The 54,654-nt window shown below is 70.5% G+C and carries 45 protein-coding genes and 1 pseudogene (1 of these 46 running past the window's edge); 25 read left to right on the forward strand and 21 right to left on the reverse strand.

Translation table 11 applies throughout. The annotated features are described in order from the left end of the window. Both ACWDY5_RS26025 and ACWDY5_RS26030 read left to right on the forward strand, forming a co-directional pair. Window positions 1–477, forward strand: the 3' portion of a protein-coding gene (locus tag ACWDY5_RS26025) for an ABC transporter ATP-binding protein (protein WP_449724783.1). 1,353 nt of this gene lie to the left of the window's left edge; 477 of the gene's 1,830 nt are visible here — the last part of the coding sequence; its start codon lies off the left edge, out of view; it ends in the stop codon at window positions 475–477. Window positions 478–486: 9 nt separating this feature from the next. Beyond that, complete coding sequence (locus tag ACWDY5_RS26030; RefSeq protein ID WP_449724784.1) at window positions 487–2,244, forward strand: serine/threonine-protein kinase; 1,758 nt, start codon at window positions 487–489, stop codon at window positions 2,242–2,244. A gap of 13 nt (window positions 2,245–2,257) precedes the next feature. Here ACWDY5_RS26030 and ACWDY5_RS26035 read toward each other — a convergent pair whose 3' ends face one another. Next, window positions 2,258–3,124 carry a helix-turn-helix transcriptional regulator gene (locus ACWDY5_RS26035; protein ID WP_449724785.1) on the reverse strand — a complete coding sequence of 289 codons (867 nt, stop codon included), beginning with the start codon at window positions 3,122–3,124 and terminating at the stop codon, window positions 2,258–2,260. Window positions 3,125–3,263: 139 nt separating this feature from the next. Between ACWDY5_RS26035 and ACWDY5_RS26040 the strand changes: the two genes are divergently transcribed. The 3 genes from ACWDY5_RS26040 to ACWDY5_RS26050 all read left to right on the forward strand — a co-directional run bounded on the left by ACWDY5_RS26040 (window position 3,264) and on the right by ACWDY5_RS26050 (window position 5,920). Further along, window positions 3,264–3,959: a type 1 glutamine amidotransferase domain-containing protein gene (locus ACWDY5_RS26040; RefSeq protein WP_449724786.1), complete on the forward strand. Its 696-nt coding sequence runs from the start codon at window positions 3,264–3,266 to the stop codon at window positions 3,957–3,959. 63 nt (window positions 3,960–4,022) lie between these two features. Beyond that, window positions 4,023–4,646, forward strand: coding sequence for a TetR/AcrR family transcriptional regulator (locus ACWDY5_RS26045; RefSeq protein ID WP_449724787.1), 624 nt, complete (start codon window positions 4,023–4,025; stop codon window positions 4,644–4,646). Beyond that, window positions 4,643–5,920, forward strand: coding sequence for a glycosyltransferase (locus ACWDY5_RS26050; RefSeq protein ID WP_449724788.1), 1,278 nt, complete (start codon window positions 4,643–4,645; stop codon window positions 5,918–5,920). Before ACWDY5_RS26045 ends, ACWDY5_RS26050 begins: the two co-directional genes overlap by 4 nt. 52 nt (window positions 5,921–5,972) lie before the next feature. Here ACWDY5_RS26050 and ACWDY5_RS26055 read toward each other — a convergent pair whose 3' ends face one another. From ACWDY5_RS26055 to ACWDY5_RS26080, 6 genes are all read right to left on the reverse strand, one after another. Continuing rightward, window positions 5,973–7,223, reverse strand: coding sequence for a glycosyltransferase (locus ACWDY5_RS26055; RefSeq protein ID WP_449724789.1), 1,251 nt, complete (start codon window positions 7,221–7,223; stop codon window positions 5,973–5,975). A 150-nt stretch (window positions 7,224–7,373) separates the two neighbouring features. After that, window positions 7,374–8,180 carry a hypothetical protein gene (locus ACWDY5_RS26060; protein WP_449724790.1) on the reverse strand — a complete coding sequence of 269 codons (807 nt, stop codon included), beginning with the start codon at window positions 8,178–8,180 and terminating at the stop codon, window positions 7,374–7,376. Beyond that, window positions 8,167–8,307 carry a hypothetical protein gene (locus ACWDY5_RS26065; RefSeq protein WP_449724791.1) on the reverse strand — a complete coding sequence of 47 codons (141 nt, stop codon included), beginning with the start codon at window positions 8,305–8,307 and terminating at the stop codon, window positions 8,167–8,169. The genes ACWDY5_RS26060 and ACWDY5_RS26065 overlap by 14 nt, the downstream gene beginning before the upstream one ends. Further along, window positions 8,304–9,518 carry a cation:proton antiporter domain-containing protein gene (locus tag ACWDY5_RS26070; RefSeq protein ID WP_449724792.1) on the reverse strand — a complete coding sequence of 405 codons (1,215 nt, stop codon included), beginning with the start codon at window positions 9,516–9,518 and terminating at the stop codon, window positions 8,304–8,306. The genes ACWDY5_RS26065 and ACWDY5_RS26070 overlap by 4 nt, the downstream gene beginning before the upstream one ends. A 125-nt stretch (window positions 9,519–9,643) precedes the next feature. Further along, a complete protein-coding gene (locus ACWDY5_RS26075) occupies window positions 9,644–11,689 on the reverse strand; it encodes an acyltransferase family protein (protein WP_449724793.1) in 2,046 nt (681 codons plus the stop codon). A 65-nt stretch (window positions 11,690–11,754) separates the two neighbouring features. Next, a complete protein-coding gene (locus ACWDY5_RS26080; protein WP_449724794.1) occupies window positions 11,755–12,762 on the reverse strand; it encodes a hydroxyacid dehydrogenase in 1,008 nt (335 codons plus the stop codon). A gap of 170 nt (window positions 12,763–12,932) precedes the next feature. On the opposite strand from ACWDY5_RS26080, the gene ACWDY5_RS26085 reads away from it, so the two are divergent. The 3 genes from ACWDY5_RS26085 to ACWDY5_RS26095 are packed head-to-tail and all read left to right on the forward strand — an operon-like array spanning window position 12,933 to window position 16,433. Then, a complete protein-coding gene (locus ACWDY5_RS26085) occupies window positions 12,933–13,892 on the forward strand; it encodes an ABC transporter permease (RefSeq protein WP_449724795.1) in 960 nt (319 codons plus the stop codon). Between the two features lie 59 nt (window positions 13,893–13,951). Further along, window positions 13,952–14,767, forward strand: coding sequence for a carbohydrate ABC transporter permease (locus ACWDY5_RS26090; protein ID WP_449724796.1), 816 nt, complete (start codon window positions 13,952–13,954; stop codon window positions 14,765–14,767). Window positions 14,768–14,795: 28 nt separating this feature from the next. After that, on the forward strand, window positions 14,796–16,433 hold the full coding sequence (locus tag ACWDY5_RS26095; protein WP_449724797.1) for an extracellular solute-binding protein: 1,638 nt from the start codon (window positions 14,796–14,798) through the stop codon (window positions 16,431–16,433). 16 nt (window positions 16,434–16,449) lie between these two features. Here ACWDY5_RS26095 and ACWDY5_RS26100 read toward each other — a convergent pair whose 3' ends face one another. After that, window positions 16,450–17,520: a LacI family DNA-binding transcriptional regulator gene (locus ACWDY5_RS26100; protein ID WP_449724798.1), complete on the reverse strand. Its 1,071-nt coding sequence runs from the start codon at window positions 17,518–17,520 to the stop codon at window positions 16,450–16,452. Between the two features lie 249 nt (window positions 17,521–17,769). On the opposite strand from ACWDY5_RS26100, the gene ACWDY5_RS26105 reads away from it, so the two are divergent. The 7 genes from ACWDY5_RS26105 to nhaA all read left to right on the forward strand — a co-directional run bounded on the left by ACWDY5_RS26105 (window position 17,770) and on the right by nhaA (window position 31,179). Further along, window positions 17,770–20,496 carry an exo-rhamnogalacturonan lyase family protein gene (locus tag ACWDY5_RS26105; protein ID WP_449724799.1) on the forward strand — a complete coding sequence of 909 codons (2,727 nt, stop codon included), beginning with the start codon at window positions 17,770–17,772 and terminating at the stop codon, window positions 20,494–20,496. A 44-nt stretch (window positions 20,497–20,540) separates the two neighbouring features. Further along, window positions 20,541–22,337, forward strand: a complete 1,797-nt coding sequence (locus tag ACWDY5_RS26110; protein ID WP_449724800.1) for a rhamnogalacturonan lyase family protein — start codon at window positions 20,541–20,543, stop codon at window positions 22,335–22,337. Window positions 22,338–22,383: 46 nt separating this feature from the next. Beyond that, a complete protein-coding gene (locus ACWDY5_RS26115) occupies window positions 22,384–23,691 on the forward strand; it encodes a right-handed parallel beta-helix repeat-containing protein (RefSeq protein ID WP_449724801.1) in 1,308 nt (435 codons plus the stop codon). Between the two features lie 43 nt (window positions 23,692–23,734). After that, the gene (locus tag ACWDY5_RS26120) at window positions 23,735–25,537 is read left to right on the forward strand and encodes a family 43 glycosylhydrolase (RefSeq protein WP_449724802.1); all 1,803 of its coding nucleotides are present in this window, start codon (window positions 23,735–23,737) and stop codon (window positions 25,535–25,537) included. 198 nt (window positions 25,538–25,735) lie between these two features. Beyond that, window positions 25,736–28,897 carry an RICIN domain-containing protein gene (locus tag ACWDY5_RS26125; protein WP_449724803.1) on the forward strand — a complete coding sequence of 1,054 codons (3,162 nt, stop codon included), beginning with the start codon at window positions 25,736–25,738 and terminating at the stop codon, window positions 28,895–28,897. 74 nt (window positions 28,898–28,971) lie between these two features. Beyond that, window positions 28,972–29,700 carry a spermidine synthase gene (locus tag ACWDY5_RS26130; RefSeq protein WP_449724804.1) on the forward strand — a complete coding sequence of 243 codons (729 nt, stop codon included), beginning with the start codon at window positions 28,972–28,974 and terminating at the stop codon, window positions 29,698–29,700. Between the two features lie 189 nt (window positions 29,701–29,889). Beyond that, window positions 29,890–31,179 (forward strand): Na+/H+ antiporter NhaA, encoded by a 1,290-nt coding sequence (gene nhaA / locus ACWDY5_RS26135; protein WP_449724805.1) that lies wholly within the window; start codon window positions 29,890–29,892, stop codon window positions 31,177–31,179. A gap of 20 nt (window positions 31,180–31,199) precedes the next feature. Here the strand turns inward: nhaA and ACWDY5_RS26140 are convergent, their stop codons facing one another. The 6 genes from ACWDY5_RS26140 to ACWDY5_RS26165 form a co-directional block, all read right to left on the reverse strand. Next, a complete protein-coding gene (locus tag ACWDY5_RS26140; protein WP_449724806.1) occupies window positions 31,200–32,843 on the reverse strand; it encodes a CocE/NonD family hydrolase in 1,644 nt (547 codons plus the stop codon). A gap of 166 nt (window positions 32,844–33,009) precedes the next feature. Further along, complete coding sequence (locus ACWDY5_RS26145) at window positions 33,010–34,482, reverse strand: FAD-dependent monooxygenase (protein WP_449724807.1); 1,473 nt, start codon at window positions 34,480–34,482, stop codon at window positions 33,010–33,012. A 78-nt stretch (window positions 34,483–34,560) separates the two neighbouring features. Beyond that, window positions 34,561–35,445 (reverse strand): alpha/beta hydrolase family protein, encoded by an 885-nt coding sequence (locus tag ACWDY5_RS26150; RefSeq protein WP_449724808.1) that lies wholly within the window; start codon window positions 35,443–35,445, stop codon window positions 34,561–34,563. Between the two features lie 52 nt (window positions 35,446–35,497). Beyond that, window positions 35,498–35,782: a rhamnogalacturonan lyase family protein gene (locus ACWDY5_RS26155; protein ID WP_449724809.1), complete on the reverse strand. Its 285-nt coding sequence runs from the start codon at window positions 35,780–35,782 to the stop codon at window positions 35,498–35,500. Between the two features lie 42 nt (window positions 35,783–35,824). Beyond that, window positions 35,825–36,865: a rhamnogalacturonan acetylesterase gene (locus tag ACWDY5_RS26160; protein WP_449724810.1), complete on the reverse strand. Its 1,041-nt coding sequence runs from the start codon at window positions 36,863–36,865 to the stop codon at window positions 35,825–35,827. 11 nt (window positions 36,866–36,876) lie between these two features. Next, window positions 36,877–37,905 carry a glycosyl hydrolase 53 family protein gene (locus tag ACWDY5_RS26165; RefSeq protein ID WP_449724811.1) on the reverse strand — a complete coding sequence of 343 codons (1,029 nt, stop codon included), beginning with the start codon at window positions 37,903–37,905 and terminating at the stop codon, window positions 36,877–36,879. Between the two features lie 167 nt (window positions 37,906–38,072). Between ACWDY5_RS26165 and ACWDY5_RS26170 the strand changes: the two genes are divergently transcribed. After that, window positions 38,073–38,960: a hypothetical protein gene (locus tag ACWDY5_RS26170; RefSeq protein ID WP_449724812.1), complete on the forward strand. Its 888-nt coding sequence runs from the start codon at window positions 38,073–38,075 to the stop codon at window positions 38,958–38,960. Then, complete coding sequence (locus ACWDY5_RS26175; RefSeq protein ID WP_449724813.1) at window positions 38,953–39,474, forward strand: hypothetical protein; 522 nt, start codon at window positions 38,953–38,955, stop codon at window positions 39,472–39,474. The genes ACWDY5_RS26170 and ACWDY5_RS26175 overlap by 8 nt, the downstream gene beginning before the upstream one ends. Before the next feature lie 36 nt (window positions 39,475–39,510). Here the strand turns inward: ACWDY5_RS26175 and ACWDY5_RS26180 are convergent, their stop codons facing one another. Beyond that, entirely contained in the window at window positions 39,511–39,825 is a 315-nt protein-coding gene (locus tag ACWDY5_RS26180; RefSeq protein WP_449724814.1) for an ArsR/SmtB family transcription factor, read from the reverse strand. Window positions 39,826–39,959: 134 nt separating this feature from the next. Between ACWDY5_RS26180 and ACWDY5_RS26185 the strand changes: the two genes are divergently transcribed. After that, window positions 39,960–41,516 (forward strand): MFS transporter, encoded by a 1,557-nt coding sequence (locus ACWDY5_RS26185; protein WP_449724815.1) that lies wholly within the window; start codon window positions 39,960–39,962, stop codon window positions 41,514–41,516. Window positions 41,517–41,827: 311 nt separating this feature from the next. On the opposite strand, the gene ACWDY5_RS26190 is transcribed toward ACWDY5_RS26185, so the two are convergent. Genes ACWDY5_RS26190 through ACWDY5_RS26200 form a run of 3 tightly spaced genes read right to left on the reverse strand, consistent with a single transcriptional unit; the run spans window position 41,828 to window position 44,258 of the window. Then, complete coding sequence (locus ACWDY5_RS26190; RefSeq protein WP_449724816.1) at window positions 41,828–42,424, reverse strand: cadmium resistance transporter; 597 nt, start codon at window positions 42,422–42,424, stop codon at window positions 41,828–41,830. Then, entirely contained in the window at window positions 42,415–43,119 is a 705-nt protein-coding gene (locus ACWDY5_RS26195) for a response regulator (RefSeq protein ID WP_449724817.1), read from the reverse strand. Before ACWDY5_RS26195 ends, ACWDY5_RS26190 begins: the two co-directional genes overlap by 10 nt. Further along, entirely contained in the window at window positions 43,116–44,258 is a 1,143-nt protein-coding gene (locus tag ACWDY5_RS26200) for a sensor histidine kinase (RefSeq protein WP_449724818.1), read from the reverse strand. The genes ACWDY5_RS26195 and ACWDY5_RS26200 overlap by 4 nt, the downstream gene beginning before the upstream one ends. A 118-nt stretch (window positions 44,259–44,376) precedes the next feature. On the opposite strand from ACWDY5_RS26200, the gene ACWDY5_RS26205 reads away from it, so the two are divergent. Next, a complete protein-coding gene (locus ACWDY5_RS26205) occupies window positions 44,377–45,519 on the forward strand; it encodes an alpha/beta hydrolase family protein (protein WP_449724819.1) in 1,143 nt (380 codons plus the stop codon). Window positions 45,520–45,577: 58 nt separating this feature from the next. On the opposite strand, the gene ACWDY5_RS26210 is transcribed toward ACWDY5_RS26205, so the two are convergent. Continuing rightward, window positions 45,578–48,085 (reverse strand): chondroitinase-B domain-containing protein, encoded by a 2,508-nt coding sequence (locus ACWDY5_RS26210; protein WP_449724820.1) that lies wholly within the window; start codon window positions 48,083–48,085, stop codon window positions 45,578–45,580. 189 nt (window positions 48,086–48,274) lie between these two features. Between ACWDY5_RS26210 and ACWDY5_RS26215 the strand changes: the two genes are divergently transcribed. Both ACWDY5_RS26215 and ACWDY5_RS26220 read left to right on the forward strand, forming a co-directional pair. Then, window positions 48,275–48,580, forward strand: coding sequence for an STAS domain-containing protein (locus ACWDY5_RS26215; RefSeq protein WP_449724821.1), 306 nt, complete (start codon window positions 48,275–48,277; stop codon window positions 48,578–48,580). Window positions 48,581–48,679: 99 nt separating this feature from the next. Beyond that, window positions 48,680–49,504: an MBL fold metallo-hydrolase gene (locus ACWDY5_RS26220; protein WP_449724822.1), complete on the forward strand. Its 825-nt coding sequence runs from the start codon at window positions 48,680–48,682 to the stop codon at window positions 49,502–49,504. Here the strand turns inward: ACWDY5_RS26220 and ACWDY5_RS26225 are convergent. Further along, window positions 49,487–49,963, reverse strand: a complete 477-nt coding sequence (locus ACWDY5_RS26225) for a TetR/AcrR family transcriptional regulator (protein ID WP_449724823.1) — start codon at window positions 49,961–49,963, stop codon at window positions 49,487–49,489. The genes ACWDY5_RS26220 and ACWDY5_RS26225 overlap by 18 nt on opposite strands. Here ACWDY5_RS26225 and ACWDY5_RS26230 point away from each other — a divergent pair. From ACWDY5_RS26230 to ACWDY5_RS26245, 4 genes are all read left to right on the forward strand, one after another. Beyond that, a complete protein-coding gene (locus ACWDY5_RS26230; protein ID WP_449724824.1) occupies window positions 49,956–50,723 on the forward strand; it encodes an SDR family NAD(P)-dependent oxidoreductase in 768 nt (255 codons plus the stop codon). The two genes, ACWDY5_RS26225 and ACWDY5_RS26230, sit on opposite strands and share 8 nt — an antisense overlap. Window positions 50,724–50,810: 87 nt before the next feature. Next, the gene (gene ctaD, locus ACWDY5_RS26235) at window positions 50,811–52,601 is read left to right on the forward strand and encodes an aa3-type cytochrome oxidase subunit I (RefSeq protein WP_449724825.1); all 1,791 of its coding nucleotides are present in this window, start codon (window positions 50,811–50,813) and stop codon (window positions 52,599–52,601) included. A gap of 92 nt (window positions 52,602–52,693) precedes the next feature. After that, window positions 52,694–53,002 carry a hypothetical protein gene (locus ACWDY5_RS26240; RefSeq protein ID WP_449724826.1) on the forward strand — a complete coding sequence of 103 codons (309 nt, stop codon included), beginning with the start codon at window positions 52,694–52,696 and terminating at the stop codon, window positions 53,000–53,002. A gap of 13 nt (window positions 53,003–53,015) precedes the next feature. Then, entirely contained in the window at window positions 53,016–54,167 is a 1,152-nt protein-coding gene (locus tag ACWDY5_RS26245) for a WXG100-like domain-containing protein (RefSeq protein ID WP_449724827.1), read from the forward strand. A gap of 223 nt (window positions 54,168–54,390) precedes the next feature. Here ACWDY5_RS26245 and ACWDY5_RS26250 read toward each other — a convergent pair. Next, window positions 54,391–54,654: pseudogene (locus ACWDY5_RS26250) on the reverse strand (MerR family transcriptional regulator); the annotation flags it as partial.

The following is a 54,654-nucleotide window of genomic DNA, read 5'->3' on the forward strand; positions in this document are numbered from 1 at the left end:
CACGCGTCGGTGGCGGACAACCTGCGGTTCGGCAAGGAGGACGCCACGGACGCCGAGCTGGTCGAGGCCGCCAAGATCGCGCAGATCCACGAGCTGATCAGCAACCAGCCCGAGGGCTACGACACCGTGGTCGGCGAGCGGGGTTTCCGGTTCTCCGGCGGGGAGAAGCAGCGCATCGCCCTGGCCCGCACTATCCTGCGCAACCCGCCGATCCTGTTGCTGGACGAGGCGACCAGCGCGCTGGACACGCGCACCGAACGCGCGATCACCGAGGCCCTGGACAAGATCATGGCCGACCGCACGGTGATCACGATCGCGCACCGCCTCTCCACCGTGCGCGACGCCGACCAGATCATCGTGCTGGACCGGGGGGAGATCGTCGAACGCGGCACCCACGAGGAGCTGGTGGCACGCGACGGCCACTACGCCGAACTCGTGACCGGGAGCGCTCCCGCACCGGCGTCGTGCGGTGACTAGACTCCGCCCGTGCGCAGCGGGGACACCATTGCTGACCGGTACCGCCTCGAGGAGGCCGTCGGCGAGGGCGGCATGGGGCAGGTGTGGCGGGCGACGGATCTTGAGCTGCGGCGGGAGGTGGCCCTCAAGCTGACCCGCACCGGGGACGGCGAGCAGACCCGGCGGGAAGCGCGGATCGGCGCCGGGGTGCACCACCCCAACGTGATCGCGGTGTTCGACGTGGTGGTGGCGGGCGACCGGCGGTGGCTGGTCACCGAGTACCTGCCCGCCCGCAGCCTGGCCGAGGTCTGCCGCACCGACGGACCCCTGGCGCCGGAGCGGGCGGCGCACATCGGGGCGCAGCTGGCCGGCGCGCTGGCCGCCATGCACGCCAAGGGCATGGTGCACCGGGACGTCAAGCCCGCCAACATCCTGCTCGCCGAGGACGGCACGGCGAAGCTGACCGACCTGGGCATCGCCAGCTGGCACCAGGTCACCCAGACCGGGAGCGCGCTCACTGGCGGGACGCCCGGCTACCTGGCGCCCGAGGTGCTCACCGGGCACCGCGCCACCCCGGCCTCCGACGTCTACGCGCTCGGCGTCACGCTTTCCGCCGCGGTGGAAGGCCATCCGCAGCCCGACCGGCGGTTGACCCTGGCACTGGCGGCGATGACCGACGACCTCCCGGCCCGCCGCCCCAGCGCGACCAAGGCCGCCCGGCTGCTCGGCGGCATCGGCGCGCGCAGGCCGGTCCGGCCCGCCGTGCTGGCCACCGCCCTCGGCCTGGTCGCGGCCGTGGTCGCCGCTGCCGTCCTCTTCTGGCCCGAGGCGCAACCCCAGTCCGGCAACGCGGTCACCGGGTCCAGCGCCCCGGCCGTGCCGGGCAACGGCCAGTCCTCGCTGCTGTTCGGCCTGGGCGACCAGATCAACTCCGCGCTCGCGGCCGAGCTGGTGCGCGAGACCCCGGTCCGGATGCTGACCACCAACTACCACAAGCCGAGCGACCTGCCGAAGTTCCAGGACTGGCGGGACACCCTGGTGGCCAACGCCTACGCCCAGGGCTACGCGCTGCACGTGATCGTCGCCGACTGGGGCTTCGAGGATCCCGAGGTGCCGGTCAACACCAAGTACGGGGTCGGGTGCGGGCGCGGCCATCCGCTCTCCGCCGACTTCCCCCGGCACATGCGCAGCCTCGCGCGCATCTTCGCCGGCCGGGCCGACGGGCCGCCGCTGTACGTCACGGTGTTCCAGGAGGTCAACAAGTTCGCATGCATGAACGGGGTCTACGCCGACGAGCCCCCGACCACGGCCTACTACCGGGCGCTGATGGACCGGTACCTGGAAGTCCGCAACATCATCCGCGAGGAGGCCCCCAACGCGCGCGTCGCGATGGGCTGGGACGCCTGGCAAGCCGAGGACGACCACCCGGCGACCGGCGGCGGGCCGTCGATGTTCGCGCACTTCGCCGAGGTGCTGCGCGCCTCGGACTACCAGGCCGTGCTGGCCAAGGACCCGGAGGGCAACGTGGCCACCATCCGGGAGTGCGTGCGCCGCCTCGGCGAGTACGGCCCGGTCATGGTCGCCGCCTACGGTCCCAGCGACACTCCCCGCGAGATCATGGAACGCGACGTCCGCGAGCTGCTCGCCGAGGAGTCGCTGGCCGAGCTGTCCCGGCACCGCCTGTTCGCCTGGAACTTCAACAACGGGCGCGTGCTGGCCGATGCGGGCCGGCCCGCACTGGACTTCATCAAGGACGTGGTCCGCCGTCGCGGCCGGGAACCGCGGTGACCGCGCCGGCTCGTCATCGCTCGACCGAGGCAGGCGCCGTCCAGCTGGCGAGCAGGTTCATCGCCCGCCGGGACGGCGATCCGTCTTCGGTGGTGTAGATGAACAGGGTGGTGTCCGGGTCGCCGGGCAGCGTGAGGGTCTCGTACTCGACGGTCAGGTCCCCGACGAGCGGGTGGCGCAGCCGTTTTGAGCCGTGCGTGCGCTGGTGCACCCGGTGCTGTTCCCACCACTGGCCGAACTCGCGGCTGTGTTCGCGGAGCTCGGCGACCAGCTCGACGGTCGCCCGGTCCTCGGGGTCGCGGCCGACCTCGAACCGCAGGCTTTCCACCGCGGCCCTGGCCTGGTCCGGCCAGTCCATGAACAGTGATCGGGCGTGCTCGTCGAGGAACATCCAGCGGGCGTAGTTGCGCCGTGCGGCCGGCAGCTGGTCGAAGTCGGCGAACAACGCCTTGGCCATCCGGTTGGCGGCCAGGATATCGGTGCGGCGGCCGAGGATGAGCGCGGGTTCGCCGTCGAGGGCGTCCAGGAGCTGGTAGAGCCCGGGGCGTACGCGCTGCACGCCGCGGGCTGGCTGGCGCACCGGCTTCGCGGTCAGCCCGATGAGGTCTGCCAGGTGGGCGCGCCCGGCGGCGTCGAGTTCGAGCGCGCGGCCGATCGCCGCCACCACCGCCGCGGACGGCACGATGCGCCGCCCCTGCTCCAGCCGGGCGTAGTAGTCGCTCGACACGCCAGCCAGCCGCGCGACCTCCTCGCGGCGCAGACCAGGCACCCGGCGCACCCGTCCGTCCGGCGGCAGACCCGCCCGTGCCGGGTCGACCTGGGCGCGGGCGCGCCGCAGGAAATCGGCGAGTTCGCGATTGGTGTCGGCCACGCGCCCCATTCTCCCGGACAGCACTTCTCCGTGCCTGGCCCTGTGCGTCCTAGGCAGCCGGGTCCGAGGTGCTACAGGGCGCGAGATGAGCGCCGGCAAGGGATTCCGCTCCGGCACGCTTGAGCCAGATCCGAAAGGGGAGCAGACCATGAGCAAGATCCTGATCGTCATGTCCGCCGCCGACACGTGGGAACGCACCGACGGCTCGTCCTACCCGACCGGTTACTGGGCCGAGGAGCTCGCCGCGCCGCACGAGAAGTTCGTCGAGGCCGGCTACACCGTCGACTTCGCCTCACCCGGCGGTGTGCGGCAGCCGCTCGACGAGCACAGCGCCAACCCGGAGATCGCCGGCCCGGACTGCGCCCGGTACGTCAGCTACGCCGAGGAGGCGCTGAGCGCGTTCGGTCCGCTGCTCAAGCTCAGCGAGGTCGACGTCAACGACTACGTCGCGGTGGTGCTGCCCGGCGGCCACGGCCCGGTGGTCGACCTCCACCAGGACGCCGACCTCGGCCGGCTGCTCACCGAGGCGGACGACGCCGGGAAGGTCATCGGCGCGGTCTGCCACGGCCCGGCCGCCCTGCTGTCCGCGGTGGACGAGGAAGGCAGGTGGCTGTTCGCCGGCCGGGAGATGACGGCGTTCACCGATGAGGAGGAGCAGCTGTTCGGCACGGCCGAAGCAGCGCCGTGGCTGCTCGCCGGCAGGCTGCGCGAACTGGGGGCCAAGCACGCCGGTGGGCCCGCCTACCAGGCCTTCACCGTTCGGGACGGGAACCTGTTCACCGGCCAGAACCCGGCCTCCAGCGCCCCGATGGCCGAGGCCATGATCGCCGCCCTCCGCCAGTGACACCACCGCCTGATGACACCGAGTGCTCGACGCGGGACTGAACAAGTGTTTAGTATGCTGTTCATGCGTTCAGTCGACGATCTCACCGCGCGGGCCCGGATCCGGGATGTCGCGCTGGCCCGCTTCGGCGCCGACGGCGTGGCTGGCACGAGCGTGCGCGCGGTGGCCGCGGACGCCGGGGTCTCACCCGCGTTGGTGTTGCACCACTTCGGTTCCAAGGACGGCCTGCGGCAGGCCTGCGACGAGCACGTGCTCGCCCTCATCCGCTCTGGTGGCGAGCAGGCCGATCCCGCCGACCTCGGTGCGCTCACGGAGCTGCTGGAGACCGCGACCCCGGTCCGCCGCTACCTCGGCCGGGCGCTGCTGGACGGCTCGCCGGCCGCGGCCACGGTGTTCGCCGAGATCGTCGAGCGCACCGAGCGGTGGCTGGCCGACGGTGCGGCGCAGGGCTGGGTGCGGCCGACCGAGGATTCGCGGGCGCGGGCGGTGACCTACGTGTCCTGGCTGCTGGCGCCGCTGGTGCTGGGCGAGCAGGTGGGCAGGCTGCTCGGCGGTGACGTCGCCGAGACCGCGACCTCGGTGCGCGGTGCGCGGGCCGGGCTGGAGATGTTGACCCACGGACTGTTCGCCGACGACCGGTGGCTGGCGGCGTTCACCTCGGTGGCCCGGACGCAGCGGCGCCGGTGAAGGCGTTCCTGGTCACCCACGGCACCAGGGGCGACGTGCAGCCCTTCCTCGCCATGGCGGTCGCGTTGCGCGCCGCGGGGCACCAGGCGCGGCTGGCCGCTCCGGCCTCCTTCGCCGCGCAGGCAGCCGAACACGGCGTGGACTTCGTGCCGCTGGACGAGGGCCCGAACCGGCTGCTGGCCGATCCGGCGGCCCGGGAGGCCATCGAGACCGGCTACCGGGGCGTGCGGGGCAAGATCAGCGCGTTGCGCACCCTGCGCCGGATCAAGCCGCTGATGTCGGCGGTGCTGCGTGACCTGGGCCGGTCCGCGTGGCGGGAGGCCGATGTCGTGGTGCACTCCCCGACGCTGCCCGCCCAGCACCTGGCCGAGCTCCTCGATGTGCCCGCCGTGCTGGCGACCCTGCAACCCGGCTGGGTGCCCACCGCGCTGTTCCCGTGCCCGATGGTGCCACTGCCCCGGCTGCCCGCGTCCTTGAACAGGGCCACCTATCTGGCGGTCACGGGCACGCTGCGCGCCCACGCCGGGGTGGCCAACGCCTGGCGCACCGGCGCGCTGGGCCTGCCCGCCAGGCGCGGCGGGCACGACGTCCTGCACGCCGCCGACGGAGCGGATCGCCTTGTCCTGCAAGCGTTCAGCCCGCACGTGGCACGCATCGACCCGGCCTGGCCGGACTCGGTGCGCACCACCGGGTTCTGGTACCTGCCCGCCGCCGCTTCCTGGTCACCGCCGCCACGGCTGAGCCAGTTCCTCGGCGAAGGCCCGCCGCCGGTCTACCTCGGCTTCGGCAGCATGGCCGGTCAGGCCCAGCGCACCGGGACGATCGTGACCGAGGCCGTGCGCCGGGCCGGGGTCCGCGCGGTGCTGGCCACCGGCTGGGGCGGCATCGCCGCCGTCGAGGACTCGCCCGAGGTGCTGGTGATCGAGGCGGCGCCGCACGACTGGCTGTTCCCGCGGATGAGCGCGGTGGTGCACCACGGCGGCGGGGGGACCACCGGCGCGGCGCTGGCCGCCGGGCGGCCGCAGGTGGTGTGCCCGTTCGTGGCCGACCAGCCGCACTGGGCGGAGCGGATGCACGCCGTTGGCGTGGCCCCGGCCCCGGTGCCCCAGCAGCGGCTCAGCGTGGAGAGCCTGACCGCCGCGATCACCGCGGCCGTCCAGGACGGGGACCTGGCCCGGCGGGCCGGGGAGCTCGGCCGGGTGGTCCGTGCCGAGGACGGCGTCACCGCGGCGGTCCGGGCACTCGAAGAACACCTTGCGAACGAAGGGAAGTAGGGAATCTACGGGGAGCGCGCGTGGGTGCTGTGGGAGAACTGCGCCCGCTGACTCAGCCACCCGCCAGATCCTCCAGCACGCGCAGCACCCGCGCGGCCCCGTCCTCGGCCCGCACCCGCTCGCCGAGGACGCGCGCCCGGTCAGCAAAACCGGGTTCGCCGACGGCCCGGCGAATCCGCTCGGCCAGCGCGGGTGCGGTGAGGCGCTTGAACGGCAGCACGCCGGGGCTGATTCCCAGCCGGGCCAGCCTGCCCGCCCAGAACGGCTGGTCGAAGGCGACCGGCACCGGCACCGTGGGCACTCCGGCGCGCAACACGGCGCCGGTGGTGCCCGCCCCGGCGTGCTGCACGAGCGCGGCCATCCGGGGAAACAGCCAGTCGTGCGGGATGTCGCCGACGGTCAGCACATCGTCCCCGGCCGCGGACAACCCGGCCCATCCCGCCTGCACCACCGCGCGCACCCCGGCCTGGCGGGCGGCCTCGACCACAATGCCGGAGAGCCGCTCGCCCTCGCCGGAGGCCATGCTGCCGAGCCCGATGAACACCGGCGGTGCACCGGCGGCGAGGAAGTCGGCCAGTTCCGGGGACGGTCGCCACTCCGGCAGGGTGGGCTGCCACCAGTAACCCGCGACCTCCGCGCCCGGACGCCAGTCAGCCGGTCGCGGCACGATGAGTGGGCTGTAGCCGTGCAGGATCGGCCACCGTTCATCGGCCAGCATCGTGCGCCGGACCCGGCCGATGCCCACCGGTGGCAAGCCGATCTCCCGGCAGAACCGCTTGAAGTCGGCGTCGAACGGGGTTGGCGCGAACAGCACCGGCTTGTGCAGGTTCCGGTTGCCCCAGCGGCCGAAGGAACGGTCACCGAACAGGGGCAGCGGGAAGTCGCCGGTCGGCACGCTCGGCCACAGCTCCAGGCCCACCGTGGGAATCCCCAGCGCCTGACCGGCCAGGTAGCCGTGCATCATCGGCGCCCGCGCCAGCAGCAGCACCTCCGCGCCCGCCGCGGCGGCGAGCACCGCCTGGCCCATGCCGATCATGAACCGCTTGCCGAGCCTGAGCTGGGCCGGGATCGCCCGCAGCGTGGCGCCCGCCTTGGTCCAGCGCTGCCCGTCGGCGGAGGCCATATCGGCCTTCGTGTCCCCCGGCAGCGGCCGGAACGCCAGTCCGGCGCCGGTGACCAGCTCCGCCGAGGACCGCTGGGTGGCCACGGTGACCTCGTGCCCGGCCGCGCGCAGCCGGACCCCCAGGCCGACGAAGGGCGCGACGTCGCCACGGGTGCCCACGGTCATGATCACAACTCGCATCGAGTCCTCCAGGAAAGGTGTGGGGCGAGGAGGGCGGCGCAAGGCCAGGTTCTCCACGCGACGTCGCAGCCGACCACCCAGCCCGCGCGCTGTGCCCGCCCGTCGCGGTCGCCCCGTCGGCGTCCAGTGGTGCACGCGGTTCGGGGCCCGCTAGCCGATCGCGCCCAGTTTGGCCGCGGCCAGTACCGGCCCGGTGAGGAACAGGACGGTCAGCCGTTTGCCGGTGCCACCGATGAGAACCGGGCCGTGGACGATCTCGCGCGGTACTGGCAGCATGACCGGCCGGGTCAGCACGATGGTCTGCCGGCCGCCCGCCGGATCGTCGAACCGGATGGTGAGAGTGCGGCTCCGGACGGTGTCCGCTCGGCCCGGCCGCCAGCCGCTCCGCCGGAGGGCGCGGGCGCGGCGGCGCCACCGGCTGTACCCGATCGCCCCGGCCACGGACAGGGGAGTGCCCAGCACGAAGGCGACGGCCATCGGGATGACGGTCCAGAAGGGGTCGTTGGGCACCCCGGGGGCACCGATCCGTTCCGGGTCGTCGCGGTCGTAGAACACCGTGATCGGGTCGCCTGGGTTCAGGACGGGGCTGCCGTCGTTGAGGTTCATCGAGCGCACCCGTTCGGTCCCGTCGACGGCGAACCGCACCTCGATGGAGTCCGGCACGCCTCTGACGAACCCCTGGCGCACCTCGACCACGACGCCCGGCACGCGCACGCCGGTCGCCTCCAGGCCGGCGGCCCGGTCCTCCAGCGCCGTGGCTCCGGTCATGAAGCCGACGATCAGTGCCAGGCCGGACAGCAGCATCAGGCCACCCCGCAGCCGCAGCCGCCGGACCGCGCGGGTCGCCACCTCCGGCCGCACCCGGTACTCCGACGGCCTGATCAGGTCGTCCAGACCGCGAATCGCGACGGTGTGCAGCCGCAGCCGCCGGATGTCGCTGAGGTCAGCCTCGATCACGCTGGCTCCTGAACACCAGTTCCCGCCGCAGGGCCCAGGCCAGCGCGCTGGCGAAGACGACGATGCCCGCGGCGTCCAGCCAGTGGTTCGCGATGCCGCCATCCGGGAAGACCGCCGCCGGAGTCATCGGTCCGCTGCCGCTGGTGCGGTGGTCTCGGTGTGGCCGGTGGGCAGGGTGTCGGGTGGTTCGATTCGCAGTGCCCTGGCCACCGGCACGTCGGTGGAGGAGTGCAGCACGATCGAGAGCGCGATGGTGATGGCCACCAGGTCGAAAACATGTTCCCCGGCCGGGATTCCGGCCTGTAGCGCGAGCAGGCCGTAGATGACCGAGGCGAAGCCCTTGGGGCCGAACCAGGCCGCGGCGCTGCGTTCCCTGGCCGGCAGCGGAGTGCGCAGCAGGGAGAGCAGCATGGCCGCGGGCCGCACCAGCAGGATCGCCAGCACCGCCACCGCCCAGTCGCCCACGCTCAGGTGGGAGATGCGTTCCGGGGTGATCAACGCGCCGAAGACCAGCAGCGCGGCGAACTTGGTGATCTCCGACAGCAGGTCGCCCAGCGGTTCGAACCGTTCCGCCGCAAGGTGATCCAGGGTGGCCAGGGTCGCCCCGGCGGCGAAGGCGGCCAGGTAGGCGTTGGCGTGGGTCAGGTGGCAGACGGCGAAGACGATCACTCCGGCGGCCAGTGGGCCGAGGGCGTGCAGGCGGGGTTCGGCGGTGAGCAGACGCAGCCGCCAGGCCAGGGCGATCACCGCGGGCACCGCCACACCGATGACCAGGCCCAGACCCAGTTCCAGGCCGATGGTGGCCCAGTTGGCCTCCCGGTTGGCCGCGGTGGCCAGGAAGATCAGCACGAAGGGCAGTGCGAGGCCGTCGTTGAGCCCGGACTCGACGTTGAACAGGCGGCGCAGGCGCAGCGGGACGTCGGTGCGGCCGACGATGGCGGAGGCGAAGACCGGGTCGGTGGGGGAAAGGATCGCGCCGAGCAGCAACGCCGTCGGCCAGTCCAGTCCGGCCAGGTAGTGCGCGGGCACCGCGATGCCGATCATGGTCAGCGGCATGCCCAGGCCGAGTGCGCGACCGGACAGGCGCCAGCCTTCACGGAGTGCGCGCAGGTTGGCCCGGCCGCCGTCGGTGAACAGCACGGTGAACAGGGCGATGTCGGCCAGCACGGTGACCATTGGTGAGTTCGGCGCGATCTCGACCCAGCCGAGGCCGCCCTGGCCGAGCAGGGCTCCGGCGAGCAGGAACAGCAACGCGGTGGACAGGATCGTGCGCGCGGCGACCCCGGAGAGGGACACACTGATCAACAGCACCACACCGAAGGCGAGTACCAGCGCCATGCGGAAACCCCAGTCTCCTTGATCCGCCGTCCCGTTGTCGGGGGCGGATGCCGACCAGACTTCCCGGCGCACCGCGCGCAAAGATGCCGTAAACGCGCCCGAAGAGCAAACCGGCCGGGCCCCGCTCACTCCAGCGCGCGCAGCATCTCCTGCTCCAGGATGGGGGACAGCGTGGTCATGAAGCTCGCGGTGGTGTGGTTGTTGTCCATGTACACCAGCACATTGCCCACCGCGGGCGGGCACACCTCGGCGGTGCAGTAGTAGTCGCTGAAGTCCAGGAACGAGACGTTCCCGGGCACCTCCGGCAGCTGGCTGTAGGGCGGCACGGCCGGCAGGATCGTCTCGCGCGGGGTGGCGCACTCCGGCGCGTCGGCGCCGTGCTCGAAGGCGCAGAGCGCGGGGGAGTGGCCGTACCGCGGGTTGTCGCGCACCGCCAGCACCCGGATGCCGGCCGTGGCCAGCTTCTGCCACTGGGCCACGAACCCCGGCGGGGTCTGTTCGGACAGACCGACCCGCACGTCCCGGGAGGCCAGCGTCAGCACCGCGTCTGGCCGCAGTTCGACGATCTCCTCGGCCGCGGCGGCGTTCCAGTCGATGCAGGGCTGGTCGCCGGGCATGGCGTCGGCGTCGGCGGAGAACGGGCACAGCCCTTTGAGCATGGCGATGATCTGCCAGTTGTGTCGTTGGGCGATTGGGCGGACCGCGGCGAGGTACTGCTGCATGTGCGAGTCGCCGATCACCACGACCCGCCGGGCCGGTTCGTGCTCGGTGGCCGAGGAGCAGACCTCCAGGTCCTGGTTGCGGGCCGAGCGGACGCAGTCCATGTCGTCGGTGGTGGCCCAGTCCTGTTCCAGCGCGATCCGCGGCGGCAGCAACTCGGCTTCCTCGCGGCCCTGGTACTGGAACCCGGGGCTGTGCGCCAGGGCGCCGGGGTGGTCCTGGTCACCGGGCTGGGCGGCCGGGGCGGCCGCGTTCAGGCTCACCACCTGCCAGCCCGCGGCCAGCACGAGCACCGGGACGGTCAGCAGCGCGGCCAATCGGTAGGCGCCCCACCGTGTTCCGGTGACCAGGCGAATCCCGCGTGCGGGCTGCTCCACGAACCGGTGGGTGAGCGCGGCGAGCAGCAGCGACAGCGCGACGATGCCCAGTCCTTCCCGCCAGCCGACCTGGGGCAGGTCCTGGTGCACCAGGTAGAGCACCAGCACCGGCCAGTGCCACAGGTACAGCGTGTAGCTGAGGTCGCCCAGGTAGGTCAGCGGCCGCGAGCCCAGCCACCGGTCCGCGCCTACCCGGCTGCCGGTGGTGCCCGCGATGAGCACCAGCGCGGCCGAGACGGTCGGCCACAGCGCCCCGTAACCGGGGAAGATGCTGCCCACGTTGAGCACCACCCCGCAGGAGAGCAGCCCCAGCACCCCAAGCCAGCCCAGCACGATCCGGATGCCGCGGGAGAGCACGATCGCCTCGATGCCCAGGGCCAGCAGGCCGCCGAGGGCGAACTCCCAGACCCGGGTCAGGGAGTGGAAGTAGGCCAATGGCTGGTCGGCGGCGGTCAGCGCCACCGAGTACACCAGCGACGCCCCGCCGATGACCGCCAGCGCCCCGGCCAGGTAGCGGCGCAGTTCGCGCCCGTTCTGCAGGGCGACCAGGGCGAGCAGACCGATCAGCAACGGCCACACCAGGTAGAACTGCCCCTGGATGGACAGCGACCAGAAGTGCTGGGCCACGCTGGCGACGTTGTTCTGCGCGAAGTAGTCCACCGAGTCCGTGGCCAGCTGCCAGTTCTCCAGGAACAACGCGGCCGCGACGATCTCGCGGATGGTCTGGAACCAGCGGTCCTGCGGCAGGATCAGCATCCCCGCCACCGCGGTGACCACCAGGACGACCGAGGCCGCGGGCACCAGGCGGACCAGCATGCGGCCCCACAGCGGCCGGAACCGGATCCCACCCCGTTCCACGGCCCGCACCAACTGCCCGGTGACCAGGAACCCGGAGAGCAGGAAGAAGACGTCCACGCCGCCGGAGACCCGGTTCAGCCACACGTGGTACACCACGACCAGCCCGACCGCCAACGCGCGCAGGCCCTGTAACTCAGCTCGGTAGCGAGACGGAGCTGCCCCACGGGAGACTGCGGCCGAACCGGCTGAGGGCACCGCGGCGGGGACTCCGGACATGCGAGACATTCTGCCGTGAGAACCGGTTCGGAGCTGAACCGACCATCAGGTGACCCCGGCGCCGGTCAGGCGATCCGGTGCAGGTCGCTGGAGCAGATGGTGCCGCGCAGCGGCTCGCCCCCGGCGAAGCGCGCGACCTCGGCCACGGTGAACTCGCCCAAGCGGCGCAGCTCGTGTCCCTGTGAACCGGCCAGGTGCGGGGTGACGAGCACGTTCGGCAGCCGCAGCAGCGGGTGGCCGGGCGGCAGCGGGTCGGGATCGGTCACGTCGAGCACGGCGTCGAGGCGGCCGGTCGCGCAGTGGCGGGCGAGGGCGGCGGTGTCCACCAGGGATCCGCGCGCGGTGTTGACGAGGGTCGCGCCGTCCTGCAGCAGGGCGAGCCGCCGGGCGTCGAGCAGGTGGTGGGTCTCCGGCAGCGCCGGCGCGTGGACGGAGACCAGTTCGCTGCGGCGGCACAGCTCGTCCACACCGACCAGTTCCGCGCCGAGTGCGCCGGCTTCCTGGGCGGTGACATAGGGATCGGCGAGCAGGAGCCGGACGTTGTGCGCACGCAGCCGGTCCAGTACGAGCCGGCCGGTCCGCGAGGCGCCGATGATCCCGATCGTGCGGTCGAAAAGCCCGGTGCCGGCACCCGAACGCCAGTCACCTGCCGTGCGGTCGTGTGCGTACCAGTTGGCCCGGGTGAACACTCGTTTCGCCGCGAAGACGAGGGCGGCCACCGTGTACTCGGCGACCGGCACCGCGTTCGCCTGTGCGGCCGAGGAGACGGTGACGCCGTGGGCGAAGACCGCGGGGTCGACATGTCCTTTCACCGACCCGGCCGCGTGGATCACGGCGCGCAGCCGCGGCGCGGTGGCCAGCACGGCACTGTCGATGCGCGGGCACCCCCAGCCGGTCACCAGCACGTCCACTTCGCGCAGCACGGACGCGGCTTCCGTCGTCTGGAAGGACGTGAGGGCCGGACCCGGCGCCAGCCGCACCAGGGTGCGCAGCCGGGCCAGCAGGTCCGAGGGGAACAGGTCCGGCAGCGCCCAGGGCTGCATGGCGAGTACCGCGACAGGCCGTTCCGGCACGGATGGATCCCCCTCCGGGAGGCATTGGTGAGGTAAAACGGTTACTACGGCAAATGCGCTGGTTCTACAAGGATATGGCATCCACCGTTGACCCAAGGGATGTAACCGTTTTATCTTCGGGTCACCGTGTGCTGGTCGAGGGCGATCACAACGATGGGAGGGCACCGAGGGTGAGTGCGGTCGAACCGGAGCGCCCATCCCGCCAGGTGCCCCGCGCCAGGGAACGGGGACACCGCAGGCGGATCCGCCGGGACTGGGCGCTGCTGGTCGTGATGGCGCCCGGCATGCTGTACTTCCTGATCTTCCATTACGGCGCGCTGTTCGGGAACGCGCTGGCCTTCCTCGACTACGTGCCGTTCCTGGGCATTGTGGACAGCACGTGGGCCGGACTGGCCAACTTCCGGCAGATGCTCGGCGATCCACATTTCTGGAACGCGGTCGCGAACACGATCATGATCGCCGCTCTCCAACTGGTGTTCTTCTTCCCGGCTCCGCTGGCCCTGGCGCTGCTGCTGCACAGCCTGGTCGGCTCGACCGTCAAGCGGTTCGTGCAGAGCGTGGTCTACCTGCCGCACTTCCTGTCCTGGGTGGTCGTCGTGGCGCTGTTCCAGCACATGCTCGGCGGAGCCGGAGTGGTCAACGGCTGGCTGGGCGAGCTGGGCCTCGGGGCGGTCCACGTCATCGGCAACCCGGAGGCGTACAAGCCGCTGGTGGTCGTGCAGCTGATCTGGAAGGAGTGCGGCTGGGCCACGATCATCTTCTTGGCCGCACTGTCCCAAGTGGACGATCAGCAGTACGAGGCGGCGGCACTGGACGGTGCCGGCTGGTGGCGCAGGCTCTGGCACGTGACGCTGCCGGGTATCCGCCCGGTGCTCGTGCTGCTGCTGGTGCTGCGGCTCGGCGAGTTCCTGGAAGTCGGCTTCGAGCAGTTCTTCCTGCAACGGCAGGCGGTCGGGCCGGAGGCGGGCGAGGTACTCGACACGTTCGTGTACTTCACCGGGTTCGCCAACGGCGAGTTCGGTTACGCGGCCGCCGCCGGGCTGTTCAAGGGGCTCATCGGCGTGGCGCTGGTGTACACGGCCAACAAGGTCGCGCATCGGCTCGGTGAACAGGGGGTGTACCGGCGTTGAGGGCGAAATATCCGGCGTGGCAGGGCAGGCCCGGGCCTGCCCTGAGGCTGGCGAAGGCGGTGGCGCTCACCGTCGTCGTGCTGCTCGTGCTGTTTCCACTGTGGACGGTCGTGGCGACGAGCCTGGCCTCCGCCCAGGACGTGGTCGCCAACGGCGGCTGGGTGATCTGGCCGGAGCGGTTCACCTTCGGCGCGTACTCGGAGATCCTGGCGGGCGGAGTGGTGACGCGGGCGCTGCTGGTCAGCGCGGGCGTCACGGTGATCGGCACGGCACTCAGCCTGGCCTGCACGGTGTGCCTGGCGTACGCGCTGTCACGGCCGCACGTCTACGGCGGCCGGCCGATGTTGCTACTGATCCTGTTCACGTTCCTTTTTCCGCCAGGGATGATCCCGCTGTTCCTGGTGGTGCGCACCACCGGCCTGTTCGACTCCTACGCCGCGTTGATCCTGCCGTTCCTGATCAACGTGTTCAACCTGGTCGTGCTGCGGGGCTTCTTCCAGTCCATCCCGGCCGAACTGCTGGAGGCCGCTCGTATCGACGGCGCGGGCGAGCTGACCATGCTGTGGCGGATCGTGCTGCCGCTGTCCAAGGCGGTGCTGGCGGTGGTGAGCCTGTTCTACGCGGTCGCCTACTGGAACCGCTTCTTCGAAGCCATCATCTACTTCAACGACCAGACGAAGTGGCCGATCGGCACGGTGCTGCGCCAGTACGTCACCGGCGGAGCCGACCTCACCGGTGAGTCGACGGTCGCCTCCGCGCCGCAGTCGACACAGATGGCGGTGGTGGTCCTGGCCGTCGCGCCCATCGTGTGCGTCTATCCGTTGCTCCAACGCTATTTCGTCAAAGGCGTGCTCACCGGCGCGGTCAAGGCCTGAGCCAACTTTCGAGAGGAAGGAGCCACGCATGTCTGCTCACCTCAGCCGACGGTCGTTGCTGAAGCTCGCCGGTGCCGGCGCGCTTGCCACCGTGGCCGGACCCGCGCTCGCCGGCTGCGGCACCGGAGCCACCGGCAACGTCGGCAACGCGGGCAAGGACGTGGTGCCGTGGCCCACCCACGTGCCGTTCCCCGGCCCGGCGCCGGATGCGCCCGGCGACACCTCCGGCGTGCAGCCGCTGTACCTGAACTACCCGCAGAACCTCGTCCGGTCGGTGCCGGAAGCACCGGGGGACGGCTCGGACGTCACCGCGATGGTCGTCACCTACGGCGCCCCGCCCAAGCCGTTGGTGAGCAACCAGTTCTGGCAGGCGATCAACAAGGCGCTGAACGTCAACCTCAAGGTCGTGGTCGTCCCGGACGCCGAGTACGGCCAGAAGATGGCCACGCTCATGGCCTCCGGTGACGACCTGCCCGACATCATCATGTTCAGCAACCTCCAGCTGCCGCGCTCGCACGAGTTCGTCCAGACCCGGTGCGCCGACCTGTCCGAGTTCGTCGGCGGCGACGCGGTCAAGGACTACCCGAGCCTGGCCAACATCCCCACCTACGCCTGGCAGAGCATGGGCCGCATCGGCGGCCGGATCTACGGGGTGCCGCTGGAGCGCCCGAAGCCGGGCAACAGCCTCTACGTCAACCGCACGGCGTTCCAGCAGGCCGGTGTCCCCCGGGAGTGGGGCACGGAGGAGTTCGTGGCCGCGATGACCGGGACCTCGGGCGGCAGGCGGTGGGGGATCGGTGGCTCCAAGAGCCTTTTCGGCGGCTTCGGCTCGATCGCCTACCACGCGGGCTCGCTCGGTGCGCCGAACGCCTGGCAGCTGCGCGACGGCCAGTTCGTCAGCACCCTCACCACACCTCAGTTCGAGGAGGCGCTCGGTGTGCTGCGTCGGCTGGCCGAGAAGGGCGCCTACCACCCGGACAGCCTCACGATCAGCGCGACCGACCTGAAGACCTTCTGGTACAACGGCTCGGTGCTCTCGCTCACCGACGGTTTCGGTGCGGTGGCGATGGAGACGATGGACGGCATCAACCGCCGGTTCGAGTTCGACCTCGCCCGCCCGTACGGGCCGAACGCGACACCGTGGCAGGGCACCGGCATCTTCGGCTACGTCACGTTCAAGAAGGCCGGCGCCGACCGGATCAAGCTGCTGCTGCGCGTCTCCAACTACCTCAGCGCGCCGTTCGGCACCGCCGAGTACGAGCTGGTCAACTACGGCGTGGAGGGCGTGCACTTCACCAAGGACTCCGGCGTGGTCAGGACCACCGAGCTGTACAAGGTGGAGAACAGCGTCAACCTGCCGGTCAAGTACCTCGGGGTCGCGCCGGCCGTGCTGCACCTGCCCGGTTACCCGGAGGCGGCCAAGGCCGTGCACGAGTGGGAGAAGGCGGTGCTGCCGAGGAGCGTGGCCGACCCGGAGACGGGGCTGCGGTCCGCGACCCGCACCAGCAAGGGCGCCGAGCTGACCAGGATCGTCGGCGACGCGATCGGAGCCATCGTGTTCGGTCGCAAGCCGGTGTCCGCCTGGAAGGACGCGGTCGCCCAGTGGCGGCAGGCCGGCGGTGACAAGGTGGCCGAGGAGCTGGCCAAGGAGAACGCCGCCAGGTAGGTCCGCCAGGACGGCGTCAGGAGACGCGGGGGCGGACCGAGTCGCGGATCACCAGGTGCGTGCCGAGGACGACGCGCGGAGGTGTGCCGCCGCGTGCCTCGTGCTCCAGAGCGAGGCGTACGGCGGTGCGGCCGATCTCCTCGTGCGGCAGGTGCACGGTGGTCAGGTTGAGGTCGAGCGAGGGCTGGAGGTCGTCGAATCCCACCATCGACACGTCCTCGGGCACGCTGAGCCCGTGCTCGGCCAGTGCCCGGCAGGCGCCGCCGGCGATGAGGTCGTTGAGGGCGAAGACCGCGGTGAAGTCGAGCGGACCGGTGGCCAGCCGCTCCGTCATCATCCGGTAACCCTCGTGCCACTCCATCGCACTGCCCTCGACCTCCAGCGCCGGGTCGTGCGGCACCCGGTGCGCGGTCAGCGCCTGGCGGTACCCGGCCACCCGGCCTTCGGCCGTGGTGTAGCCGGGACGGTGGCCGAGGCACAGGATCCGCTCGTGTCCCGCGGACAGCAGGTGGCTGGTCGCCGCGAACGCGCCACCGGTGTTGTCGTACTCCACCACGACCGCGGGCACATCGGGACCCAGCGACGGGCGGCCGCACAGCACCAGCCGGGAACCGATCGCGGCCAGGGCGTGCGCGTACTGGCTCATGCGCTGCCGGTACTTCTCGTCGGCCACCACGTTGCCGACCAGGATGACCGCCTCGGCGTGCTGCTCCCGCATGAACTTCACCATGGCGAGCTCACGCTCGGGATCGCCGCCGGTCGTGCCGATCAGGCACAGCCGGCCCTCGACGGCGGTCTGGGCCTCCACGCCCTGGGCGACGTGCGCGTAGTGCGGTGAGACCACCGAGTTGAGCACGATGGCGACGCTCTTGGCGGAGCTGCCGGCCAGGGCACGGGCGTGGGCATTGGCCACGTAGTCCAGTTCCTCCACCGCGCGCAGGACCCGCTTGCGGGTGGCGGGGGAGGCCGGGTAGTCGCCGCTGAGGATCCGGGAGACCGTGGCGACGGACACCCCGGCCCGCTCCGCCACCTCGCGGATCGTGGACCGCCGTCGGCCGTCCGCTGGTTCGCTCGCCCGTCGTGTCATGGTCCACCGGCCCTTCCCGGCACCGCAGCACCGGGAGCGTTGTTTCAGGAAACGGTTACTGAACCAGTTATACCCCAGTGCCGCTGGTGTCGTTCGCAGGCCAGCCGCGCTGGGCTCCGGCTTGACGCGACGAACGTCCAGTTTTGTCAAGTCAGAACACGGCGGCGGATATTGACTTGATCAAGAACTCCTTGGTTCGCTGCTCAGCGATAGTAAACGTTTTAACATCACCTCTGGTGGAGGGCGACGATGCCCGAACTGTCCCGCCGTGCGCTGCTGCTCGGCGCCGCGATCACCGGTGCGGCCAGCGGTCTGCGCGCACCCTGGCAGGCCGCCACCGCACCGGGCGGTGAGCCACCCGCGCCGATCCCCGCGGCGGAAGCGGGGGTGTCCCTGCGCTGGCTGGAAAGCGAGGCACCCCAGGCCGTTGTCGGCACCACCTGGGGAGTGCCGTGGCCACGGGGCTCCCTGCCCGTGGGCAGCGAGCTGTCCCTGACCACCGCGACCGGCCAGGCCGTGCCGGTGCAGTCCTGGCCGATCGGGTTCTGGCCGGACGGCACGGTCAAGTGGACCGCGCACGCGATCGGCACGGAGGTCAGGCCCGCGCGGGAGTATCTGCTGCGCAAGGGAAAGCCCGCGGCGCCCACGGCCCCGTTGCGGATCACCGAGAACGACGCGGCGATCGAGGTCGACACCGGCGTCATCCGCTGCCGGATCGCCCGCCGCGGGCGGGTCCTGGTGCCCTCGATCTCCAGGGGGGACCGGACCATCGCCACCGGCGGCACGCTGGTCTGCCTGCGCAAGGACACCGCGGACGACGCGCCCGAGGTGGTGCGCACCGAGCGGTTCACCGCCGAGATCCGGGCGGTGACCGTCGAACAACGTGGCCCGGTCCGCGCTGTGGTGCGGGTCGAGGGAGCGCACCGCGCCGACCGGGGCCGCCGGGAGTGGCTGCCCTTCACCATCCGGCTGTACCTCTACGCCGGCAGCGACGGCATCCGGATGGTGCACACCTTCATCTTCGACGGCGACGAGAAGAAGGACTTCATCGCCGGCCTCGGCGTCCGCTTCCAGGTGCCGATGACCGACCAGCCGCACGACCGGCACGTGCGGTTCGCCGGGGACGGCGACGGCGTGCTCAGCGAGGCCGTCCGGGGCATCACCGGTCTGCGCCGCGACCCCGGCGCGGCGGTGCGGCAGGCGCAGGTCGCCGGACGGGCGACCCCTGCACTGTCCACTTGGGACACCCGGGTGAGTGGCCGGCTCTCGTACGTCCCGGCCTGGGGAGACTACAGCCTGCGGCAGTTGTCCGACGGCTGCTTCGACATCCGCAAGCGCACCCGCGCCGGCCACGGCTGGATCCAGGTGGACTCCGGCCGCCGGGCCGCCGGCCTGGGCTACGTCGGCGGGATCAGCGGCGGGTTCGCCTTCGGCATGCGCGACTTCTGGCAGCTGCACCCCGCGCAGCTGGACATCCGCGGCGCGGCCGGGGCGGCCGCGGAGGTGACGGTCTGGCTCTACTCGCCCGAGGCCACTCCGATGGACCTGCGCTTCTACCACGACGGGATGGGCCAGGACACCTACCCCGAACAGCTGGAAGGGCTGGAGATCACCTACGAGGACTACGAACCCGGCTTCGGCACGCCGTACGGGATCGCCCGCACCACCGAGCTGTCGTTCTGGGCACTGGGGGCCACGCCGTCGGCCGAGCGGTTCGCCCAGCTGGCCGCGGCCACCCGCACGCCACCGTTGATCGTCGCCCCACCGGCGCACCTGCACAGCGCCGGCGTCTTCGGCGACTGGAGCCCGGTCGACCGCGGCACCCCGGCACGGCGGGAGATCGAGGACCGGCTGGACTTCCTCTTCGACCACCACCGCGACCAGGTCGAGCAGCGCGGCTGGTACGGGTTCTGGAACTACGGCGACATCATGCACAGCTACGACCCGGACCGGCACGTGTGGCGCTACGACATCGGCGGGTACGCCTGGGACAACTCGGAACTCTCGCCGGATCTGTGGCTGTGGTACCAGTACCTGCGATCCGGGCGCGCCGAGGTGTTCCGGTTCGCCGAGGCGATGACCCGGCACACCGGCGAGGTGGACGTCTACCACCTGGGCAAGTGGCGCGACCTCGGCACCCGGCACGGTGTGCAGCACTGGGCCGACAGCGCCAAGCAGCTGCGCATCAGCACCGCCGCGTACCGCCGGATCTTCTACTTCCTCACCGCCGACGAGCGGGTTGGCGACCTGATGCGCGACCTCGTCGACGGCGACCGCACGTTCCTCGTCCTGGATCCGATCCGCAAGATCCGGTCCGAGCCGTACGAACCGGATCCGCACGCGCTGTCGGTCTCCCTCGGCACCGACTGGAGCGGTCTGGCCGCCGCCTTCCTCACCGAGTGGGAGCGCGGCGGGGACCCGGTCGCGCTGCGCAAGCTGCTGGCCGGCGCGCGCAGCATCGGGGCGCTGCCCAATGGCTTCGTCCAGGGCAGCGGACTCTACGACCTGGACACCGGAGCCTTCGCACCGGCGAAACCGGCCGTCTCCGTCGGCGCGCTCGGCGCGGTGTTCGGCCTGGTCGAGATCTGTAGCGAGCTCGTCGGCCTGCTCGACATCCCGGAGTTCACCCGTGCCTGGTTGCAGTACTGCCGGCTGTACAACGCCACGGCCGAGGAGCAGAAGGCCGAGACCGGTCAGTCCTTCGGCAGCCTGAACCTGCGGCAGGCCCACTCCCGGCTCACCGCGTTCGCCGCGGCGAAGACCGGCGACGCCACGCTGGCCGCCAGGGCGTGGCAGGAGTTCCACGCGGGCCACGCGGGCTATCCACGCAACGCTCCCTGGCGCTCGGTGCGGGTCGAAGGCCCGGCCGTGCTCAAACCGGTGGACGAGGCGAGCTTCGTCTCCACCAACGCCAGCGCACAGTACGGCCTGGCCGCGATCCAGTGCCTGGCGCTGGTCGGCGATCACCTGCCCTGACCCCGCACCCCTGCCCCCGCCCTGACCCTGCACAGGGAGGATTCATGAAACTGTCCACAAAGGTCTCGACAGCCGTGGCCGTGGTCGTCCTGCTGTCCCCGACAGCGGCTGCCACGGTCAATGCGGCGCCGCCGGACGGCGTCGTGGCGGCGGCCGCCAGACCGATGGAGAACCTCGGCCGCGGCGTCGTGGCCGTGCGGTCGAGCAACAGCGCTGTGCTGGTCTCCTGGCGGCTGCTGGGGCTCGACCCGGACGGCATCGGGTTCAACGTGTACCGCTCCACTGCCGGCGGCCAAGAGGTCAAGCTCAACTCCGCGGTGCTGACCGGAGGCGCCAACTTCACCGACTCGACCGCGGACCTGGCCCGGTCGAACAGCTACCGGGTGCGACCCGTGGTCAACGGCGCGGAACAGCCACCGAGCGGCGCCGTCACCCTGACCGCCAACCACGCCGTCGAGCCGGTCGTCCGCGTGCCGCTGCGCGCCGGCGGACCGGTGAAGTTCGTCTGGGTCGGCGACCTCGACGGCGACGGCGAGTACGACTACGTCCTGGATCGCCAGACCTCGCCGCAGACACTCGAGGCATACCGGCGCGACGGGCAGTTCCTCTGGTCGGTCAACCTGGGACCGAACAGCACCAACCAGAACAACATCGAGGGCGGGTCGTCCACGATCAACGTCGGTCACAACGACGGCGTCACCGTCTACGACTTCGACGGCGACGGCCGCGCCGAGGTCGCGGTGCGGATCGCCAACGGCGTCCGCTTCGGCAACGGCGCCACGTTCACCAACAGCGACAACAACCGCCAGTTCATCGCGATCCTGGACGGCATGACCGGCGCGCCCCGCGCCATGGCTCCGGTGCCGGCGGACCACCTGCGCGACGGCCCGATGTACGCCCGGTTCGGCGTGGGCCACCTCGACGGCTCGCGGCCCAGCCTGGTCGCCTTCATGAAGAACCGGATCGGCAACGGGGCGTTCAACCTCATGATGGGCGCCTGGCAGTTCACCGGCCAGTCGCTGACCCAGCAGTGGAAGTGGTTGCGCGGCAACCAGAACACACCCGACGGGCACAACACCCGCGTCATCGACGTCAACGGAGACGGCACCCTGCGGTACTCCCTTGGCCCGGCGGGCGTCGTGCACGGTGACCGCTTCCACATCGCCAAGATGGACCCCAGCCGTCCAGGCCTACAGGGCTATGGCGTCCAGCAGAACAACCCCAGCGGTCTGCGCGAGTACTACTACGACGCCGGCAACGGCGCCATCATCTGGCGACACTCCGCCTCCGGCACCGCCGACGTGGGACGCGGCATGGCAGGCGACATCGACCCGCGGTTCCCCGGCATGGAGGTCTGGTCCTTCTCCGGCCTCTACAACGCACCCGCCAACCGCCTCACCGAACCGAACACCGCACTGCGGCCGTGGCCGCAACTGGGCCTGTGGTGGGACGGCGACCTGACGATGGAACTGCTCAACGACGGCAAGTTCGAGAAGTGGGACCCGGACAACCCCACGCCCACCAACGGCCTGCGGCGGCTGCTCACCACTTCGAGCTACGGCGCGGTCGACGCGAGCCAGGACGTCCAGCCCACCTTCTACGGCGACATCCTCGGCGACTGGCGCGAGGAAGCCGTCTACACCAACGCGCGGCACAACGAGCTGATCATCTTCACCACCAACCACCCCACGAGCACAAGGCTGTACACGCTGGCGCACAACCCCGCCTACCGCAACGCCATGACGCTCAAGGGGTACCTGCAGTCCCACCACGTCGACTACTTCCTCGGCGCCGGCATGAGCCGTCCGCCCAGGCCGAACATCACTTACCCAGGCAGGTGACGCTGTGCGAACGGCGAAGTTCATGACCCGTGCCCTCCTGCTCCCGGTGATCACCGCGGCCCCGCTTGTGCTGGTCGCCGGCCCGGCATCCGCGAGCGGTGCGGCGGCCGGGAACGTCTACTACGTGGCCCCGAACGGCAATGACGCCGCAGCGGGCACCCAGGCCGCCCCGTGGGCATCGATCGCTCGTGCGCAAACCTTTGCCAAGGCGGGTGACACGGTGTACTTCCGCGGCGGCAGGTACGCCTACACCCGCGCGAACAGCGCCTGCGCGAGCCAGACCGCCAGAGTCGACGCGATCGCCCTGAACAAGAGCGGCAGCTCGGGCAACCCGATCCGCTACTTCGCCCACCCGGGTGAGAAGCCGGTCTTCGACTTCTCGCGCATGACGGACAACTGCCGCATCAAGGGCTTCAGCGTCACCGGCAACTGGATCCACCTCAAAGGACTGGAGGTCACCGGCGTACCGCAGAACAACAACCGGAACGCCGAGTCCTGGGGGCTCTGGATCTCCGGCAGCAACAACACCTTCGAGCAGATCAACACCCACCACCACATGGGCACCGGCCTGTTCATCAGCGGTGGGGGCGGCAACCTCGTCCTCAACTCGGACTCGCATGACAACTACGACCTGCGCAGCAGTGACAAGCCAGGCGAGAACGCCGACGGGTTCGGTTCGCACTACACGCCGGCCGGCCGCCCCGCGAACGTGTTCCGGGGTTGCCGCGCGTGGTGGAACGCCGATGACGGGTTCGACCTCATCTCCACCTACTCGCCCGTGCTCATCGAGAGTTCGTGGGCCTGGCGCAACGGGTACGTGCCGGGGACGACGACGAGTGCGGGCAACGGAGCCGGTTTCAAGGTGGGTGGCTTCGGCCGCGAGTACGACGCCGGGGCGGTGAAGCACACCGTCCGCTTCTCCGTGGCGTTCCTCAACAAGGCGGCGGGTTTCTACTCCAACCACCACCCGGTGGCCAACGACTACTTCAACAACACCAGCTATGGGAACCGCCCCGACTTCGACATGCGGGGAATCAACTCCAGCGGTGCTTCCGTGGGCCGGGGCAACCTGCGCAACAACATCGCCTACACCGGCACGCTGCTGGCGAACATGAACGGCACGACGGCTTCGCACAACTCCTGGAGCCTCGGCGTTCCGTTGTCGGACGCGCAGTTCCGGAGCGTGTCGACCGCCGGCTGGGACGTGGCCCGGCAAGCCGACGGCAGCCTGCCCGTGCTGCCACATCTCCGCCTTGCGGCCGGCAGCGCCCTGGCCGACAAGGGCACCAACGTGGGACTGCCCTTCAGCGGGAGTGCGCCGGATCTCGGCGCCTTCGAGAACGATGGAAGGTGACATCTTGAGGCAAACATCGCGTGTCGCTTCGAAGTACTGGAAGTTGTCCGCCACCGCACTGTTGTCCGTGGTGCTGGCGGTTCCGCTCATCGCGAGCACCGCTGTGGCGGAGGCGCCGGCGGCCCAGACACAGGCAAGCCAGCTATCGGCGACAGAAATCCAGGACCAGGACGCCGCGGCCGGACCGGCGGTGGAACGCGGCCTTGAGTTCCTGGTCTCCGACTATCAGACCCGCGTTCCGTCGAAGTACACGGCTGACTCCTGGGCGCCCTTCGCCAAGGCGTTGACCACCGCGGCCGGTGTCGCGGGCAACCGGTCGGCCACTACCTCGGAGGTCGCCAGCGCGAAGACGGCGCTGATGACCGCCGCCGCCGAGCTGAAGTCCGTTGACGAGGGCACGTTCCAGACGATCACGAACAACACCTTCTGGAACGACACCAGCGGCAACCCGATCTACTCGCAGGGCGGCGGCGTCTTCAAGTTCGGTGACACCTACTACTGGTACGGCGTGCACTACGCCGGCGCCGAGCTCTACCGGGCCAACCCGACCAGGAAGTACGACGGCGACGTCAGGTTCGTCTCGATCCCCGTGTACTCCTCGAAGGACCTGGTGAACTGGAAGTTCGAGAACCGGGTCGCCACGCGTGCCACCGGCGTCGGCAGCGGCGCCAACATGGGTGGTGCGGGCTGGGTCGGGCGGCTCGGTGTCACGTACAACGAGAACACCGGCAAGTACGTGCTGGCCACGCAGATGTGGCACACCGGCCGGGGCGGGCACGGCGTTCTGCTGCTGCAGGGCGACTCGCCGACCGACACCTTCGACTACGGCTACTTCCAGACCCAGATCACCAACTCGCCCACCACGGGCACCGGGGACCAGACCGTCTTCACCGACGACGACGGCAAGGACTACCTGATCTTCTCCAACCGCGAAGGACGGTCTCGCGCCTTCGTGGCCAAGTTCCGGGAGTCCGACTCGCTGCGGATCGAGCCCGGCGTGCTGATCGGCACCAACTCCTCGGGCCGCGAGGGCAACGCCATGTTCAAGCTCGACGGCAAGTACTACCACGCGGCCTCGGACCTGCACGGCTGGAACACCTCGGTCAACCACGTCATGGAGTCGACCACCAGCAACGTCCAGGGTCGCTACACCGGCGAGTACACCCTGGCCGGCACCGAGATGGACTACAGCCACGTGACCCAGACCGGGTTCTTCGTGACGGTCAAGGGAACCAAGCAGAGCACGGTGATCTACGCGGGTGACCGGTGGGCCGACTTCGCCTGGAACGGCATCGGGTACAACCAGTGGGTGCCGATCACCAAGACCGGCGCGCGGCCCCAGTTCCACTCGGTGAGCCAGTGGGAGTTCAACGTCACGACCGGGGAGTGGCGGGTCGGGCCACGGAACAACTACGTCCTCAACCCCGACTTCCAGGCCGACCGGATCATCGTGTCCAACGTGACGGGGTGGACGAACTTCCGGGAGTCCGGGCCGAGCTCGCTCGTGACCAACGTCAACGGTGGTGCGAACGGAAGTCGCTTCGGGCTGCGAGTGGGGGCTGCCCAGTCCTTCGCCGGCGGGGTGCGGCAGCGGGTCACCGTGCCGACCGGCACCTACACACTCTCCTTGTCCGCCAAGACCTCTGGTTCGCTCAGCGCCGCACAGGTGACGGTCACCGACGCCGGCGGCAACTCGCGCACGCTCAACGTGCCGGCATCGGGCGGCTGGACCCGTCGCGAGCTCACGGGCATCCCGCTGACCGCGGGCACCGCCACCGTCACCGTCCGGGCGGCCGGTGGCAACGGCTACCTCTTCGTCGACGCCCTGGGACTCGTCAAGAACTAGCGGGTGACTTCCACCCCGGCCACCGGCGCCGGGGTGGAAGTCCTGCCGCGCGACGGGGTGTCGAATCGAAGTGACGTTCGACGAACTCCTGTCGAAACGGGGCCGTACCGGGACGAGCGCGGCCGAAACCCTTGCGCCAGTGGAATGCAAGCGCTTTCCTAACCCTAGGTCCGTCCGCTGGCCGACAGGAGACCTGCTGTGCATCGCCCACCCGCTCTGGCTCGCGCCCGCAAGGTTCTGTGCGCGCTGTCGCTGTCCGCGCTGTTCCTGGCGTCCGTGCTGTTCGGGGCGCTGGTCAACCCGCCTGCGAGCCTGGCCGAGGACGCCTCGGCACCGGTCACGATGAGCAACCGCGCCACCGGCAAGCTCATCGACGGCGCCGGTCGCACGACCGAGGGCGCCAACGCGGGCCAGTACGCGAGATCCGGCAGCGACAACCAGCTGTGGACGATCGAACCGGCCGGAACCCACGTCCGGATCAAGAACCGGGCCACGGGGCTGTACCTCGACGGCATGGGCCGCACCGCCGACGGGTCCGTCTGTGGCCAGCGGAGCGGCTCCGCCGACCACAGCCAGCAGTGGACCCAAGAAGCCGCCGGTGGCCCGGTCAAGTTCAGGAACCGGGCGACCGGGCTGTACCTGGACGGCGCCGGGCGAACAGAGGACGGCGCGGACCTCAAGCAGTACGGCGCCAGCAGCGGCTCCGCCCAGCAGTGGACCGTGTCCGAGACGGACCACCGGGTCGTGCTCGACGGCAGCGACATCAAGGCCGGCAACGTCAACGGCCTCACCTTCAAGGGGTTCGGCCTGCTCAGTGCGAACGGCACGAGCGAGCTGCTGATGGACTACAAGTCCCAGCACCCGGCCAAGTACGCGGAGCTGCTCCAGACCTTGTTCGGCGGCCCGAGCCCGGTCCTGACGAACGTGAAGGTCGAGATGGGCAACGACCGGAACAACTCCACCGGACCCGATCCGGCCACCATGCGGTTGGCGAGTGAGACGCCGAACGTCAAGCGGCATCAGGGATTCCAGCTCGCGGCCGACGCCAAGAAGGTCAACCCAAGGCTCAAGGTGAGCATGCTGCGCTGGAACGCCCCCGCGTGGGCGAACAACAACGACAAGATCTACACCTGGTACAAGAAGTCGATTCTCGAGGCATACCGCACCTATGGGTTCATGGTCGACTACGTCAACCCGGGCCTCAACGAGCACACGGCGGACCTGGCCTGGAGCAAGCGGTACGCCGGCCTGGTCAGGACGGACACCGCGGGCTTCGCCAGCGCCGCCGAGCGGGCACTGTACAACCGCATCCAGGTGGTGATCTCGGACGAGGCCGGACTGGGCAGCTTCGGCGGGGCGATGGTGAGCGACGCCAGCCTGCGCGAGGCCGTCGCGGTCGCCGGGTACCACTACAACCCCGACGACGACAGCGCGGGGAACTTCAAGCGCCTGGCGCAGGTGTTCGACAAGGAGGTCTGGAACAGCGAGGCGCAGGCCACCTTCGGCAACTCGGCCTTCCGCCCCAACAACAACACCAAGGACCCGTCCGTCCCGGGGACCGGCATCGGCGGCACGTACAGCGCGCTGGAGATGGGCAACACGATCATCAAGGGCTTCACCAACTCCAACCGGACGAACTTCATCTACCAGCCGGCCGTCGGTTCCTTCTACGAAGGCGAGCAGTACGGTTTCAAGGAACTGGTCAGCGCACGGGACCCGTGGTCGGGCTGGCTCCACTACGACGCGGGCATCCACATCCTGCGGCACTTCAGCTGGTTCGCCAAGACCGGCTGGGAGAACCCGGGCAACACCGAGGGCATCTGGCGAGCCGTGCCGCAGGCCAGCCGCACCGGGGCCGCGGGCACGAACCCGGTCAACGGGCGCAACGGCACCCCCAGCTACCTGACGCTGGCCGCGCCGGACAAGCGGAACTTCTCGACGGTCTTCATGAACGACAGCGAGTACCCGCAGACCTACCGCATCAGCACCGCCAACATGGCCTACACCGGTGCGCCCGCACTGGAAACGTGGGAGACGCGTGCGGCCGACCGGGGACAGGCGTTCAACGCCGGCTACCTGAAGTACCTCGGCAACGTCACCGCAGGCGCCGACGGCGGGTACACCGTCAAGGTCAAGCCGTACTCGGTGGTCACCGTGACGACGCTGGCACGGCACACGAACCCGGCGTACCACGCGCAGCTGCCGGTGGAGGGTGCGCGCACTGTGCTGGACACGGACGCGTCCGGTTCGGGTCACCACACCCAGGACGACACCTTGTACGCGGACGACTTCGACTACACCGGCAAGCGCGTTCCGGTGATCGGGGCCGGCGGCGCGATCGTGGGGAGCGAGGACTTCGTCGCCTCCCGCGGCGGATCGAAGAGCGCGATTCCGTTGTACGCCAGCGATCGCAACGGCGCTTTCGAGGCCCATCGTCCGGACGGGTCCACCGGCTACGTCCTCCGCCAGCAGCTCGATCGGGCGATCAACGGGCTTGGCGGCGCGTGGAACGGCGGCGACCCGGTCACCCGGATCGGCGACGGCCGGTGGCTGAACTACGAGGCCGGCGTCGACGTCTCGTTCGAGAACAACGGTCTCCAGAGTGGCGCCAACTACGCCGTCCTCGGGGTCCGGCAGCAGCAAGGCGATGCCGGCGCGCCCTACAAGCTGAAGTTCACCTTCGACGGCGGCTGGCAGCTGATCGTCAACAACACCGTGGCAGCCAGCGGCAATGTGGTCAGCGGTGCGGGCGGGGTGCGAGTTCCGGGTTTCAACGCGGCCCACAACGCATGGCACAGGCTCGCCCTCAAGGCCGCAGGCAGTGAGGTGACCGCTTCACTCGACGGGGTGACGCTCGCCCGGCACACCGATCCGGCTGCCAAGCTCTCCGGCCGCGTCGAGATCGGCAGCGGCTACTACCACACCAGGTTCGACAACCTCCGGGTGCGCACGCTCGACGGCTTCGCGCCGTACTACGCCGAGCTGCTGGACAACCTGGAGATGCACGACCTGGCAGCCGCGCCTGCCACCAAGCTCGTCTACGGCGGACCGTGGGCCCACGAGAGCGGCAAGAGCATGTACAACTACCAGCGGACGCTGTCCACGAACCAGGGACCCGGCGCGACGCTGAGCTACACCTTCAGGGGAACCGGGCTTGACATCACCGGGCCCAACAACGGTTCGGCGGTGCTCGAGGTGACCGTCGACGGACGCGTCGTCGACAGCGCGGCCCGCACGAGGGCATCGACCGAGTTCTACCAGGCCTTCACCCTTCGCGGGCTTCCCGCCGGCGAACACGACGTGCAGATCAAGGTGCGCAGCGGCACCCTGGTCGTCGACGCGGTCGCGGTTGTCGGCTAGGCGCGGCGGCGGGGCCGGAGCGGCTGATCGCGGGCACCGGGTAGCCTCAGGCCCCCGCGTTGCGAAGGAGACAGTTGAGCTCGCGTTTTCAGGTGCTCGAGTGGTGTGAGACCTCGTTGGGTGTGCTCATGCTGCGCCGCCGGTGGGATCCCGCCGTGGACCGTGAGGTCTACGAGATCAAGCTCAACGACGAGTTCCTGATGTCGAGCTTGTTCACCGTCGCCGAGGTGGAGCTGGCGCACCTGGCGCTGGCGGAGCTGCCGGAGCAGCCTCTTGACGTGCTGGTGGGCGGACTCGGGCTCGGCTGCACCGCCAAGGCGGTGCTGGAGAACCCGAACGTGCGTTCCCTGTTCGTCGTCGACGCGCTGCCCGAGGTGATCGGGTGGCACCAGCGAGGGCTGATCCCGGCCGGAGCGGAGATCACGGCCGACTCGCGGTGCGAACTGGTGCACGGCGACTTCTTCGCGATGACGCGATCCCCGGCCGGAATCGACCTGGGCGTTCCCGGACGGCTGTGGCATGCCGTCATCGTCGACATCGACCACTCGCCGCGTCATCTGCTGCATGCCGGCAACGCCGACTTCTACCAGCCCGATGGCCTGCGGCGTATCGCTGATCGACTGCACCCCGGCGGGGTGTTCGCGCTGTGGTCGAACGATCCGCCGGACGATGAGTTCACCGCCGTGCTCGGCCAGAGCTTCGTGGACGTGGCAGCCAAGATCGTCAACTTCCCGAACCCGTTCCAGGACCGCGAATCGGCCAACACGGTGTACCTCGCGAGGAAGGCCCCTGGCGCCTGCTGATCTTTCGCCGTCCCGGCACGACCGCCAGGCTCTGCACAGGTTCGATCAGTTCACCTCGTCGTGGTGTGCGGTGGCCGAGTGGTCCGGTTAAGGTGCTGGTCATCGAGGCTGTGCCGCGCGGTGTGCCGGGAAGTCTGGTCGGCGAGCTGTGTTCACCGTCGAGCCAGCACGTCCACGCCGGGGAGTTCCATGTCCGACGGCACCAGCCGCCATGTCCGCGTGTTCAGCCGAGCATCCTGGCCAGAGGTCGAACGGGTCCGGGAGATCCTCCGCAAGGAGACCGTGGGCGGGGCGCTGTTGCTCGTCGGCGCGGTACTCGCCCTGGTCTGGGCGAACTCGCCGTGGGCGGAGTCCTATGCGGCCCTGCGCGAGATCAAGTTCGGCCCGGCCGCCCTGCACCTGGACCTGCCCCTGCACGCCTGGGCCGCCGACGGCCTGCTGGCGATCTTCTTCTTCGTGGCCGGGCTGGAGCTCAAACGCGAGTTCGTCGCCGGGGACCTGCGGGACCCACGGCGGGCCGCGGTCCCGGTCGCGGCCGCGGTCGGCGGCGTGCTCACCCCGGCCCTGATCTTCACCGTGACCAATCTGGGTGACGCCTCGGCCCTGCGCGGCTGGGCGGTCCCGACCGCGACCGACATCGCCTTCGCCCTGGCCGTGCTGGCGGTGATCGGGCACAACCTGCCCTCGGCGCTGCGCACGTTCCTGCTCACCCTGGCGGTGGTGGACGACCTGATCGCGATCGTGATCATCGCCGTCTGCTACACCGGTGAGTTGTCCACTGGGCCGCTGCTGCTCGCGCTGATCCCGTTGGCCCTGTTCGGTTTCCTGGTGCAGCGTCGGGTGCGCTCGTGGTGGTTGTTGCTGCCGCTGGCCGCGGTGACCTGGGCGCTGGTGCACGCTTCCGGGGTGCACGCCACCGTGGCCGGGGTGCTGCTGGCCTTCACCGTGCCGGTCATCCGCCGCTGTGGCGAGGGGCCTGGGCTGGCCGAGCACTTCGAGCGCCGGTTCCGGCCGATCTCGGCCGCGGTGGTGGTGCCGGTGTTCGCCTTCTTCGCCGCCGGGGTCACCCTCGGCGGCCTGGACGGCCTGCTCACCTCGCTGTCCGACCGGGTGGCCCTGGGCATCATGGGCGGGCTGGTGCTGGGCAAGGTCGTCGGCATCACCCTGGCGACCTTCCTGGTCTCCCGGTTCACCCGCGCCGAACTCGACGACGACCTGTCCTGGGTGGACGTGATCGGCTTGGCCCTGCTGGGCGGGATCGGGTTCACCGTCTCGCTGCTGATCGGCGAGCTAGCCTTCGACGGCACCGCGCACGCGGAGAGCACCAAGGTCGCCATCCTCGCCGGGTCGATCCTGGCCGCGCTGCTGGCCACGATGGTGCTGCGGGCCCGCAACCGGGCGCACCGGCGGATCTGCGCGGCCGAGGAGGTCGACTCCGACTCCGACGGCATCCCCGACGTGCACGACAACGACAGGTAGCGCCCGGCCCGGGGCGAAGCTCAGTGTTGGGCGCCAAGGCCGCCGGCCACCGGCAGCACCACCGTGGACGGGTGGCCGGGATCGTGCAGGATCTGCTGCTCGGCCGGGCGCAGCGTGGTCGTCTCGGCCAGCGGTTCGCCGGTGCCGGGGTTGCGGATGTGCCGGGGGTGGGCGCCGCTGGTGACCTGGACCCGGATGCGGTGGCCCCGCCGGAAGACGTGCCCGACCGGCCACAGTCTGATGTGGACGGTGCGCACCCCGTGCTTGTCGGCTGCCGGATCGCCGGGGCGCAGGCGCAGCAGGCCGTCGCAGAGGTTGGTCGAGCGGCCGCGGGGATGGACGTCGCACAGCCGCACCCAGAAGTCGGTGCAGGCGTTGCTGGAGCGCACGTGCAGGGTCGCGGTGACCGGCCCGGCGATGGTGAGGTCCTCGGTGAGCGCGGGGCTGGTGAAGGTCAGCACGTCCGCGCGGGCCTCCAGCGGCCGGTTGTCCTTGGGGCCGGGGCGCAGTCCGACGATCGTGCCGCCCAGGCTCGGCGTGGGGTCGGCCGGGTTGTAGTGGTAGGTCGAGGGATCGGACTCCGGCGCGGGTTCGGTGCGCAGGCCGCCGTGCGGGTGCAGGTACCAGCTGGTGGGCTGGTGCGGTGGCGGCCAGTCGGCGTGGGTGACCCACCGGTCCGCGCCGCCGAGGTGCAGCGCGACCGGGGCGGGCGGCAGGTGGTCGGCTCCGGTGAACGCGGTGTCCAGAGTGGACAATGCCTCGCGCAGGTAGTGCCGGGTCAGTGAGCCCTTGCCGTGTCCCCAGGGGCCGATCAGCAACCGGACCCGGCGGCCAGTGGCCCGCAGTGCGGCGTGGTCGGCGAGCATGCCGGGCAGGAAGAAGTCGTGCCAGCCGCCGGCCAGGTGCACCAGCGGCGGCATGTTCGCCACGTTGGCCCGGTGGTCCATGCCTGCCCAGTACTCGTCGAAGGTCTCGTGGGTGATCCACTGCTGGAAGTGCCGCACTCGGCGTCCGGCGATCGCGTGATCGGCCTCGCGCACCGGCAGCGCGTCCACCGCACGGGCCAGGGCGCGGCCGCCGGTCAGCTGCCCGGCGAGCTGACGCCACAGTGAGCCGCCGGAGTTGAACATGGTCTCGGTCAGCTGCACCCAGGCCAGCGCGTTGCCCAGGGCGAAGGCGCCGCCGGGATACATGAAGCCGTGGTAGAACTCCGATGGCGCGTCCTGGATGATCGCGGCCTTCCACTCCGGGACCGGCGTCGCCGCGAGCTCCCACTGGGCGTAGCCGAGGTAGCTGGCGCCCCAGGTGGCGAACATCCCGGGAAACCAGGGCTGCCGGCGCAGCCAGTCCACAGTGGACGGACCGTCCGGCTGGTGCATGGTGAACCCGTCGAAGTTCCCACCGGAGCCGCCGGTGCCGCGCAGGCTCTGCAGCAGCACCTGGTACCCGCGTTCGACGATGAGACCGGCGGCCAGGTCGTTGGCGCTGCCCCGGCCATAGGGGCTGCGGATGAGCACCAGCGGCGCGTCGGGACGATCGGGCGGGTAGTAGCGGTCGGCCAGTAGCACCACGCCGTCGGCCATGGGAATCTCCAGGGCACGCTGGATGACCACGCGGTGGGGACAGGCGGGGCGCAGGCCGAGCACGCGGCTGAGAACGGTCATGGTGTGCTTGAAGTCCTTCCGGGACAAGGGTCAGGGCAACGCCGACCAGACTTCCCGGCACACCGGAAGCCACCGTAGCGGAAGTTCGGAACTTTCTGAAGAGTGCGGAAGTTCTGCTGGTTCGATCCGCGGCGCCCTGGACCGGGCGGGGCGTCGGTGAGCGGGATCAGGCGATCGTCTCCGCGCGATCACCCAGCGCCTGGGCCAGCCAGCGGGTCAGCCCGCCGGGGTCCGTGCCGCGCCAGGCCAGATGGCCGTCCGGGCGCACCAGCGCCAGCTCGTTCCGGTCCCAGGTCAGTTCGGTCAGCAGGTCCCCGAGCCGGCCCCGCGCCGCCGCGACGGGTGCGGCGGTGGGAGCCAGCAGCGCCCACCGGCCGCCGAGCTCAGCGTGCAACCGGGTCGGGGAGCCGTCCGCGCGGCGGCAACCCAGGTCCGGCACCCGGTCGCCGGGGCGTGGTCGGCCGCGGTGGCCTCCGGCGGGGGCCAGTGGTCCGCCGCGGTAGGAGATGGTCAGCTGCGAGGCGCCCTCGGCGATGCGCCGCTGTACCAGGGACAACCGCATGGCCGGCACGACCAGCAGTTCCCGCAGCAGCCGGGCCAGGCGGCCGGAGCTGAACAGGACGTTGGTCGCGCCGGTGGTGTTGCGCAGTACCTCGGCGGCCAGTGGGCGGCGCTCGGCCTCGTAGGTCTCCAGCAGCGAGTCCGCGGCCCGGCCCAGCACCACCGCGGCCAGTTTCCAGGCCAGGTTCTCCGCATCGCCCATGCCGGTGTTCATGCCCTGCCCGCCGAGCGGGCTGTGGATGTGCGCGGCGTCTCCGGCCAGCAGCACCCGGCCGCGCCGGTAGGTGGTGGCCAGCCGTCGCTGGATCCGGAAGGTGGACAACCAGTCCACCGCCCGCACCGCCACCCCGGTCTCCTGCGCGAGCCGCCGCCGGAGCAGCTCCTCCGGCGAGATCGCGCCGTCGGCAGGGGCCGGGGTCATCAACCGCCACAGGTCCGCGCCGGGCAACGGGAACGCGGCCAGCATGTCCGGTCCGCGGAACCACACCGCGGCGGCGTCCCTGGGTCGCGCCAGCGGGGCCCGGACGTCGGCGATGAGGAACCGTTCGACCAGCGGCACCCCGGGGAAGTCGATCCCCGCCGCCTTGCGCACCCGGCTGTGCGCGCCGTCGCAGCCCACCACCCAGCCCGCCCGGACCACCTCGGCGCCCACGCGCACCGTGACGCCGCCGGAGTCCTGGCCGAGGCCGGTCACCTCCTGCCCCCACTCGACGACCCCGCCGAGCTGACCGAGCCGCTCGCGCAACGCCTCCTCGATCGTGGCCTGGGACATCAACAGACCGGGCTGCCCGCCCAGCCGGGTCTGCTGCCCGACCCGGAGCTGGGCCAGCATCCGGCCGGAGACCGAGATGTCGACGTTGAGCACCGGGAGCGCCCGCGCGGGGAGGTCGGCGAGCGCGCCGAGCCGGTCGAGCACCTCCACCCCGCGCGGTTGCAGTCCCAGCGCGCGCGAGGTCGCGGCCGGGCCGCCGGCGGCGTCCAGCACCCGCACCGGCACGCCGGCGGCCCGCAACCCGCAGGCCAGGGTCAGTCCGGTGGGGCCGGCGCCCACCACGATCACCGGGTTCTCGGTCATCATCACTCCAACGTTAGTGGCTAACATGTTAGCCACTAACGTTCTGCCCGTGTCAACCAGGCTGAGTGAGTGCCCCCGGTGTCAGCCCAGCCGGGCTTCCCACTTGGTCCGGGGGCCGGCCGCGTCGGCGGGGAGGCGGTCCCGTGCGGCGGTGTCGCCGTACATGGTCCAGCGGGCCCAGTCGACGGCGGTCCTGGGGAAGCGCTGGTCGCTCCAGAAGCTGGTGTGGCTGCCGCCGAGGAAGGTGAGGAAGGCCTTGGGCCAGGTCATCTCGTTGTAGGCCTGCCGGGCCGAGTTGTACGAGGTGGTCGAGTCCCGGTCGCCGTGGACGAACAGGACCTTGGCGTTGACCGAACTGGACGGGTTGCCCATGTCGGTGCAGGACTGCGGGGTGGCGGAGATGATCCGGCTGTCGGGCCAGCGGGTCAGCAGGCCGTGGGTGACCATGCCGCCCAGGGAATGGCCGGAGACGCCGACGCCGATGGCGGTGTTGATGTGCCCGGCCAGCGGACCGCTGGCGTTGAGGGCGAGGGTGTTGGTGAGGACCTGCGAGACGTCCTTGGCGGTGTTGCCGTTGTTGACGTCGGTGAAGTTGTGGTTGAAGTGCGGGGCGGGGACCACGAAGCCGGCCGAGGCCAGGGCCCGGATGATGAACAGGGAGTTCTGCGGGCTGCTGCCGAAGCCGTGGGTGAAGTTGTAGACGGGGAAGACACCGCTGGCGACCGGGGCGTTGGTCACCGGGTTGCCGCCCGCGGCGCCGGCGGCGGGGTAGTAGACGTAGGTGTTGATCCGGCGGCTGCCGCGGGTCCAGCTGTACTGGCGCACACCCACGGCGAACGGCGTGGGGGGCGCGGTTCCCAGCGGCGAGAAGGGGGCGGCGCCGGCCAGGCCGGTGCCGAGCAGGGCGGCACTGCCCACGGTCGCGGCCGCGGCCGTGCTGAGCCTCAGGAAAGTACGTCGTTGCATTGACACGGTGACTCCTTGCAGGGGGCGAGGTGTGGAGCGGGCGGCGACGGGGTCAGCGGAGGTGGATCTTCGGCCGCGGCGGTGTGCTCATGCCGTTGCTGAGGAAGAAGCTGGGGTGGGGCGGTTGGTTGTAGGCGGTGTTCTGCCAGGCGAGGGCCACGCGGTACTGGGCGTCGGGCAGCAGGGTGTGGATCCGGCGGTCGGTCGGTGCCCGCAGGCCTCGGTTGAGGTCTTCCAGCTGCTTGCCCGCCACCGCGGTCTCCGCTTCGTTGCCGGCCACGGTCAAGGCGACGACGCCGGCGGCGAGCGGTGCGGCGAACCGCCGGTCTGAGAGCATGGTTGACCTCCAGCAGGTGAGGCGAGAAGTCGAGTTCCTGGTTCAGCGCAGGTAGCCGGCCAGGGGCAGGTTCAGCTCGCGAACGCCCTGCACGACGAGGTTGGCCATCTCCGCGCCGCCGTGCGCGGAGAAGTGGGTGTTGTCGCCGGTTTCCCTGGTGAGGAACAGCGCCTGGGAGGCCGACGGGCCCATCGACTCCACCAGTGCCTTGCTCTTTGCGGTCAGGTCGATCACGGGAACGTTTGCGCTGCGGCCGAGTGCCCGCATCACCGCGGGCAGGTCCACGCCCTGGCCGTTGATGTGCACCGCGGTCCCGGTGAGCTTGCTGCCGTTGAACTGCCTGCGCACCGGAGGCGTCAGCAGCACCGGCATCCCGCCGCGCTCGCGCACACCGTTGACCAGGCGGGTGAGGTTGTCGCGGAAGGCGGTCGCGGTGGTCTGCTTGTCGTTGTGCCCGAACTGGATGAGCACCAGGTCCTTGCTCTTGATCAGCGGCTTCATCGCCGGGAACAGCGCGCGGTTGGACAGGAAGCTGCCGGAGCTTTCCCCGGAGTCGCCGTAGTTGGCGATCACGGCGCCTTCGCGGACCCGTGCCGGCAGGTGCTGGCCCCAGCCGGTGTAGGGCGCGGTGGGCTGGTCGCAGGTGGTCGAGTCGCCGGCGAGGTAGACCTCCAGCGGGGCCCTGGCCGGTGTGACGGTGAGCGTGCCGATCGCGGGAGCGCTGCCGCTGAAGGTGATCTGCAGGCCGGGGGTGCCGTTGCCGCCCTGTCCGGTGGGCTGGCCCTCGGGGTTGCGGAGGTTGACCGTCGCGGTGGTGCGGACGATCTGGCCCGCGGTGGTGGAGACGGCGTTGAGGACCTGCCTGCGTGCTTCCACCGATATGGAGGTGTTGGCGGCCTTGGTGGTGCTGCCGAGTTCCACGGTGACGTCGTAGTTGCCTGGTGCGAGGCTGAAACTGCATGTGATCGGCGCGGTGCCCGAGCACTGTGGTGGCAACGCCATCGGCGCGGCCGTGGCGGGAGCGGGGGCCAGCACGGCCAGGTTCACCGCGGCGGTGAGGAGCGCGAAACGGGTGCGGGACACGGGTTCTCCTGTCAGACGTTGAGGAAGCCGTCCATGGCGGCGGTGGGGCGGCGGTTGCTGGTCCAGGCGGTCATGTCGTAGCCGGTGAACGGCGAGTAGCCCGCCGGCTCCCAGAAGAAAGTGCCCAGCCCGCCGAAACCCTTGCTGCCGCTGATGAACTGCCGCAGCGAGTCGCGGACCTGGTTCGCCCTGCCGACCGGCCCGCCGTACTCCACGTGCATGACCGGTTTGCCGTAGGTGGACTGGATCGTCCGCATGCTGCCCAGGATGGGGGAGACGTTGCCGGCCTGGGCGTAGGAGGACAGCGCGGTGATGTCCCACCTGCCGCCGTTGCCGCGATAGGCGTTGAAGAACCGCTGGATGCTGTCCATCTTCTGCGGCTGGGCCAGGTGCACCATCACCGGTGTGGCCGGGAAGGCCTGTTTGGACACTTCGTAGGCGCCGTTGAGCAGGCCGGTCATCTGGGCCGGTTTACTGACGCTGCCGACGGGGGAGCAGATGCCGCTGTTCTGCTCGTTGCCGATCTTCACCCAGCCCGGCGTCACACCGCCGGCCTTGAGCAGCTTCAACGAGTCCTCGACGTACCTGCGCAGGGCGTCGCGCATTTGCGGGTAGCTCATGTTCGCCCAGGCCTTGGGTGGGCGCTGCACGCCGACGGAGTTCCAGGTGTCGCCGAAGTGGAAGCCGAGCAGCACCTGCATGCCCGCATCTCGGCAACGCTGCGCCATCTTCACGGTTTCCTGGATGCTGCAATGCCCGTTGGCGGGGCTGCTGGAGGGGTTCACCCAGGTGCGCAAGCTGATCGCGGTGATGCCGTAGCTCTTGAGGATGGTGAACAGGTCCTGCCGCTGCCCGGACTTGTTGAGCCAGTAGTAGCCGTTGGCCTCCATCTGCGGCATCCAGCTGATGTCCGCGCCCTTGACGAAGGTCGCAGCCGAGGCCGAGGGCGCCAGGCCGGTGCCGAGCGCGAGCGCCCCGGCGCCGACGGCCGCACCGATCAGCAGGCTGCGGCGGGAGACGCCACTGGTGGTGTCGGTCATGGCCGAATTCCTTCCCTGGTGGGGATTCCTCGCGATTGCTTGGTCCAGGTCTGCCCGGAGGCGTGCTTGATGGCAGGCTGTGAACGTGCACAGTCCTTCTTGGCTGCGATTCGCTCTGATGGAACAGCATGTTTGCGCTCGTTTCAAGAGCAGTTCGCCTAATATCTGTGAACGTGCACAGTGTCGTCGAAATTCGACTGCGCATTCGACAATCCCTGGAACCGTTGTGGGAGACCGTTTTCATGTTCGAGCTGCCCGTCGTGGCGCCCGGAGTCGCGATCCTCGACCACCTCCGCCGGCACGTCGACGACACTGGGCGGACACCGGAGGAGCTCCCGCTGCCCGACGAGGACAAAGCGCGGCATGGGCGCGGCTGGGCGCCCGGTGCGTGGGACAGTTGGTCCAGCCTGCACGGCGAAGCGAGCGACGCCGACCGGGCTCGTCAGGTCGCCGGATCGCTGTCGCTGGCTTGCCGGCATCCGTCGGCGGCGAACCTCCGCGCGCTCTACGCCGATGTCGCGGGCGACCCCGTGATCGGCTACGTCGACGCGCTCACCGAACTACTCGCCGGGGAACGGCCGGATCGGCAGGCGCTGCACGCGATCGGCCACTGGCTCGCCACCACCGCACCCGACCGGGAGCCGGTCAAGCTGGGTGCCGTGCTGCGGGCGCTGGGCGCGCACTCGGAGTTCACGCTGCACTGCGTGACGGCCATGGCGAACCTGCTTGCCGACCCGGAGCCGGAGGTGTGGACGCTGGCTCAGTCGCTACCGGCCACGGGCCGGGTCATCTGCGTGGAGCTGCTGCGGGACACCACAGACCCGAGGATCCGCGAATGGATCCTGCGCGGCGGGTTCCGCAACCGGAACGGGACCCAGGAACTGGCCCTCATCGCCGCCACCACTGGCGACCTGCTCCCGGCGCTACGGGGTGAGGTCGACCGGGAACTGCTGAGGTCCACCGCGGGCAGCGTTCCCGGCCGGGATGACTATTGGGGGTGGGCGCTCACTGTGGGGAGCCCTGAATACGAAGGCGACGGTGGTGCGAGTGGATGAGAAGCCCGGGAACAGCGAACTGGGCGCCGCGAGGGGCACGTATCCCACCAACAATCGGCGCCGTGGCTGGGTCGCGGCGATTCTGCTGCTGGCCGGCGTGCCGGTGACGGTGCTCGCCGTGGTGTTCTGGGTGGTTGTCGAAGACCGCAGTGGGAAGGTCCGTACCGCCGGCGACCCGCTGCTGTTGCCGAGCGTCGCGGTTGGCCTCGGCCTTGGCATGCTGCTGGTCGGTGTCTGGGCCGGGATCTGGTTCCTCAGCCGCCGCGGCGAGGTCTTCGAGCTGCACGACAACGGTTTGCGGTATTCACGAGCCGACCGCTCCCGGATCATCACGTGGGCGGATGTCGACCGGGTAGTGGTCAACCACGGCAAGAACACCGCCCTCGCGCGATGGGTCGGCGGCGACCTCAACTGCGCCATCCACCTCTCCGGCGGCGGAAAGGTCAGCATTACCGGCCTCACCAAGGACGCCAGGCAACTCGCGCGACACGTGGAGAACGCGACCGCGCGATGACGCGACCTTGCCCGTGGGGGGAAGGGGCCTGTGCGGCTACGCCTTCTCCTTGGCCAGCAAGGCGAGCAGGCCGGGGAAGCGTTCCTCGATGTCGTTGCGGCGCAACCGCACCTTGCGGCTGTTGCCGCGGTCGACCTGCCTGACCAGACCCGACTCGCGCAGCACGCGGAAGTGGTGGGTCAGCGTGGACTTGCTGACCGGCAGCCCGAATGATAGGCACGTGCGTTCGGTGTCCGCCGGCTCGCCGAGCAGCGTGACGATCACCAGCCTGCGGTGGTCGTCGGCGAGCGCGCTCAGCACGGACCGCAGTTCCATCTCCGCGACATCGGGATGCCCCTCGGCGTCCGGCATCGTGCCTCCTCGCACGGTCGGGTTTCAATTTCATCGTACCTTTGGCTTGTCCGTGGGCGGCGGGCCGTGTCACGCTTTAGGTACGTATCCAATCGTACCTACGACGCGATTAGAACCTCAGTGGAGATCGTTCGATGAGTGCTACCGACGACCTGGCCATCGCCGACCGCGCGGCCGCCCCACCCGCTGCCAAGGGAGCGGGGCTGACCCTGGCGGTGGTGTTGCTGGCCGTGTTCGTGGTGCCGAGCTCGATCTCCGGCACGGCCGTCGCGCTGCCCGCGATGGGCGCGGAGCTCGACTCCGGCGCCGCGGGCCTGCAGTGGGTCGTGAACGCCTTCAACCTGGCCTTCGCCTGCTGCACGCTGGCCTGGGGCTCGATCGCCGACATCATCGGCCGCGGCAAGGCCTTCGCCACCGGCGCCGGCCTGTACCTGATCGCGTCGGTGATCAGCGCGTTCGGCACGAACATCTATGTGATCGACGTGGCCCGCGCGCTCGCCGGCATCGGCGGCGCGGCGATCTTCGCCGCTGGTGGCGCGATCATCTCCACCACCTTCACCGGGGCGGCGCGGGTCCGCGCGTTCGGGCTCTTCGGCACGGTCGCGGGTGTCGGTGTGGCCCTCGGCCCTTCGCTGTCCGGCGCGATCGTCGACACGCTGGGCTGGCGGTGGATCTTCGGCGTGCACGTCCTCGCGCTGACGCTCGCGCTCATCGGCTCGCCCGCGGTGTTCCGCGCGGTCGGCGACGAACGGCGTGCGGCGCGCGTCGACACGGCGGGCACGGCGCTGTTCATCCTGGCGATGCTGTCGTTGATGATCGGCATCGTGCAGGGCGGCGAGTGGGGCTTCGCCAGCCCGGCGGTGCTCGGGTTCTTCTTCGGGTTCGTCGTGCTGCTCGGTGTTTTTGTGGCGGTGCAGCAGCGGGTCGCGCAGCCGATGCTGGACCTCTCCGTGCTGCGGGACCGCAGGTTCGTCGGCATGTGCCTGGTGACCGTGGTGGCCTCGTTCGGGTTCGTCACGATGCTGACCTACCTGCCGAGCTATCTCACCACCGTGGGCGGCAGGTCGACCGCGACCGCCGGCGTGCTGATGGTGCTGCTGACGCTGGGCGTGCTGGTGTGCCCGCTGGCGGCGGGCAAGCTGGTGGCCAAGGGCGTCTCGCCGCTGACGGTGATCTACGTGAGCCTGGCCTGCCTCGTGGTCGGCGACGCGACCGCGCTGGTCTTCGGCCCGTCGTTCTCCGTCGCCGTGGTCGCGGTGCCGCTGCTGCTGATCGGCGCCGGCATGGGCCTGTCGGCCGGTCTCGTCGACGGGCAGGCGCTGGATGCCATCCCGGCCGAGAAGGCGGGCATGGCGGCGGGTCTGCTGAACACGGTGCGCCTGGGCAGTGAGGCGATCGCCGTGGCGGTGTACGGTGCCCTGCTCGCCGGGCTGCTGCGGGGTGCGCTGGCCGACGGGCTGGCCGCGCACACCTCCGCCGATCCCGCGCGGGTCGCGGGTGATCTGGCGACGGGCAACCTGACCGCTGCCGCGCAGGGCGGCGGCGCCGAGCTGACGGGCTTCCTGGTCAGCAGCTACGACGGGGCGTTCCACACGATCCTGATGGTGCTCACCGGCGTCTGCCTGGTGCTGTCGCTGGTGGTCGTCATCCTCCTGCACACACCGGCGAAGAAGGTCACGGCGGCGCGGTGAACCGGGACAGCTCTGGCGGCACGCCACCCGGGAACTGGTGTGCTCGACGGCGTTGGTGAACAGCTCGGTGATGCGGCGAGCCGCGGCGTCGGCGGCGACCCGTTCCTGGTGCGCCCGGTTCTCCGCGGCGATGCGCTCCTGGAGGGCGTAGGCGCGGGCGACGTCGGCCTGGTCTCGTGCCTTCTGCAGCAGCCCGATCTCGGTGGACCGCTGCCGCCGCCACGCCAGGTAGAGCGCGAACAGCCCACCGCCGCCTTGCCCGACAACGGCGCCACGACCTGCTTCGACTGGTGGGATCGGTCACCGCCCCATCATGGCGTGCGGCCGAACACACCGCCTTCGATCAGGATGACCAGGCCGATTCCGATCAGCACGACCGGCAGGACCAGGTGCCCCCACCGCGCCAGCACCGTGGCCACCACCGGGCGGCCGGCCAGGTACCAGCCCAGCGCGCACCACAGGGCGACGCCGAGCAGGAACACAACGACGTAGCCGAGCATGCCGCCGGCGCCGGCGACGGTGAACACCGGCACGTAGACGCCGATGTTGTCGCCGCCGTTGGCGAAGGTCACCGCGGCGACCGCCAGGACGCCGGCCTTGGTCCTGCGCTCGGTCTCGGCCTCGCCGGGATGCTCGCGCCAGAGCTGCCAGGCCGCTCGCAGGCCCAGCAGCAACGGCAGCAGTCCGAGGTAGGGGATCACCGGTGCGGGCAGCAGACCGGCGCCGAGCGCGCCGAGCACGGAGGCCACCAGGATCGCGCCGAAGCCGAGGTACTGGCCCAGCACGACGCGCACGGCCGCGGCCCGGTCACCGTTGGCCTGACCGAAGAACACCGCCAGTACGACCATGTCGTCGATGTTGGTCACCGCGAACATGCCCGCGGCCTGCCCCAGCAAGCTCAGCTCCATGTCCTCCCCCCGTCGTGCCCACCACCCGCGCCCGTCACGACGCGGTTCTCCCAAGCCCAGGCGGCGATCTGGACCCGGTTGCGCACCCCGAGCTTGGTCTGGATGCCGGAGACGTGGGTCTTGACCGTGCTCAGCGAGATGAACAGTTCGGCGGCGATCTCCTGGTTGGTGCGGCCTTTGGCGATGGCCCGGACGACCTCCGTCTCCCGATCGGACAGCGGGCGGCCCGACCCGCTGGCCGTCGAGGTGGTGTGCACGTCCGCGAGGTGGCGGAGCAGTCGCAGGGTGACCGACGGGGAGACCAGCGCGTCGCCGACGTTCGCGGCGCGGACTGCCTCGGCGAGCAGGTTGGCGCCTGCGTCTTTCAGGATGAAGCCGACCGCGCCGCCGCGGAGCGCGCCGTAGATGTACTCGTCGGTGTCGAAGGTGGTGACCACGACCACCCGCAGCGGGTCGGGGACGCCGGGGCCGGCCAGGGCGCGGGTGACCTCGATGCCGTCGAGGCGGGGCATGCGGATGTCCACCAGGCACACGTCGGGACGTAGCCGCCGGGCCGTGCTGACCGCCTCGACGCCGTCGGCGGCTTCCGCGACCACGGTGATGTCGGGCTCGTCCTCCAGGAGCAGCCGCAGGCCGCTGCGGATCATGGCCTGGTCGTCGGCCAGCAGGACGCTGATGGTCGAGGGGGTGGTCATCGGCGCTCCTGGACCGGGAGGGGCAGGACGGCGCGCACCGACCAGCCGGCGTCCGGGCAGGGGCCGGCGGACAGTGTGCCACCGAGAGCCTCGACGCGTTCGCGCATCCCGACCAGGCCGTACCCGCCGCGGCGGGGGTAGCGGGCCGGGGCTGGCGGGGCGTCGTCGACGACCTCGACGGTGATCTCCGGCCGGTCCTGGGTGACGTCGACGGTGACCGCGCGGGCGTGCGGGGCGTGCTTGGTGATGTTGGTCAGGGACTCCTGGACGACCCGGTACACCGTGCTGGTGACTTCCGGCGGCCATGCGGGTTCGTCCTCGGGTAGCCGGAGGTGCACGGTGGGGCCGTAGCCGGTGAAGCGAGCGACGAGTTCGCTGAGCTGTTCGGGGCCGGGGGTCGCGGGGGCCGCGTCGTTGGTGTCGCGCAGCAGGCCGACGACCCGGCGCATCGCGGCCAGCGCGTCGGAGCCCGCGGCTTCGATGCCGGCCAGGGAGTCGTCCAGTCGCTCCGGGTGCTTGCGCCGGACGATCCTGGCGGCTTGGGCGTGCAGCACCACGCCGGTGATGTGGTGCGCGACGATGTCGTGCAGTTCCCTGGCCAGTTCCAGGCGTTCATCCCGGCGCACCTGCTCGGCGGCGGCCTGCCGGTGGGTGTCGAGCAGCCGCAGACCCAGCCCGGTCGCGAGCGCGGCGAGCCAGCCGGCGACGCCCAGGGTCGTCACCGCCGATTCCGATGGGGCGAGGGCGGAACCGGCGACCAGCGCGAGCCCGCCGCCCGCGATGGCGCTCGCCCGGGGGATCGAGAGGGTTCTGATCGCGGAACCGATGAGCACGGACAGGCCGAGCGTGGCGGCAGGCCCGGGTTCGGCTGGCAGGTGGGCGAGCCGGGAGACCAGGATCGCGGTCGCCGCGACGGTCAGGCCGGCGACCGCGGCCCCGGCCAGGTGGTGCCGGCGCAGCAGGGCGAGCACGCCCAGCACCAGCCCGGCGGCGCAGCCGAACACCCAGTAGCCGCCACCCCAGCTGTCCGCGATCGCGAACGCCGTGATGGCCAGCGCCGCCGCGAGTGCGACGCCGAGCCCGGCGTCGGCCATGATGCCGGCCAGCCGCTTCACGCTGGTCGTGTCATTCCCGTGCATGCGGTGCAGGCTAGGAACGCTTATCCGCGCGCCGAATCGGTCAAAAGTACGGTTGCGCCAGGCGGGAACCCCGCTTTCACCTGATGTTCGGCACTGAGGCGGCTCCCAGGATGTGGCCATGCCCTATGACAAACGCCCGCGCGGCCTGGTCGCCCTCGCCGGCCTGCTCGCCGTCGCGGCCGCCGCCTCCTCCGTGCACTCCGCCGCGGCCGAACCGCTCGACCCGGCGGCCACGTCGACCAGCACGCCCTATCTGCCCGCACCAACCGGTTCCCATCCGGTCGGCACCACTTCCTTGCACCTGACCGACAAGTCGCGTCAGGACCCGTGGGTCCCCGCGGCCGGGGCAAGAGAGCTCATGGTTTCCCTGTGGTACCCGGCGAAGTCGCGTGGCGAGCAGCGGGCGCGGTACATCACGCCGAAGGAGTCGGAGCTGCTGCTGAAAAGCGCGGACATCACCAGCGTGCCCCCCGATGTGTTGAGCAGGACCCGGGTCAACGCCTACACCGACGTGAAACCGTTGGGCGGCAAGCGACCGCTCGTCGTGCTCTCGCCCGGCATGGGCTGGTTGCGCACCTCGCTCACCTCCCTGGCCGAGGAACTGGCGAGCAGTGGCTACCTGGTGGCCGCGATCGACCACACCTACGAGACCCACGCCACCACCTTCCCCGACGGGCGGGTCACCACCTGCGCCACCTGCGAACTGGGGATCGAGGACTTTCCCAGGCGCGCGGTGGAGAGCCGGGCCCGCGACGTCTCCTTCGTGCTCGACGAGCTGACCCGCTCACCGATGGTCGACCAGTCCCGGATCGCGATGGCGGGCATGTCCCTCGGCGGCGCGAGCGTCGGCGAGACCATGCTGACCGACCCCCGGGTGCGGGCCGGCATCAACCTGGACGGCACGAACTTCAAGCCACTTCCGGCAACTGGGCTGTCGCGGCCGTTCATGTTCTTCGGCGCACCCGCGGCCGAACCCTCGTGGGTCCGGGACTACCCACGCCTGACCGGGTGGAAGCGCTGGTTCGCGGTGCGGGGTTCGGTGCACACCTCGTTCACCGACTACGACATGCTGACCAACCAGGTCGGCGTCGACCTCGGCAGCAAGCTCCCGGGAACCCGTTCCGTGGTGATCACCCGCGCCTACGTCGAAGCCTTCTTCGACCTGCACCTGCGCGGCACCCCGCAACCGCTGCTGGAACGGCCGTCCGCGCACTTCCCCGAGGTCAGATCCTGCACCCCGGAAACCCAGCCCTGCCAGTAGGAAACCTGCCGCGGCCGGTGGCGGCTCGTCCGAGCGCCACCGGCCGCGGTGCCCCGAGTTACGGGGCCTCGGGGCCGACCTGGGCCGCGTTCAGTGGGGTCCGGGAGACGGCGGCCGTCGACCGCTCGTCCGCTCCCACGTCCGCGACCCCGGTGCGGGCCTGGCCGTCCATGTCCTCGGTCAGGAACGGGTGACCACCGGCGCCGGAGTCGATCGCCGGGCTCCCGTCGCCGATCCGGAACACCGGTCCCTCCCGGACCAGCAGCGGATCGACCGAGCGGACCGCGCCGGCGGGCTTGCTGACGCCGACGGTCGCCGAGCCGGTCGGCCAGGCGATGTTGCCGGTGTAGGTCAGGTTCACCGGCGCCTTGACCTCGTTGATCAGCTTGCCCTTGCCGCCGGTCACCACGTTGCCGGTGATCACCGAGTCCACCGGGGCGAGCTTGTAGTTGGCGCCGACCTCGATGTTGGCGGCGTTGCCGACGAAGGTGTTGTGCGCCACCGTGGCCCGGTAGACCCGCCAGTGCGCGTTCAGCGCGCCCGAGGTGTCCACGTCACCGCCGTCGAGTTGCAGCGCGGCGTCGTAGCCGGTGCCGGTCAGGCCCTCGAAGTAGTTGTTGTAGATCTTGTGGTCCTGACCGTAGATCCGGATACCGCCGGTGCCCGCCTTCCCGTCGCCGAAGAAGAAGTTGCCGTAGAAGGCGCCGCGGTTGCCGTGCCGGTGCGACAGTGTGCCCTGCGAGGTGCGGAAGGTGTTGTGGCGCACGATGTTGTCGTTGCTCTTGACCGAGATGATCTCCGGGTCGCCGTCGCAGTTCTCGAACAGGTTCGACTCGACCACGGTGAAGCCGCTCGACTGGGAGATCTTGCTCCAGCCGACCCGGATCGCCTCCATCTCGTTGTCGGCGCGGGGGCCGATGTTGCGGAAGTGGTTGTGGTCGATCCGATCGTGTTGCGACTGCTGGGTTTCCGAACCGTCGATGGTGATGAAGTTGCCCTGCTGGTGCTTCTCCTCGAACAGGTTGTGGTCGATCCGGTTGTGGTGGCTGTCCGCCCCCTGGATGAGCACCCACTTCAGCGAGGAGCTCTCGGTCAGCCGGAAGTGGTTGCGGGTCAGCCGCACGTTGTTGGAGCTGGTGAGCTTCAACGTGGCACTGTTGGTCCAGCGCAGGCCTTCCACCGTCACGTACGAGGAGTTCGCCACCTCCAGCTGACCGGCGTTGATCACCGCCTTGCCGCGGTTGGCCGCCACCACGGTGATCGGCTGGGTCGCGGTGCCGTTCTTGCCGGACAGCTTGCCGATGCTGTACTGGCCGTCCGCGAGCACGATCCGGTCCCCGGCCCGCGCCGCGCCGAAAGCGCTCTGCAACTGGGCCGAGTTGGCCACCGGCACGGTCCGGCCGGGTTCGGGATCGCCGGTCCCGTCGTGGGAGACGGTCAGGCCGTAGATCTTCACCTCGCCGAAGTTGCCGTCCGCGCAGGGCGCGGAGTTCTCGCAGTTGGCTTGGGTGTACGCGCCGGCCTTGAAGTAGCCGCCGGTGAACGCCTTGGCCAGCGTGGCCTTCAGCTCACCGTTGTAGTAGGCCTTGATCTGGCCGCCGCTGACCACGAACTTGGCCTGGAACCTGGTGCCCAGCTGGTAGTCGCCGGTGATGAGCGTGTGGTTGGCGCCGCCGTCGGTGAGGTAGAGCTTGCTGCCCTCCAGCCGGAAGGCCGAGACGTCGTCGCCGGCGTCGTGGACCTGCCCGGCGATGATGCCGGGAGTGTCCTTGGGCAGCGCGGTGATGGCCTGGTCGATCACCATCGTGTGCGTGCCCGAGGTCGAGGACCAGCTGGCCTTGGCGCCCGAGGCGGTCAGCTCGCGCAGCTCCGCGCGCGGGTAGTTCGAGCCGCTGGTGGTGACCCCGTTGACCGCGGCCCGGAACTGCACCGCCTGGCAGTCCGGGGTGGCGCGGAACCACGGGTCGATCGAGTACGTGGCCAGCGCGGGCTGCTCGATGGTGAGCGGCTTCCCGGGTTCGCCGATCGGCAGCCCGAGGTTCCAGTTCCGCAGCGCCAGCACGTCGGCCGGGTGGTCGCATTCGCCCCCGCTGCCGCCGTCGGGCCCGTTGACGGTGGCCTCGGTGATGCTGGTCCAGTCGTTGACGGTGTTGCCGTGGCCGACCACGCGGACGTACCGCGCAGACTTGTCGGGGAAGTCGTGGTTCTGCAGCTGGAGCGTGCTGCCACTGGTGGTGCGGCGGGGGAGCACCGTGGTCCAGGCCGACCCGTCGTCGGAGAGCTGGACCTCGAAGGTGTCCTTCCTGGTGTCGCCCTTGTGCCAGGCCAGCGACACCGAGCCCACGGTCCGCGCCGAGCCCAGGTCGTAGCGGATCCACACCCCGTCCCCCTCGGCCGACCACCGGGTGTTCAGGTCCTTGTCCAGGGTGTTGGCCGCGACGTTGCCGTCATCGGCGATGGCCACCACCCCCGCGACCGGCAACGGAGCCCCCTCGGCCGCCGCCACCGGACTGGCCAGCCCCGCCACCAGCGCCGCGGCCGGTAACCCCAGCACAACCCGTCTCATCGAACCTCGCTCCCGTCACGCGCCACCGCTGATCGGTTCATCGCGGTAAGGGTCACGTGTCCGGGCGGGGACCGGTCCCGGACCGGCTGGCACGGTTCAGTACCGCGCGGACGGTAGTTCCCGGCCGGCCGGGCAATCCTCCAGTCCCGTACCACGGTCGCGGAGGCGAGGCCGATGTTGTCGATCACCATGACTGGATCCGCCACCGAGGGACCGACCGTGCTCACCCTCTCCGGCGTGCTCGACCCCGACGGCTCGGCCCGCCTGCTGGAGCGGGTCAGGCGGCTGATCGACGGCGGCTGCCGGCACCTGGTGCTCAACCTGGCCGGGGTGACCTTCTGCGACTCCAGCGGCATCAGCGCCCTGCTGCGCGCCAGGGCCAAGGCCGCGGAGGCCGAGTCCCGGGTGCGGCTCAGCACGCCGAGCCCGGCGCTGAAGCGGGCACTGGCGCTCACCGGGATGACGTGGGTGTTCCAGGACTCGGTCGACCAGTGAGCCCGGTCCGGCACCGATGTGCTCCCCACCGGCCCGTGTCGCCGACTCGATCGTGGGTATCCGGGTGCGACACCGGCCGTAGCGAGAGGAACCCGGACCGTGCCCACCACCCCGCCCCGCGCCGAGTTGACCTTCGTGGGCACCGCGACCACGGTGCTGCGGCTCGGCCCCTTCACCCTGCTCACCGACCCGAACTTCCTGCACCGCGGCCAGTTCGCCTACCTCGGCTACGGCCTGTTCACCCGGCGCCGCACCGAACCGGCGATGCAGCCCGCGCAGCTACCCGAGCTGGACGCGATCGTGTTGTCCCACCTGCACGGCGACCACTTCGACCGGATCGCCCGGCGCGAGCTGTCCAGGGACCTGCCGGTGTTCACCACCACGCACGCGGCCCGCCGCCTGGACCGGTGGGGCTTCGGGCAGGCGGTCGGGATGACCCCGTGGCAGCAGCAGGTCCTCGACCGCGATGGGTTCCGGCTGGTCATCACCGCCGCGCCGGGGGTGCACGGCCCGGGCCTGCTGGCCCGGCTGCTGCCGCCGGTGATGGGCAGCGTGCTGGAACTGCACCGCGGCCCGGACCTGTTGCTGCGCCTGTACATCACCGGGGACACGCTGCTGCGGCCCTGGCTCGCCGAGGTGCCGGCCCGGCTCGGCCCGCTGGACGTGCTGGTGGCCCATCTGGGCGGCACCCGGATCGCCGGGCTGCTGGTCACCATGGACGCGCCGATGGGCGCGGACCTGCTGGACCTGCTGCGCCCCGGGCTGACCGTGCCGATCCACTACGACGACTACGGGGTGTTCAAGACCCCGCTGCCGCAGTTCCTGCAGACCGTGGCCGCCCGCGGCGGCGGTCACCGGGTGGTGGCCGTCGGCCGCGGCGAGTCCACCGCGCTGCCGTTGCGCCAGTCAGACCGCGGCCGGTAGTCCGTCCACGACAAGATCCACCGTCGCGGCGAGGAAGTCGTCGGTCACGGGCTGGCCGGTGACCAGGAACCGGAAGTACGGCGGGCCGAGCACGGCCTCGATCACGAACCCCGGGTCGACCGGGGCGATGTCGCCGCGCTGGACGGCCCGTTCGACGATCACACCGTCCACGGCCAGCCGCTCGGTCCAGAACGCCCGGGCCATCTCGGCCAGGGAGGGCTCGAACGGGCCCAGCGTGATGCCGACCCGGACCATCGCCTGGACCTCCGCGGTGGTCAGGTTGCGGATCGCGGCGGTCACCAGGGTCAGCAGGTCCTCGCGCAGCGAACCCGTGTCGGGGATGGGCACGTTGGCGCGGTACAGCGTCGTCTTGTTGACCCCGGCCCGCCTGGCGATGCCCTCCAGGCTCAGCCCGTGGAAGCCGACCTCCGCCAGCTCGGCGAGCCCGGCGTTGAGCACCGAGGCCCGGACCTGGGCGCTGCGGCCGCCCGGTCGGGTGCGTCGGGAGCTGACAAAGGTCGCCTTCTGCGGCCGTCGCGCGAACCTGGGCCGGCAGGTGGAGCGCAGCATCCGCGCGGCCGGGGGAGAGGCCACCTACACAGCGGCGGACGTGCGGGTGCCCGAGTCGGTGCGGCAGTTCGTGGACACCGCCGTGCGGAAGTACGGACGGCTGGACATCGCGTTCAACAACGCGGGTGTGCAGATCAGCTCGCCGCTGCACCAGGTCACGGTCGAACAGTGGGACGATGTGTTCAGCACCAACGCGCGGGGGGTCTTCCTCGCGATGAAGTTCCAGCTCCCGCACATGCTCAACCAGAAGAGCGGGCACATCATCGTCAACTCGTCCGCGGGTGTGATCGTCGGCCGCCCCAACCTGTCGACCTACCGGGCCACCAAGCAGGCGATGCAGGCACTGGTGAAGTCGGCGGCGCTGGAGTACGGCGCGCAGGGGATCCGGGTCAACGCGATCCTGCCGGGCATCACCGACACCCCGATGATCCGTCCCCCCCCCGGCTACGACGACGAGACCTGGCAACGGATGCTGACGATCTTGGGCCAGCTGAACGTGGACGGCCTGAAGAAGGTCGCCACACCCGAGATGATCGCGCAGGCCGTGCTGGCGATGGCCAGTGACGAACTCGGTTACCTGACCGGCGCGTCCGTGCCGGTCGACGGCGGACTCACCGCGGGCCGGCCGCTGCAGCTGCCGCAACAGTAGCCGGCGGCGGCGAGCGAACTCCGTGGTTCAAGAGACGGCGGGTGGGTAGGTCTCGTCCAGAAACCCCGTCTGTGGAAGGGCTGTGCCATGACGGCGACCGAACACCCGCCCGCCGCGCCGGCTCCCGTGCCGGTCCGGCCCGTGCACCGCCGGCCCCTGGGTTCGGCGCTGTTGAGCCTGTTGCGCACCACCGACCACAAGCAGATCGGCATCCTCTACCTGGTCGCCTCGTTCGGGTTCTTCCTCATCGGCGGGGTGATGGCGCTGCTCATGCGCGCCGAGCTGGGGCTGCCCGGCATGCAGTTGCTCTCCAGCGAGCAGTACAACCAGCTGTTCACCATGCACGGCACGGTGATGATGCTGCTCTACGCCACCCCGACCGTGTTCGGCTTCGCCAACTACATCCTGCCGCTGCAGATCGGCTCGCCGGACGTGGCCTTCCCGAGGCTGAACGCCCTGTCCTTCTGGCTGTTCCTCACCGGCGGGCTGATCACCATCGGCGGGTTCCTCACCCCCGGCGGGGCGGCCGACTTCGGCTGGTTCGCCTACACCCCGCTGTCGCTGGCCACGTACTCGCCCGGCGTCGGCGGCAACCTGTGGGCGGTGGGCCTGATCATCAGTGGCCTGGGCACCATCCTGGGCGCGGTCAACATGATCACCACCGTGCTGTGCCTGCGCGCGCCCGGCATGACCATGTGGCGGATGCCGATCTTCACCTGGAACATCCTGTTCACCAGCATCCTGGTGCTGATGGCCTTCCCGATCTTCACCGCGGCCCTGTTCGGGCTGCTGTCCGACCGGCTGCTCGGCTCCCACGTCTTCGACCCCGCCAACGGCGGCTCCATCCTCTGGCAGCACCTGTTCTGGTTCTTCGGCCACCCCGAGGTCTACATCGTGGCGCTGCCGTTCTTCGGCATCGTCAGCGAGGTCATCCCGGTCTTCTCCCGCAAACCGCTCTTCGGCTACAAGGCGCTGGTGTGGGCCACCGTCGGCATCACCGGGCTCTCGGTGGTGGTCTGGGCGCACCACATGTACGCCACCGGCGCGGTGCTGCTGCCGTTCTTCGCCATCACCACCTTCCTCATCGCCATTCCCACCGGCATCAAGTTCTTCAACTGGATCGGCACCATGTGGCGCGGGCAGCTCAGCTTCGAGACCCCGATGCTGTTCTCCGTCGGCTTCATGGTGACCTTCCTGCTGGGCGGCCTCACCGGCATCCTGCTGGCCGCCCCGGCCATCGACTTCCACGTGCACGACACCTATTTTGTGGTCGCGCACTTCCACTACGTGCTCTTCGGCACCATCGTCTTCGCCACCTTCGCCGGGATCTACTTCTGGTTCCCCAAGATGACCGGCAGGCTGCTCGACGAACGCCTGGGCAAACTGCACTTCTGGACCACCTTCGTCGGCTTCCACCTGACCTTCCTGATCCAGCACTGGCTCGGCTCGGCAGGCATGCCCCGCCGCTACGCCGACTACCTGCCCTCGGACGAGTTCACCGGGATGCACACGATCTCCACCATCGGCGCGTTCCTGCTGGGCGCCTCGGTCCTGCCCTTCCTGTGGAACACCATGCGCAGCTACCGCTACGGCGAGGTGGTCACCGTGGACGACCCCTGGGGCCACGGCAACTCCCTGGAGTGGGCGACCTCCTGCCCGCCGCCACGGCACAACTTCACCGAGCTGCCCCGCATCCGTTCTGAACGCCCGGCGTTCGAGCTGCACTACCCGCACATGGTCGAGCGGCTGCGGGCCGAGGCGCACGTGGGCGGCAGGCACCAGCAGCCGGACGGACCGCCCGCGCCGTCGGAGATGGCCGCACACGGCACCCGCGCGGACGAGGAAGCGGTGGACCCGGACAACCCGAAGGAGCGCTGAGGCCAGGACCGCCGACCCGGTGCACAACGCGCGGCTGACCGGAAGCTGCCGCCCGCACCGCGACCCCAGGCGGCGACCCGATACTGGCCGACATGGGTGAGGGCGCGGATTTCACGGTTTCCGATCGCACGGCGATGGCCATGCTGACCGCCACCGGCCAGGCCTTCGAGGCCACCTGGAGCCGGCACCGCAACGCCATCTCCGCCGGCGAGGCAGGCATCGGCTCGGGCAGGCTGGCACAGGCCTTCCTCGGCAACTACCGGCCGGCGGAAGCGCCGCTCAAGCGCTCCGCCGACGCGGTGCCGGGTATCTGCCAGCGCTGCGCCGACATCGGCGACCTCTCCGCCGAGGACTACACCGGCGCGGACCAGCGCGCCGCCCGCCGGTTCGACATCAGGTGAAGGGGGAGCAGCCATGGTGATCCTGGAACCACAGGACGAGTTCGGCCTGTGGCGGCGGGTCAAGCCGTTCACCGAGTGGCCGGACACCAACGAGGACACCGTCGGCGAACTGGCGAAGGGATGGCAGGGCGCGCAGACGGCGCTGGACACCACCGTCACCGACATCCGGGCCGCGGGCGCCCGATCGCTGGCGGCCTGGCGGGATGACGGTGGCCAGAAGTACGCCGCGAAGCTGACCGGCACCCAGAAGATCGAGGGCCTCGGCTCCGACATGGCCCGGATGGCCGGTCACGCCGAGCACTTCGGCGAGGTGGTCAGGACCAGCAAGCAGTCCATGGTCGACCTGATCGAGACCTACGCGCCGTACTACGGCTTGATGTCCGCCTTCCCCGGCGGCGCCGCGGCAGGCATGCAGCTGTTGTTCGCCGGGATGATCGCCAACAACATGAACGGCATGCTGGACCGCAACGCCGCGCTGCTGGCCGCCCAGCGAATGGACGGGACCGCACCGATCTCCCCTGAACTCCAGGACATCCGGAACCTGGCCGGCCAGCTGCCCGGTGGCAACGTCACCATCCCCCTGATCGGCACCACGGAGGACTCCTACCGGGAGGCCTGGATCCGGGACAACCGCAGCGTCATCCTCGCCGCCGCCAGCAAGTACGGCCTGCCGCCGGACCTGGTGGCCGGCATCGCCTGGCAGGAAGTGGCGGGCAAACCCGGCTGGGTCGACGACATCGCGCTGAGCGGCCGCCGCAACGACGAGGCAATGAGCCGGGGCGGCGCACCCAACCACGGGCGACCGCCCATCGACCAGAACAGCGATCGCGGATCGAACGCGACCTCCTTCGACCCGATGTCCATCCAGATCCGCCGAGCCGCGGAGACCCTCGGCTACGACCTGGCGACCCTGACCACCGCACAGGAGGACCAGATCGTCTCCTCGCTCAAGGACACCAGGCAGAACATCTTCATCGCCGCCTCCCACCTGGCCGACCTGCGGCGGGAAGCCGGTTTTGGGGAGCACCTGACCCCGGACAACTACCGGGAGATCGCCGCCCGGTACAACGGCGGCCCGTACTGGCAGGGCGCCGGCGCGCAGAAGTACGGCGACCTCTTCGTCAACAACCTGCCCAAGGCCCAGCGCGCGCTCTACGACAGGTGACCCCCGCAACCCTGGGCCGCGCTGAGCGGGCCGCGCGGGCTGGGCACCTCGGCCGTGCGGCTGGGAACCGGCGTTGCGGGATAGTCCAGGGACCTGAGCCACCCAGCGTCGCCCGGCATGGCGACCCAGCTGAGGCTGGATTCCGCAGACCTATCTAGGGTGCGGCCAGGACTGTGTGCGCTTGCTGTCAGCGGCCAGGGCCGCGTCGGTGCCCTGCGCGGCGTCAGCTGTCTGCGAGATCCTGGCCGAGGAGTTGTCCCGTGCGCTCGATGCAGCGCAGCCGAGCGGGAGAGAAGTCATACGGCATCTTGGTGATCGCGTCGAAGGCGCTCATCCGCGTGTGGTGCTCCTCGTCCAGGTCGCCGTGGCTCTCGAAGAGCTTCTCCTCGGCTGTGTCCAGCCCGGCAGCCGCGATGGCCTGCCCCAGGGCCTTGTGGTGGTGGTATCGCTGGGTGGCGAGTTCTTCCACGCGCGGGTCATCGGGCTC

Source organism: Crossiella sp. NPDC003009, assembly GCF_053591555.1.

Excerpts from the sequence above, each read along its gene's own strand:
- ACWDY5_RS26200 (WP_449724818.1), bottom strand. The coding sequence starts at position 44,258 with ATGCACGGGAATGACACGACCAGCGTGAAGCGGCTGGCCGGCATCATG.
- ACWDY5_RS26245 (WP_449724827.1), top strand. The coding sequence starts at position 53,016 with ATGGTGATCCTGGAACCACAGGACGAGTTCGGCCTGTGGCGGCGGGTC.
- ACWDY5_RS26185 (WP_449724815.1), top strand. The coding sequence starts at position 39,960 with ATGAGTGCTACCGACGACCTGGCCATCGCCGACCGCGCGGCCGCCCCA.
- ACWDY5_RS26145 (WP_449724807.1), bottom strand. The coding sequence starts at position 34,482 with ATGATGACCGAGAACCCGGTGATCGTGGTGGGCGCCGGCCCCACCGGA.
- ACWDY5_RS26195 (WP_449724817.1), bottom strand. The coding sequence starts at position 43,119 with ATGACCACCCCCTCGACCATCAGCGTCCTGCTGGCCGACGACCAGGCC.
- ACWDY5_RS26215 (WP_449724821.1), top strand. The coding sequence starts at position 48,275 with ATGACTGGATCCGCCACCGAGGGACCGACCGTGCTCACCCTCTCCGGC.
- ACWDY5_RS26065 (WP_449724791.1), bottom strand. The coding sequence starts at position 8,307 with ATGACTCCGGCGGCGGTCTTCCCGGATGGCGGCATCGCGAACCACTGG.
- ACWDY5_RS26105 (WP_449724799.1), top strand. The coding sequence starts at position 17,770 with ATGCCCGAACTGTCCCGCCGTGCGCTGCTGCTCGGCGCCGCGATCACC.
- ACWDY5_RS26040 (WP_449724786.1), top strand. The coding sequence starts at position 3,264 with ATGAGCAAGATCCTGATCGTCATGTCCGCCGCCGACACGTGGGAACGC.
- ACWDY5_RS26045 (WP_449724787.1), top strand. The coding sequence starts at position 4,023 with ATGCGTTCAGTCGACGATCTCACCGCGCGGGCCCGGATCCGGGATGTC.
- ACWDY5_RS26140 (WP_449724806.1), bottom strand. The coding sequence starts at position 32,843 with ATGACCGTTCTCAGCCGCGTGCTCGGCCTGCGCCCCGCCTGTCCCCAC.
- ACWDY5_RS26100 (WP_449724798.1), bottom strand. The coding sequence starts at position 17,520 with ATGACACGACGGGCGAGCGAACCAGCGGACGGCCGACGGCGGTCCACG.
- ACWDY5_RS26070 (WP_449724792.1), bottom strand. The coding sequence starts at position 9,518 with ATGGCGCTGGTACTCGCCTTCGGTGTGGTGCTGTTGATCAGTGTGTCC.
- ACWDY5_RS26110 (WP_449724800.1), top strand. The coding sequence starts at position 20,541 with ATGAAACTGTCCACAAAGGTCTCGACAGCCGTGGCCGTGGTCGTCCTG.
- ACWDY5_RS26155 (WP_449724809.1), bottom strand. The coding sequence starts at position 35,782 with ATGCTCTCAGACCGGCGGTTCGCCGCACCGCTCGCCGCCGGCGTCGTC.
- ACWDY5_RS26190 (WP_449724816.1), bottom strand. The coding sequence starts at position 42,424 with ATGGAGCTGAGCTTGCTGGGGCAGGCCGCGGGCATGTTCGCGGTGACC.
- ctaD (WP_449724825.1), top strand. The coding sequence starts at position 50,811 with ATGACGGCGACCGAACACCCGCCCGCCGCGCCGGCTCCCGTGCCGGTC.
- ACWDY5_RS26165 (WP_449724811.1), bottom strand. The coding sequence starts at position 37,905 with ATGACCGACACCACCAGTGGCGTCTCCCGCCGCAGCCTGCTGATCGGT.
- ACWDY5_RS26150 (WP_449724808.1), bottom strand. The coding sequence starts at position 35,445 with ATGCAACGACGTACTTTCCTGAGGCTCAGCACGGCCGCGGCCGCGACC.
- ACWDY5_RS26095 (WP_449724797.1), top strand. The coding sequence starts at position 14,796 with ATGTCTGCTCACCTCAGCCGACGGTCGTTGCTGAAGCTCGCCGGTGCC.
- ACWDY5_RS26055 (WP_449724789.1), bottom strand. The coding sequence starts at position 7,223 with ATGCGAGTTGTGATCATGACCGTGGGCACCCGTGGCGACGTCGCGCCC.
- ACWDY5_RS26035 (WP_449724785.1), bottom strand. The coding sequence starts at position 3,124 with ATGGGGCGCGTGGCCGACACCAATCGCGAACTCGCCGATTTCCTGCGG.
- nhaA (WP_449724805.1), top strand. The coding sequence starts at position 29,890 with ATGTCCGACGGCACCAGCCGCCATGTCCGCGTGTTCAGCCGAGCATCC.
- ACWDY5_RS26240 (WP_449724826.1), top strand. The coding sequence starts at position 52,694 with ATGGGTGAGGGCGCGGATTTCACGGTTTCCGATCGCACGGCGATGGCC.
- ACWDY5_RS26180 (WP_449724814.1), bottom strand. The coding sequence starts at position 39,825 with ATGCCGGACGCCGAGGGGCATCCCGATGTCGCGGAGATGGAACTGCGG.
- ACWDY5_RS26075 (WP_449724793.1), bottom strand. The coding sequence starts at position 11,689 with ATGTCCGGAGTCCCCGCCGCGGTGCCCTCAGCCGGTTCGGCCGCAGTC.
- ACWDY5_RS26210 (WP_449724820.1), bottom strand. The coding sequence starts at position 48,085 with ATGAGACGGGTTGTGCTGGGGTTACCGGCCGCGGCGCTGGTGGCGGGG.
- ACWDY5_RS26205 (WP_449724819.1), top strand. The coding sequence starts at position 44,377 with ATGCCCTATGACAAACGCCCGCGCGGCCTGGTCGCCCTCGCCGGCCTG.